This window comes from Methylobacterium sp. J-067, assembly GCF_022829465.1.
Taxonomy (GTDB): domain Bacteria; phylum Pseudomonadota; class Alphaproteobacteria; order Rhizobiales; family Beijerinckiaceae; genus Methylobacterium; species Methylobacterium litchii.
In genome coordinates this window covers 1-56027 of the sequence record NZ_JAKSXZ010000110.1, presented here as the reverse complement: position 1 = coordinate 56027, position 56027 = coordinate 1, and the positions used below count along the sequence as shown (strand labels likewise).

The 56027-nt window shown below is 67.6% G+C and carries 53 protein-coding genes and 3 pseudogenes (1 of these 56 running past the window's edge); 35 read left to right on the top strand and 21 right to left on the bottom strand.

Annotated elements, in window-relative coordinates; genetic code table 11:
• From MKK52_RS15280 to MKK52_RS15250, 7 genes are all read left to right on the top strand, one after another.
• Nucleotides 1-595 carry the 3' portion of a MetQ/NlpA family ABC transporter substrate-binding protein gene (locus tag MKK52_RS15280; protein ID WP_243955223.1) on the top strand. 206 nt of this gene lie to the left of the window's left edge, so 595 of the gene's 801 nt are visible here — the last part of the coding sequence; its start codon lies off the left edge, out of view; its stop codon occupies nucleotides 593-595.
• A 92-nt stretch (nucleotides 596-687) separates the two neighbouring features.
• Nucleotides 688-1500: a MetQ/NlpA family ABC transporter substrate-binding protein gene (locus tag MKK52_RS15275; protein WP_243955221.1), complete on the top strand. Its 813-nt coding sequence runs from the start codon at nucleotides 688-690 to the stop codon at nucleotides 1498-1500.
• 2 nt (nucleotides 1501-1502) lie between these two features.
• A complete protein-coding gene (locus tag MKK52_RS15270; protein WP_243955219.1) occupies nucleotides 1503-2636 on the top strand; it encodes a methionine ABC transporter ATP-binding protein in 1134 nt (377 codons plus the stop codon).
• Nucleotides 2617-3270, top strand: a complete 654-nt coding sequence (locus tag MKK52_RS15265) for a methionine ABC transporter permease (RefSeq protein ID WP_243955217.1) — start codon at nucleotides 2617-2619, stop codon at nucleotides 3268-3270. Before MKK52_RS15270 ends, MKK52_RS15265 begins: the two co-directional genes overlap by 20 nt.
• Entirely contained in the window at nucleotides 3267-4643 is a 1377-nt protein-coding gene (locus MKK52_RS15260; RefSeq protein WP_243955215.1) for an LLM class flavin-dependent oxidoreductase, read from the top strand. The genes MKK52_RS15265 and MKK52_RS15260 overlap by 4 nt, the downstream gene beginning before the upstream one ends.
• A gap of 411 nt (nucleotides 4644-5054) precedes the next feature.
• Entirely contained in the window at nucleotides 5055-6014 is a 960-nt protein-coding gene (locus MKK52_RS15255) for a sulfonate ABC transporter substrate-binding protein (RefSeq protein WP_243955213.1), read from the top strand.
• A 53-nt stretch (nucleotides 6015-6067) separates the two neighbouring features.
• Entirely contained in the window at nucleotides 6068-6985 is a 918-nt protein-coding gene (locus MKK52_RS15250) for a TauD/TfdA dioxygenase family protein (RefSeq protein WP_243955211.1), read from the top strand.
• A gap of 145 nt (nucleotides 6986-7130) precedes the next feature.
• On the opposite strand, the gene MKK52_RS15245 is transcribed toward MKK52_RS15250, so the two are convergent.
• Genes MKK52_RS15245 through MKK52_RS15230 form a run of 4 tightly spaced genes read right to left on the bottom strand, consistent with a single transcriptional unit; the run spans nucleotide 7131 to nucleotide 11557 of the window.
• On the bottom strand, nucleotides 7131-7673 hold the full coding sequence (locus tag MKK52_RS15245) for a c-type cytochrome (RefSeq protein WP_243955209.1): 543 nt from the start codon (nucleotides 7671-7673) through the stop codon (nucleotides 7131-7133).
• Entirely contained in the window at nucleotides 7660-8901 is a 1242-nt protein-coding gene (gene soxC, locus MKK52_RS15240; protein WP_243955207.1) for a sulfite dehydrogenase, read from the bottom strand. Before soxC ends, MKK52_RS15245 begins: the two co-directional genes overlap by 14 nt.
• A gap of 57 nt (nucleotides 8902-8958) precedes the next feature.
• Nucleotides 8959-10326 (bottom strand): LLM class flavin-dependent oxidoreductase, encoded by a 1368-nt coding sequence (locus MKK52_RS15235; protein ID WP_243955205.1) that lies wholly within the window; start codon nucleotides 10324-10326, stop codon nucleotides 8959-8961.
• 10 nt (nucleotides 10327-10336) lie between these two features.
• The gene (locus MKK52_RS15230; RefSeq protein ID WP_243955203.1) at nucleotides 10337-11557 is read right to left on the bottom strand and encodes an acyl-CoA dehydrogenase family protein; all 1221 of its coding nucleotides are present in this window, start codon (nucleotides 11555-11557) and stop codon (nucleotides 10337-10339) included.
• Here MKK52_RS15230 and MKK52_RS26985 point away from each other — a divergent pair.
• The 4 genes from MKK52_RS26985 (at nucleotide 11556) to MKK52_RS15215 (ending at nucleotide 15360) form a co-directional block, all read left to right on the top strand.
• Entirely contained in the window at nucleotides 11556-11681 is a 126-nt protein-coding gene (locus tag MKK52_RS26985) for a hypothetical protein (RefSeq protein ID WP_279597859.1), read from the top strand. The two genes, MKK52_RS15230 and MKK52_RS26985, sit on opposite strands and share 2 nt — an antisense overlap.
• 289 nt (nucleotides 11682-11970) lie before the next feature.
• On the top strand, nucleotides 11971-12960 hold the full coding sequence (locus MKK52_RS15225) for an ABC transporter substrate-binding protein (protein WP_243955201.1): 990 nt from the start codon (nucleotides 11971-11973) through the stop codon (nucleotides 12958-12960).
• A 4-nt stretch (nucleotides 12961-12964) separates the two neighbouring features.
• Nucleotides 12965-14008, top strand: coding sequence for an LLM class flavin-dependent oxidoreductase (locus tag MKK52_RS15220; protein WP_243955199.1), 1044 nt, complete (start codon nucleotides 12965-12967; stop codon nucleotides 14006-14008).
• A 14-nt stretch (nucleotides 14009-14022) separates the two neighbouring features.
• On the top strand, nucleotides 14023-15360 hold the full coding sequence (locus tag MKK52_RS15215) for an LLM class flavin-dependent oxidoreductase (RefSeq protein WP_243955197.1): 1338 nt from the start codon (nucleotides 14023-14025) through the stop codon (nucleotides 15358-15360).
• 71 nt (nucleotides 15361-15431) lie between these two features.
• On the opposite strand, the gene MKK52_RS15210 is transcribed toward MKK52_RS15215, so the two are convergent.
• The gene (locus MKK52_RS15210) at nucleotides 15432-15860 is read right to left on the bottom strand and encodes a YeeE/YedE family protein (protein ID WP_243955195.1); all 429 of its coding nucleotides are present in this window, start codon (nucleotides 15858-15860) and stop codon (nucleotides 15432-15434) included.
• Nucleotides 15857-16267 (bottom strand): YeeE/YedE family protein, encoded by a 411-nt coding sequence (locus MKK52_RS15205; RefSeq protein WP_243955194.1) that lies wholly within the window; start codon nucleotides 16265-16267, stop codon nucleotides 15857-15859. Before MKK52_RS15205 ends, MKK52_RS15210 begins: the two co-directional genes overlap by 4 nt.
• A 256-nt stretch (nucleotides 16268-16523) precedes the next feature.
• On the opposite strand from MKK52_RS15205, the gene MKK52_RS15200 reads away from it, so the two are divergent.
• The 4 genes from MKK52_RS15200 to MKK52_RS15180 all read left to right on the top strand — a co-directional run bounded on the left by MKK52_RS15200 (nucleotide 16524) and on the right by MKK52_RS15180 (nucleotide 21404).
• Complete coding sequence (locus MKK52_RS15200) at nucleotides 16524-16730, top strand: hypothetical protein (protein WP_243955192.1); 207 nt, start codon at nucleotides 16524-16526, stop codon at nucleotides 16728-16730.
• Nucleotides 16731-16741: 11 nt separating this feature from the next.
• Nucleotides 16742-17590, top strand: a complete 849-nt coding sequence (gene cysE / locus MKK52_RS15195; RefSeq protein ID WP_243955190.1) for a serine O-acetyltransferase — start codon at nucleotides 16742-16744, stop codon at nucleotides 17588-17590.
• Between the two features lie 420 nt (nucleotides 17591-18010).
• Entirely contained in the window at nucleotides 18011-19402 is a 1392-nt protein-coding gene (locus tag MKK52_RS26980; RefSeq protein ID WP_279597858.1) for a family 2B encapsulin nanocompartment shell protein, read from the top strand.
• Nucleotides 19389-21404, top strand: a complete 2016-nt coding sequence (locus MKK52_RS15180) for a family 2A encapsulin nanocompartment cargo protein cysteine desulfurase (RefSeq protein WP_409564677.1) — start codon at nucleotides 19389-19391, stop codon at nucleotides 21402-21404. Before MKK52_RS26980 ends, MKK52_RS15180 begins: the two co-directional genes overlap by 14 nt.
• A 319-nt stretch (nucleotides 21405-21723) precedes the next feature.
• Here MKK52_RS15180 and MKK52_RS15175 read toward each other — a convergent pair whose 3' ends face one another.
• The 3 genes from MKK52_RS15175 to MKK52_RS15165 form a co-directional block, all read right to left on the bottom strand.
• A complete protein-coding gene (locus MKK52_RS15175; RefSeq protein WP_243955186.1) occupies nucleotides 21724-23055 on the bottom strand; it encodes an LLM class flavin-dependent oxidoreductase in 1332 nt (443 codons plus the stop codon).
• A gap of 90 nt (nucleotides 23056-23145) precedes the next feature.
• The gene (locus tag MKK52_RS15170; RefSeq protein WP_243955184.1) at nucleotides 23146-24084 is read right to left on the bottom strand and encodes an ABC transporter substrate-binding protein; all 939 of its coding nucleotides are present in this window, start codon (nucleotides 24082-24084) and stop codon (nucleotides 23146-23148) included.
• Nucleotides 24084-25181 carry an LLM class flavin-dependent oxidoreductase gene (locus MKK52_RS15165; protein WP_243955181.1) on the bottom strand — a complete coding sequence of 366 codons (1098 nt, stop codon included), beginning with the start codon at nucleotides 25179-25181 and terminating at the stop codon, nucleotides 24084-24086. Before MKK52_RS15165 ends, MKK52_RS15170 begins: the two co-directional genes overlap by 1 nt.
• 331 nt (nucleotides 25182-25512) lie before the next feature.
• On the opposite strand from MKK52_RS15165, the gene MKK52_RS15160 reads away from it, so the two are divergent.
• From MKK52_RS15160 to MKK52_RS15145, 4 genes are all read left to right on the top strand, one after another.
• Complete coding sequence (locus tag MKK52_RS15160) at nucleotides 25513-26601, top strand: ABC transporter substrate-binding protein (protein WP_243955846.1); 1089 nt, start codon at nucleotides 25513-25515, stop codon at nucleotides 26599-26601.
• Between the two features lie 11 nt (nucleotides 26602-26612).
• Nucleotides 26613-27620, top strand: coding sequence for an ABC transporter permease (locus MKK52_RS15155; RefSeq protein WP_243955180.1), 1008 nt, complete (start codon nucleotides 26613-26615; stop codon nucleotides 27618-27620).
• The gene (locus tag MKK52_RS15150; RefSeq protein ID WP_243955178.1) at nucleotides 27614-28402 is read left to right on the top strand and encodes an ABC transporter ATP-binding protein; all 789 of its coding nucleotides are present in this window, start codon (nucleotides 27614-27616) and stop codon (nucleotides 28400-28402) included. The genes MKK52_RS15155 and MKK52_RS15150 overlap by 7 nt, the downstream gene beginning before the upstream one ends.
• A gap of 215 nt (nucleotides 28403-28617) precedes the next feature.
• A complete protein-coding gene (locus MKK52_RS15145; protein WP_409564688.1) occupies nucleotides 28618-29601 on the top strand; it encodes a sulfate/molybdate ABC transporter ATP-binding protein in 984 nt (327 codons plus the stop codon).
• A 617-nt stretch (nucleotides 29602-30218) separates the two neighbouring features.
• Here the strand turns inward: MKK52_RS15145 and chrA are convergent.
• Both chrA and MKK52_RS15130 read right to left on the bottom strand, forming a co-directional pair.
• Nucleotides 30219-31628 carry a chromate efflux transporter gene (gene chrA, locus MKK52_RS15135; RefSeq protein ID WP_243955845.1) on the bottom strand — a complete coding sequence of 470 codons (1410 nt, stop codon included), beginning with the start codon at nucleotides 31626-31628 and terminating at the stop codon, nucleotides 30219-30221.
• 2 nt (nucleotides 31629-31630) lie between these two features.
• Nucleotides 31631-32461: a chromate resistance protein ChrB domain-containing protein gene (locus MKK52_RS15130; RefSeq protein ID WP_243955174.1), complete on the bottom strand. Its 831-nt coding sequence runs from the start codon at nucleotides 32459-32461 to the stop codon at nucleotides 31631-31633.
• A gap of 393 nt (nucleotides 32462-32854) precedes the next feature.
• On the opposite strand from MKK52_RS15130, the gene metB reads away from it, so the two are divergent.
• The 6 genes and pseudogenes from metB (at nucleotide 32855) to MKK52_RS27135 (ending at nucleotide 37321) form a co-directional block, all read left to right on the top strand.
• On the top strand, nucleotides 32855-34015 hold the full coding sequence (metB, locus tag MKK52_RS15125) for a cystathionine gamma-synthase (protein WP_243955171.1): 1161 nt from the start codon (nucleotides 32855-32857) through the stop codon (nucleotides 34013-34015).
• Nucleotides 34016-34404: 389 nt separating this feature from the next.
• A pseudogene (locus tag MKK52_RS15120) lies at nucleotides 34405-34719 on the top strand (chromate transporter); the annotation flags it as partial.
• Between the two features lie 23 nt (nucleotides 34720-34742).
• Nucleotides 34743-34916, top strand: a complete 174-nt coding sequence (locus tag MKK52_RS15115; protein WP_243955898.1) for a hypothetical protein — start codon at nucleotides 34743-34745, stop codon at nucleotides 34914-34916.
• Between the two features lie 12 nt (nucleotides 34917-34928).
• Nucleotides 34929-35552 carry a sulfurtransferase gene (locus MKK52_RS15110; protein WP_243955170.1) on the top strand — a complete coding sequence of 208 codons (624 nt, stop codon included), beginning with the start codon at nucleotides 34929-34931 and terminating at the stop codon, nucleotides 35550-35552.
• 282 nt (nucleotides 35553-35834) lie between these two features.
• On the top strand, nucleotides 35835-36965 hold the full coding sequence (locus MKK52_RS15105) for a carboxylate-amine ligase (RefSeq protein WP_243955168.1): 1131 nt from the start codon (nucleotides 35835-35837) through the stop codon (nucleotides 36963-36965).
• 224 nt (nucleotides 36966-37189) lie between these two features.
• A complete protein-coding gene (locus MKK52_RS27135) occupies nucleotides 37190-37321 on the top strand; it encodes a hypothetical protein (RefSeq protein ID WP_313898758.1) in 132 nt (43 codons plus the stop codon).
• Nucleotides 37322-37330: 9 nt separating this feature from the next.
• Here MKK52_RS27135 and MKK52_RS15095 read toward each other — a convergent pair whose 3' ends face one another.
• A complete protein-coding gene (locus tag MKK52_RS15095; protein WP_243955166.1) occupies nucleotides 37331-38422 on the bottom strand; it encodes a catalase family protein in 1092 nt (363 codons plus the stop codon).
• 119 nt (nucleotides 38423-38541) lie between these two features.
• A pseudogene (locus MKK52_RS15090) lies at nucleotides 38542-39020 on the bottom strand (cytochrome c biogenesis protein CcdA); the annotation flags it as partial.
• A 5-nt stretch (nucleotides 39021-39025) separates the two neighbouring features.
• Here MKK52_RS15090 and MKK52_RS15085 point away from each other — a divergent pair.
• A complete protein-coding gene (locus MKK52_RS15085) occupies nucleotides 39026-39277 on the top strand; it encodes a helix-turn-helix domain-containing protein (protein WP_409564687.1) in 252 nt (83 codons plus the stop codon).
• Nucleotides 39278-39459: 182 nt separating this feature from the next.
• Here the strand turns inward: MKK52_RS15085 and MKK52_RS15080 are convergent, their stop codons facing one another.
• Complete coding sequence (locus MKK52_RS15080; RefSeq protein ID WP_279597857.1) at nucleotides 39460-39891, bottom strand: MAPEG family protein; 432 nt, start codon at nucleotides 39889-39891, stop codon at nucleotides 39460-39462.
• A 252-nt stretch (nucleotides 39892-40143) separates the two neighbouring features.
• Between MKK52_RS15080 and MKK52_RS15075 the strand changes: the two genes are divergently transcribed.
• Nucleotides 40144-40617 (top strand): VOC family protein, encoded by a 474-nt coding sequence (locus MKK52_RS15075; RefSeq protein ID WP_243955159.1) that lies wholly within the window; start codon nucleotides 40144-40146, stop codon nucleotides 40615-40617.
• Between the two features lie 236 nt (nucleotides 40618-40853).
• On the opposite strand, the gene MKK52_RS15070 is transcribed toward MKK52_RS15075, so the two are convergent.
• The 4 genes from MKK52_RS15070 to MKK52_RS15055 are packed head-to-tail and all read right to left on the bottom strand — an operon-like array spanning nucleotide 40854 to nucleotide 46114.
• Nucleotides 40854-43940: an efflux RND transporter permease subunit gene (locus MKK52_RS15070; protein WP_243955157.1), complete on the bottom strand. Its 3087-nt coding sequence runs from the start codon at nucleotides 43938-43940 to the stop codon at nucleotides 40854-40856.
• A 49-nt stretch (nucleotides 43941-43989) separates the two neighbouring features.
• Nucleotides 43990-45219 (bottom strand): efflux RND transporter periplasmic adaptor subunit, encoded by a 1230-nt coding sequence (locus MKK52_RS15065; protein WP_243955155.1) that lies wholly within the window; start codon nucleotides 45217-45219, stop codon nucleotides 43990-43992.
• On the bottom strand, nucleotides 45216-45854 hold the full coding sequence (locus MKK52_RS15060; protein ID WP_243955152.1) for a TetR/AcrR family transcriptional regulator: 639 nt from the start codon (nucleotides 45852-45854) through the stop codon (nucleotides 45216-45218). Before MKK52_RS15060 ends, MKK52_RS15065 begins: the two co-directional genes overlap by 4 nt.
• On the bottom strand, nucleotides 45851-46114 hold the full coding sequence (locus MKK52_RS15055) for a hypothetical protein (protein ID WP_243955150.1): 264 nt from the start codon (nucleotides 46112-46114) through the stop codon (nucleotides 45851-45853). Before MKK52_RS15055 ends, MKK52_RS15060 begins: the two co-directional genes overlap by 4 nt.
• Before the next feature lie 571 nt (nucleotides 46115-46685).
• Here MKK52_RS15055 and MKK52_RS15050 point away from each other — a divergent pair.
• From MKK52_RS15050 to MKK52_RS15025, 6 genes are all read left to right on the top strand, one after another.
• A complete protein-coding gene (locus MKK52_RS15050; protein WP_243955148.1) occupies nucleotides 46686-47447 on the top strand; it encodes a DeoR/GlpR family DNA-binding transcription regulator in 762 nt (253 codons plus the stop codon).
• Between the two features lie 96 nt (nucleotides 47448-47543).
• Nucleotides 47544-49070 (top strand): glycerol-3-phosphate dehydrogenase, encoded by a 1527-nt coding sequence (gene glpD / locus MKK52_RS15045; RefSeq protein WP_243955146.1) that lies wholly within the window; start codon nucleotides 47544-47546, stop codon nucleotides 49068-49070.
• 230 nt (nucleotides 49071-49300) lie between these two features.
• A complete protein-coding gene (glpT, locus tag MKK52_RS15040; RefSeq protein WP_243955144.1) occupies nucleotides 49301-50641 on the top strand; it encodes a glycerol-3-phosphate transporter in 1341 nt (446 codons plus the stop codon).
• Nucleotides 50642-50819: 178 nt separating this feature from the next.
• Nucleotides 50820-51503: an MgtC/SapB family protein gene (locus MKK52_RS15035; RefSeq protein ID WP_243955142.1), complete on the top strand. Its 684-nt coding sequence runs from the start codon at nucleotides 50820-50822 to the stop codon at nucleotides 51501-51503.
• Nucleotides 51504-51576: 73 nt separating this feature from the next.
• The gene (locus MKK52_RS15030) at nucleotides 51577-51849 is read left to right on the top strand and encodes a PepSY domain-containing protein (protein ID WP_243955140.1); all 273 of its coding nucleotides are present in this window, start codon (nucleotides 51577-51579) and stop codon (nucleotides 51847-51849) included.
• On the top strand, nucleotides 51849-52106 hold the full coding sequence (locus tag MKK52_RS15025; protein ID WP_243955138.1) for a hypothetical protein: 258 nt from the start codon (nucleotides 51849-51851) through the stop codon (nucleotides 52104-52106). Before MKK52_RS15030 ends, MKK52_RS15025 begins: the two co-directional genes overlap by 1 nt.
• A gap of 33 nt (nucleotides 52107-52139) precedes the next feature.
• On the opposite strand, the gene MKK52_RS15020 is transcribed toward MKK52_RS15025, so the two are convergent.
• Nucleotides 52140-52316 carry a hypothetical protein gene (locus tag MKK52_RS15020; protein WP_243955136.1) on the bottom strand — a complete coding sequence of 59 codons (177 nt, stop codon included), beginning with the start codon at nucleotides 52314-52316 and terminating at the stop codon, nucleotides 52140-52142.
• 198 nt (nucleotides 52317-52514) lie between these two features.
• Here MKK52_RS15020 and MKK52_RS15015 point away from each other — a divergent pair, with 198 nt between their 5' ends.
• Entirely contained in the window at nucleotides 52515-53063 is a 549-nt protein-coding gene (locus tag MKK52_RS15015; protein ID WP_243955134.1) for a GNAT family N-acetyltransferase, read from the top strand.
• A gap of 96 nt (nucleotides 53064-53159) precedes the next feature.
• On the opposite strand, the gene MKK52_RS15010 is transcribed toward MKK52_RS15015, so the two are convergent.
• On the bottom strand, nucleotides 53160-53867 hold the full coding sequence (locus MKK52_RS15010) for a phosphatase PAP2 family protein (protein ID WP_243955132.1): 708 nt from the start codon (nucleotides 53865-53867) through the stop codon (nucleotides 53160-53162).
• 30 nt (nucleotides 53868-53897) lie between these two features.
• Complete coding sequence (locus tag MKK52_RS15005; RefSeq protein ID WP_243955130.1) at nucleotides 53898-55187, bottom strand: MFS transporter; 1290 nt, start codon at nucleotides 55185-55187, stop codon at nucleotides 53898-53900.
• A 588-nt stretch (nucleotides 55188-55775) separates the two neighbouring features.
• Between MKK52_RS15005 and MKK52_RS15000 the strand changes: the two are divergent.
• Nucleotides 55776-56027, top strand: a pseudogene (locus MKK52_RS15000) (hypothetical protein); the annotation flags it as partial.

Below are 56027 nucleotides of genomic sequence, written 5' to 3'. Positions count from 1 at the left end.
TCGTGACGGGGATGCCGACGCGAACTTCTTCCAGCACGTGCCCTTCCTGCGATCGGAGGAGGCCTCGATGGGGATACGCTTCGCCGTCGCCGCCGCGGTGCATATCGAGCCGCTGGGCTTGTACAGCCGTCGGGCCAAGTCCCTGGCGGAAGTGCCGGCCGGCGGGATCGTGTCCCTCTCGAACAGCGTCTCCAACACGAGCCGTGGGCTCTTGCTGTTGCAGGCCAACGGGCTGATCCGGTTGCGCTCCAAGGAGCCCGGCATCGACCTCACCCTGGACGATGTCGTCGAGAATCCGAGGAAGTTCCGTTTCGTCGAGATCGCGCCCCCGCAACTGCCGCGCTCCCTCGATGACGTGGCGCTCGCGGTGATCAACGGCAATTACGCGCTGGAAGGCGGGTTGGAACCTGCCCGTGACGCGCTGGCCCTCGAGCGGGCCGAGGGGAGCCCGTATGCGAATGTCCTCGTCACGACGGAGGGCTTGGCCACGGACCCTCGCGTGTTGCGCCTCGCCGCGTTGCTGACCTCGGCCGAGGTCGCCGCCTTCATCCGCACCCGCTACCGCGGCTCGGTCATCCCCGTCCGCCCGGCCTGACCGGTGCCGGGTGGCCTAGGCCGCCGTCTTCCCTTCCCACCTGACCACGCTGCCCCGGCTTCCCCGTGGCGGCAGACCGGAGCCCACGACCGATGCGTTTCCTGAAGACCCTCGCCGTCGCCTTGCTTTGCACAGGTGCGATGGCAGCCCACGGGCAGGCCGGGGCCGAGACCCTGAAGATCGGCACCGTGCCGGGCGCCTACAGCGACGCTGTCAATGCGGCCGCCAAGGAGGCCAAGGATCAGGGCATCGACGTGAAGGTCATCGAGTTCAGCGACTGGACAACGCCCAACGTCGCTCTCGACGCTGGCGATATCGATCTGAATTTCTATCAGCACCGGCCCTTCATGGAGAACGCCTCCAAGCAGAAGGGCTACCGGTTCGACATCGTGGGAATCGGCATCCTGCAGAATATCGGGCTGTTCTCGCTGAAGCATAAGAGCTTCGACCAGATTCCGGTGGGCGGGAAGGTGGCCATCGCCAACGATCCGGTCAATCAGGGACGTGGCCTGCTGCTGTTGCAGAAGGCCGGGCTCATCAAGCTGAAGGACGGCGTCGGCTTCCTCGGCACCGTTGACGACATCACCGAGAACCCGAAGAAGCTGAAATTCACCGAGGTCGAGGGCCCCCAACTCGTGCGGATCACCGGCGATGTCGACCTCGCACAGGGGTACCCGCACTTCATCGTGGCGGCCGGGACCTTCGATCCGACGAGCGGGCTCATCTATTCCGGCATCGAGGACAAGCTGTTCGCGGTGAGCTTCGTCAGCAAGGACTCGCGCAAGGACGATCCGACGATCAAAAAATTCGTTCAGATCTTCCAGAACTCCGAGGCGGTCAAACAGCAGATTCACAAATCCTTCGCCGGAAGCGATAAGCTCTACCTGCTCGCATGGCAGAAGTGACGATGGTCGGTTTGGCTCTCGACAGTGTCGGCACCGTATCTCCGGTCGCATCGATCGCGGCCGGTCCCCAGGCGGTTTCCGCAGCCCACGCGGCCGTTGGTCTGCGGGGTACTGGAACAGTGCGGTTCGATCGCGTCTCCAAGACGTATCGTTCGGCAGCGGGAGAGGTTCGAGCCCTCGACGACGTGAGCCTCGACATCCCGTCCGGGGCGATCTTCGGCATCATCGGGCGCTCGGGCGCGGGGAAGTCCACGTTGCTCCGAACCGTCAACCGGTTGGAGGAACCCAGTTCCGGCCGGGTGCTCGTCGATGGCGAGCCGATCGTCACCCTCGGCACGGATGGCCTCGTGGCCCTGCGCCGCCGCATCGGCATGATCTTCCAGCACTTCAACCTGCTCTCGGCCAAGACCGTGCGGCAGAACGTGGCCCTGCCGCTCACGGTAGCGGGCGTGGAGAAGCGCGAGATCGCCCGGCGGGTGGAGGAGGCGCTGCGCCTTGTCGGGCTGGAGGGGAAGGCGGAAACCTACCCGTCGCGCCTGTCCGGCGGCCAGAAGCAGCGGGTCGGCATCGCCCGCGCCCTGGTGAGCGATCCAGAGATCCTGCTATGCGACGAGGCGACCTCGGCGCTGGACCCGGAGACCACCCTGTCGATCCTGGGCCTCCTGCGGGACATCAACCGGCGGCTCGGGCTCACCATCATCCTCATCACCCACGAGATGAGCGTGATCCGTGAGATCTGCACCGATGTCGTGGTGCTGGAGGCTGGCAAGGTCGCGGAAGCCGGGCCGGTCTGGCGAGTCTTCGGCGCGCCGGAGCACCCGGCAACGCGGGCCCTGCTCGCGCCCCTCACTCGCGACGTGCCGGACGATCTGGCCGCGCGCCTGAGGCCGCACCCGGTGCCGGGCGGGAGGGCGGTCCTGCGGATCACCTATTCCGGCGCGACGCCGCCCGACCTCTCGGCCCTCGTCGCGGCGACGGGCGGGCCGGTGCACCTGCTGCAGGCGGGTGTCGAGCGCATCCAGGGGCATGCGGTCGGCCGGATGCTCGTCGCCGTGGGCGGCCCGGACGCGGAAGCCCGGCTGAGGGCCATCGGACAGGATGTCGAAGGGATCGGCTATGTCGCCGCAGATGATTGACCGCCTCTGGCAGGCGGCGTTCGACACGCTCTTCATGGTCGGCGTCTCAGCGGGGATCGCGGTCCTCGCGGGCATCCCGCTGGCGCTGTTCCTCGTCACCTCCGGTCCCGGCGGCATCTTTCCCGCGCCGCGGGCCAACCGTCTCGTCGGCCTGGTCGTGAACGGCTTTCGGGCCGTGCCCTTCATCGTGCTGCTGGTGGCGCTCATCCCGTTCACCCGGCTCGTGGTCGGCACCACGATCGGCGTTTGGGCGGCCATCGTCCCGCTCGCGGTGAGTGCGACGCCGTTCTTCGCACGGATCGCCGAGGTATCCCTGCGGGAGGTCGATCCCGGCCTCATCGAGGCGGCGCAATCCATCGGATGCCGCCGCCGCCACATCCTGCTCCACGTCCTGTTGCCGGAGGCCCTGCCGGGCATCGTCGGCGGCTTCACCATCACCGTCGTCTCGATGATCGGCGCCTCGGCCGTGGCCGGTGCGGTCGGCGCGGGAGGCCTCGGCGACGTGGCGATCCGCTACGGCTACCAGCGCTTCGACACCACCGTCATGTCGGTGGTGATCGCGATCCTGATCGTCCTCGTCTGCTGCGTGCAGTTCACGGGCGACACCGTGGTGCGGAGGCTGCGCGCACGATGACATCCCTCCGAAAGCAGATCCGGCTGAACGCGTTCAACATGAACTGCGTCGGCCACATCAATCACGGCCTGTGGACCCATCCGCGCGACCGCTCCGGCGAGTACAACACGCTGCGCTACTGGACCGATCAGGCGAAGCTTCTGGAACGCGGCCTGTTCGATGGGCTCTTCATCGCCGACATCCTCGGCGTCTACGACATCTACGGCGCGGGCATCGACGTGACGGCGCGGGAGGCCGTGCAGCTGCCGGTGAACGACCCGACGCTCATCGTCCCGGCCATGGCGGCGGTGACGGAGCATCTCGGCTTCGGCATCACGCTCAACGTCTTTGCGGAAGCGCCCTACACCTTCGCCCGGCGGATCTCGACGCTGGACCATCTCACCGGCGGCCGGGTCGGCTGGAACATCGTCACCGGCTATCTGGAGAGCGCCCATCGCGGGCGAGGCGAGGCGCTTCCCGCCCATGACCGGCGCTATGACTATGCCGACGAGTATCTGGAGGTGCTCTACAAGCTCTGGGAGGGAAGCTGGGACGACGATGCCGCCCGGAGGGACCGCGAGGCGCGGGTGTTCAGCGATCCGGACAAGATCCGCTCCATCTCCCACCGTGGCGAGTTCCTGGCGGTGGACGGCTACCACCTCTGCGAGCCTTCGCCCCAGCGGACGCCCGTGCTCTATCAGGCGGGCGCGTCCGGCCGGGGCCGGGCCTTCGCCGGGCGCCATGCCGAATGCGTGTTCATCTCGGCGCGGGACAAGCCCTCCGCCCGCGAGGCCGTCCGCGCGATCCGCGCCGAGGCGGTTGCCGCCGGGCGCGACCCGCAGGACGTGAAGGTGTTCATCGGCATCGCCGCCATCCCCGGCCGCACCCGCGCCGAGGCTGAGGACAAGCGCGACGAGTACATGCGCTATGCCAGCGCCGAGGCGGGGCTCGCGCACTTTTCCGCCTCCACCGGCATCGATTTCGCCCACTACGGTCTCGACGAGGCGATCCCCTACGCGCCGGGCAACGCGATCCAGTCCGCTACAGCGGCGGCTGCGAAGCGGGGGCTGACCAAGCGCGACTTGCTGGCGGAGATGGGCCTGGGCGGGCGTTACGCCGTGCTCACCGGCGACGCGACCTCCATCGCGGACGAGCTTCAATCCTGGGTCGAGGAAGGGGAGGTGGATGGGTTCAACCTCAGCCGAATCGTCGTACCGGAGAGCTTTTCGGACTTCATCGACCTCGTGATCCCCGAGCTTCAAGACCGGGGCCTCTACAAAACCGCCTACGCGCCCGGCTCCCTGCGTAGGAAGCTCTTCGGCGAGGGGAATCGCCTTCCCGCCCGCCATGCCGCCCATGCATTCCGGTATGCCGGTGGTCCCACTCCGGTGTGATGGACGAGAAAATTTCCCGGATCGTCCGGTCGAGAAAAGGCTTGCACAGGATCGGGCGCAATAAGAGTTTCGAATGCTTTTGACGGCGGATCTAGCGAAGATATAAATATTCGCAGCTGCTAGAGCTTTCCGGGGAACTCCAGATCATGCCGCCCCTCCTGTCTTTGCGAGCGCAGCGAAGCAACCCAGGGATTCACCACCTCCGGACAAGCTGGTCCGCCCTGGATTGCTTCGCTGCGCTCGCAAAGACGGTGGCGCAGGCGATCCTGAACTAATCGAAATCGCTCTCACCGCTCCTGATCTCGCCGGGGTGATCGCCTCATCCGCCTCCGTCGTTGCGTAGGGGTGCGGCAAGCGCCGACGGCTGCAGAGCTTACGTCGTCATCGATTGCACACGAAGGAGCCGTTGCCTTGACCACGACAAGACGCCGTGCCGCCACCCTTCTCGGATTCCTGGCTCTGGGCCTCTCCCTGGGAACCGGTGCCCTGGCGCAGACCGCCCCGAAGGAGTTGAAGATCGGCTATCAGAAGGTCGGCCTCGTCGTCGTCGCCCGTCAGCAGGGCCTGATCGAGAAGCAGCTGGCACCGCAGGGCGTTGCCGTGCGCTGGGTCGAGTTCCAGGCGGGGCCGCCCCTGCTGGAAGCACTGAACGCGGGCGGCATCGATTTCGGCTATACCGGCGACGCCCCGCCCATCTTCTCACAGGCGGCGGGGGGCAACCTCGTCTATGTCGGCGCGGCGGCACCGACCCGCGATGGCGAGGCCATCCTGGTCAAGGCGGATTCACCGATCCGGTCGGTCGCTGACCTGAAGGGCAAGACCGTCGCCGTAGGGCGCGGGACGAGCAGCCATAACCTCCTCATCGCCGCCCTCGAGAAGGCGGGCCTGAGCTTCTCCGACATCAAGCCCGCCTACCTGCTTCCCTCCGATGCCGGCTCGGCCTTTGCGAACGACAGCGTCGATGCCTGGGTGATCTGGGATCCCTATCTCGCCCTGGCGCAATCGCGCGGCGAGACACGCGTGCTCGCGACCACCGGGCAGACCCACGACGTCTCGTCCTTCTTTCTCGCCAACCGGACCTTCGCGGAGAAGAATCCCGGCCTCATCGCCGGCGCCCTGTCGGGCCTGACCGAGGCGGCGGGCTGGGCAAGGACGCATCGCGACGAGGTCGCGCAGTCGCTCGCCGCCGTCACGGGCGTTCCCTATCCCGTCCAGAAGGTCGCCGCCGACCGGACGGAGTTCGCCGTCCGCCCGCTCTCGGACGAGATCCTGACCGCCCAGCAGACCACCGCCGACCGGTTCTTCCGGCTCGGCCTGATCCCCCGCCCCATCAAGGTGCGGGACATCGTGTGGTCCCCGCCGAGGACCTGAGAACCGCTTCGACAACCCGTCCCCTGCCATCACCCCTCAGAGGAGTCTTCTCGATGAGTGCCGTCCTCCATTCGCTCCACACCGCCGCGCCCGCCCTGGATATCCGCCGGGTCGCCGGGCACATCGGTGCCGAGATCCGCGGCATCGCGCTCTCCGGTGACCTCGACGCCGCGACGGTTGCGGCGATCCGGCAGGCGCTGATCCGGCACAAGGTGGTCTTCTTCCGCGATCAGACCCTGGACGAGGCCGGTCACGAAGCCTTCGGGCGGCTGCTCGGAGATCTCGTCCCGCACCCGACCGTGCCATCCCTCGACGGCACGGCGGGGACCCTCGACATCGATGGCAGCCGGGGCGAGCGTGCCAGCTCCTGGCACACCGACGTGACTTTCGTGCCGAACTACCCGGCGATCTCGATCCTCCGCGCAGTGACGCTTCCGGCCTATGGCGGCGACACACTGTGGGCCAATACCGCGGCAGCCTATGCCGAACTGCCAGAGGCTTTGCGCGACCTCGCCGACCGCCTCTGGGCGGTGCACTCGAATGTCTACGACTACGTCGGCGGGCGGGTGAACGTATCGGATGCCGGACGGCGGCGGTACGACGAGGTTTTCACCCGCACCGTCTTCGAGACCGAGCATCCCTTGGTTCATGTCCACCCGGAAAGTGGCGAGCGCTCGCTGATCGTCGGGCATTTCATCCAGAGGATCCTCGGCTTGACGACCTCGGATTCCCAGCACCTGCTCGCGATCTTCCACGATCACGCGACGCGGCCCGAGAATACCGTTCGATGGTCCTGGCGGCAGGGTGACGTGGCGATCTGGGACAACCGGGCGACGGTGCACCGGGCCGTGGACGACTATGACGACGAACCGCGCGTGGTACGGCGCGTGACGATCCAGGGCGTCGCACCGGTCAGCACGGACGGGCGTCGCAGCCGGGCGCGCGAGACGCAGGCGGGCAAGGCCGCCTAAGCCTAGCCCCCGGCGCGCGCGTTCAGCAAGGAAGCGATCATGCAGCCGCGGCGGGCTTGGCTCGCTGCGGCTCTGCCGTACGCACAATGACGGCGAGAGACGGCACGGCGTCGGCGCGGATCCTTCCGCCCGCACCGGCCGACGGTCAGGGCTTCACATCCGGCCTAGGGTCCGGGATGAAGCCGTCGCGGTTCGGCATACGGATGGCCGAGAGCGAGTGCGCATCGAACACGGCGTCCTCGGGCGCGAGCCCGTTCAGGTGCAGGACGTAGCCCGAGACAGCATAGACATCGTCGTCGCTGAGCGATTGCGGCGCGTTCATCGGCATCGCCCGACGGATGTAGTCGAACAGCGTCGGCGCGTAGGGCCAGAAGCTGCCGACCGTCTTCAAGGGCTTGGTGGAGGCGAGCGTTCCCTGTCCGCCCGCGAGCCGCTCGCCCGTGCCGCCTTCACCCCGCCTGCCGTGGCAGGAGGCGCATTGGGCCTCGAACACCGCGCGACCGTGGGCCACGCTGCCGCTTCCGGCCGGAAGCTTCCGGCCGTCGCGGTCGATGTCGATGTTCCAGGCCGCGATTTCGGCCTGTGTCGCCGGGCGGCCGATTCCGAAGCGCTCCGCGCCGTGAGCCGCGCCGCCGATGCCGAACGCGCAGAACGCGGCGGCGAGCGCCCGGACGTTACGCGTAGCCATTGGCGACCTCCCCATCCGCTGCGATGCGCCAGGGCACGACCGCGTTGTTGTGGTAGAAGGACTTGAGACCCCGCACCGCCGTGAGGTCCTCGAAGCTCGGCTGGACGTAGCCGGTCTCGTCGATGGCGCGGCTCGCGATGGTCGTCGGCTGGCCGTCCCAGGTCCAGGGCAGGCGGAAGCGGGTCAGGGCCCTGTTCAGGACCGGCTCCTGCAACGCTGCCTCCCGCCAGCTCTTGCCACCGTCCGTCGTGACCTGCACGGCGCGGATGCGACCGCGCCCGGTCCAGGCGATGCCGGTGATCTCGTGGAAGCCGGGGCCGATCCGCTGCGTGCCGGAGGGCCGGGTGATGATCGACTTCGCCTCCATGACGAAGGTGAATTGGCGGGCCGTGCCGTCCGGCATCAGGTCCGTGTACTTGGCGGTCTCCTCGCGGGAATAGGCCGGCTCCGCGCTGACGTTGAGGCGGCGCAGCCACTTCACGCTCATGTTGCCCTCGAAGCCGGGCAGGAAGACGCGCAGCGGATATCCCTGCTGCGGGCGCAGGCGCTCGCCGTTCTGGCTGTAGACCAGCAACGCGTCGTCGAGGCATTTCTCGATCGGGATGCTGCGGGTCATCGCGGCGGCATCCGCGCCCTCGGCGACGACCCACTTCGCCTCCGGCTTCAGTCCGGCCTCCCGCAGAACCGTCGCGAGGCGCACGCCCGTCCACTCGGCGCAACTGACGAGCCCAACGAGGTCGGAAGCCGTCTTACCCTTGATCGCCTCGAAGCCCGGATTGCCCGAACATTCAAGGAAGTGGATGTGCGATTCGCTAGGGAAGCGCCGGATGTCCTCCATGGTCAGGATGAGGGGTTGCTCCACCAGCCCGTGGATCAGGAGCCGGTGGCAAGCCGGGTCGATGTCCGGGATGCCGCCGTGGTGGCGCTCGTAGAACAGGCCGTTCGGCGTGAGGATACCGTCGAGATCCTGAAGCGGCGTGCGGGTGGAGGCCGAGATGTATTGCTTAAGTCCTTGCGGGACGTTGCGGATGATCCCCGCCTCGAAGCGCGATGGCGTGCCGTAGGGCTGGCTGCCGGTATCGGCGCCGGGCGCCTTCATCCAGTCCGGGATGCCGGGCGGGCTCGCCTCCTCGGCGCGGGCGGCGCCGGCCACCGCGGCCACGGCCGTCGCCGCGCCCTGGACGAGGAAGCGCCGCCGGGCGGTGATCGTCGTGTCGTTGTCGCTCATGGCCTCACGATCCGATGCCTTGCCGGTCTCGCGCCGACGATATTCGCGGAATGGTCGTCATGCGGCACCTCGTTCGGCCGCGCCGAATTCGGTCGACGGAATGCGGTGCGCGGGCCGGGGCAGGCCGAGATGATCCCGCAGGGTCGATCCCTCGTATTCCTCGCGGAAGAGCCCCCGGCGCCGTAGCTCCGGAAGGACGAGGGTGACGAAGTCGTCGAGCCCGCCCGGCAGGGTCGGCGGCATGATGTTGAAGCCGTCCGCGCCGCGGGCCTCGAACCGCTCCTGCAGGGCGTCGGCGATTTGAGACGGCGTCCCGACGATCGTCCAGTGGCCCCGGGCGCTGGCGGCGCGCAGGTAGAGTTCGCGGATCGTCAGCCCCTCCCGCCGAGCGAGGCGCAGGAAGAGGTCCTGGCGGCTCTTGCCGCCGTTGGTCTCCGGCATCTCCGGCACCGGGGCGTCGTCCGGGTAGGCGGACAGGTCGGCGCCGGTGAGCTGTTCGAGAAGCGAGCGGCCGACCACCGGATGGATCAGGTCCTGCAGCGAGGCGAACTTGTCTTGCGCCTCCGCTTCGCTGCGCCCCACCACCGGAAAGGCGCCGGGCATAATCTTGAGGTAGTCGGGATCGCGACCGTGGCGGGCCATCCGGCCCTTCACGTCGGCGTAGAAGGCGACCGCATCCTCCAGCGTCTGCTGCGCGGTGAAGATCACCTCGGCGGTGCGGGCGGCGAGCGCCTTGCCGGCCTCGGACGAGCCCGCCTGCACCACCACCGGATGCCCCTGCGGCGGGCGCGGCACGTTGAGCGGGCCGCGTACCGAGAAGTGCTCGCCCTCATGGGCCAGCAGGTGCAGTTTGTCGGGATCGAAGAAGCGCCCGCCCTCGCGGTCGCGGACGAAGGCGTCGTCCTCGTAGGAATCCCACAGGCCGCGCACGACGTCGACGAACTCCTCCGCCCGGGCGTAGCGGTTGGCGTGGGCAAGGTGGCTCTCGCGGCTGAAGTTCCAGGCCTCCCGCGGGTCGGCGGAGGTCACGAGGTTCCAGCCCGACCGGCCGCCGCTCAGATGGTCGAGGGAGGCGAACTTGCGGGCGACGTGGAACGGCTCGTTGTAGGTGGTCGAAGCGGTGGCCACGAGGCCGATCCGCTCCGTCACCGCCGCGAGATGCGACAGCAGGGTCAGCGGCTCGAACTGGCCGACGTAGCGGATCGCCGTGCGGCTCAGGGCGTCGACGTCGTCACCCCGGATGCTGACGCCGTCCGCGAGGAAGATCAGGTCGAACTTCGCGGCCTCGGCGGTGCGGGCGAGGCAGCGGTAATGGGCGGCGTTGATCCCGGCATCGGCGTCGGAGGACGGATGCCGCCACGCGGCGACATGGTGCCCGCCGGGATACAGGAAGGCGCCGAGGCGCATGCGGTCGCTGCGTGCCATGCCCCTCACCTCACGCCGAACCGACGCGGTACTGCCGGGGAGGGGCCTCGCCGGAGATTGCGAAGGCGCCGACGCTGCGGTCCCGGTAGAGACGCGGATTGTGCGAGGCGATGGTGCGGGCGTTGCGCCAGTACCGGTCAAGGCCGGCGCCGACCTTTACCGCCGAGGCGCCGAGCGCGTCGAACAGGCTCGTCGTCGCGCTGAGGATCAGGTCGGTGACCACGCTGACCGCCTGGTTGACCTCGACATCGGCCAGCGTCGCCTGCCGATCCGCCTCCGGCGATCCGGCTTGGTGTGCGTCGTGGACCCTCTGAACCGCCTCGGCGGCCTTCAACACGATGGCGCCCGCCGCGTAGGCGTTGGCCCGGACGCGGCCGACGACGGCCTGGATCTGCGGGTCATCGGCCGTGCGCCCGGCATTGCCGTGGCTGTAGACGCGGGTCCGCTCGGCGACGAGACGGGCCACGTCGTCCGCCGCCGCTCGGCCGATCCCGGCGAGGGTCGCCAGATGCACGAGCTGGAAGAACGCCATGGCGTAGGGGAAGCGAGCCGGATCCGGCTTGATGAGCGCCTGGTCGAGGGCCACGCCCTCGAAGGTGGCGGTGCCGCTGGCGGTGAGCGCCTGTCCGAACCCGTCCCAATCGTCCACAATGGTGACGCCCGGCGCCCGCACCGGGACCGCCGCCGTCACTGGCCCCCCGGCCTCGTCGTCGGCCGAGAGATGGATGTAATCCGCGAAGAGCGAGCCGGTCGTGTAGAACTTCCGCCCGTCGATCACGGGCTTTCCGTCGCGCCGCCGCACCACCGTATCGAAGGCACCGACCTTGGCAGGTCCCGTCTCCGAAACGCCGCTCCCGACCGTCTCGCCCGCGCCAATCCGCTTGATCCAGCCTGCCCGCCATTCGGGCGAGGAGGAGCACAGCGCATCCTCCGTGAAGCCGAAATGCGCCCGCAGTGCATTGGTGACGTTCGAATCCGCCGCCGACAGCTCGATCAGAAGGGCGAAGAGTTCCAGCAGGCTAGCGCCGTGGCCGCCTTCCTGAGGTGAGAGGCGCAGGGTGGTGAAATTCGCCTCCCGCAGCCAGCCGATCTCGGCATGGGGCAAGCGTCGCTCCCGGTCCCTCTCGACGGCGGTGGCGCGGATCTCGGCGAAGACCGGGCGGAATTGGTCCGCAAGGGTCTCGTAGCGCGCGCTCGGCCCCGCACCCCAGCCCGCATCCGTTTGCGACATGACTTACGACTTTCCGATTTCCGACACCCCCCGGGGGGCCTTTGCCGAAGGAATCGGCGAGCCGGCTCCCGATCTCAAGGCGGATTCACTGTCGGGCTTCGTCTTTGGGATCGACGCGTCGTGAACAGCTCGAAGAGAAGATTTTCGTTTTACTGCGGCGCATCCTACCGAAAGACCATTCCCCCGCCGAATTTCGGCCACTTCAATGAGCATTTATTCATGCTCATGCGAATGAAGAGTTGAGATGTCTTTCAGGGGGCTCTCTTCGGGGGACAGGCTCCTCCGTGCGCGCGACGAATCGAAAACCTGTTTCATTGATCCGGCGCACCCTGTTGGCCTTCAATAACGGGCAGGCCGGTGGCGATGCTCCGGCGCCCCACTCCTCCGTTCGTTCCACGATTCGCGAGTGCCCGATGATCGACGACTTGCCGGGCCGGTTCGGCCCCTCCCGCCGCACGCTCCTGCGCGGCGGGCTCGGCGGGGCCGCCGCCCTGGCGCTCGGCGCTCCCGCCCTGCGCGCGGCGCCCCGGGAGGTGAAGATCAGCATGCAGCGCTCGTCGGTGCTGTTCACCGTGCTCAAGGTGAAGGGCACGCTGGCCGAGCGCCTGGCGCCGCTGGGCTTCACGCCGAGCTGGCACCTGTTCACCAGCGTCATCGAGCCGATGAATGCCGGGGCGGTCGACATCCATGCCGACGTCGCCGACGCCGTGCCGATCTTCACCCAATCCGCCAAGGCGCCCCTCACCTTCTACGCCCGCGAGCGGGGAGCCCCCTCGGCGGAGGCGATCATCGTACCAGCGGATTCCTCCATCCGCACCGTCGCCGACCTGAGGGGCAAGACGGTCGGCGTCTCCCGGGGCTCCGGGAGCCATTACGTGCTCGCCGCCGCGCTCAAGCGCGCGGGGCTGACCTTCGCGGACATCAAGGCCGCCTATCTTCAGGCGCCGGAAGGCGCCGTGGCCTTCGATCAGGGTCGCCTCGACGCGTGGTCGATCTGGGACCCGTTCTTGGCCTTCGCCGAGGCCAAGCGCCCGGTCCGGACCATCGCCGACGGCACCGGGCTCACAAGCTACCACCGGTACTACGTCGTCAACGACAGCTTCGTCGCCGCGCAGCCCGATGTCGTGTCGACCGTCTACCGCTCCCTGGTCGAGGCCGGCGCCTGGATGGAGGCGAACCCCGAGGAGGCCGTGGCGCTTCTCGCCCCGATCTGGGGAGACCTGCCGCAGGCGGTGGTGGCCGCCGCCAACAGCCGCCGGACCTACGCGGTGGAGCCTGTGGAGCGCAGCCAGCTCGGCGAGCAGCAGGCCATCGCCGACGTGTTCTACGAGGCGAAGCTCATCCCCCGCCGGATCGACGCCACCGACGTGCCGATCTTCCAGCCGCCGACGGGCCGGGGCTGAGGCCGTGGCGAGCATCCCCCGCTTCGGCATCTGGGCCGCCGTCCACGGCTCCCGCGCCTCCCACCACGATCCCGACGAGCCGGACGATGCGAGCTGGGAGCGCAATCGTGCCCTGGTGCTGGAGGCCGAGGCGCTCGGCTTCGATTCGGTGCTGGTCGCCCAGCACACGATGAATCCCTACGACCCGCAGCGGGACCAGCTCGAAGCCTGGACCGGGGCGGCGGCGCTCGCCGCGCTGACCCGGCGGATCGAGATCATCGCAGCGATCAAGCCGGGGCTCTACCACCCGGTGGTGCTCGCCAAGATGGCCTTGCAGATCGAGCATATCAGCGGCGGGCGCTTCGCCCTGAATCTCGTGAATGCCTGGAACAGGGCCGAGTTCGAGCGGGCCGGGCTGCCGTTCCCGGCGCACGACGACCGCTACGCCTATGGCCGCGAATGGATCGCCCTTGTTGACCGGCTGATGCGCGGCGAGCGGGTGACCGTCCACGGCGAGCATTTCCGGACGGAGGACTACCAGCTCCGGCCCGCCGGCACGTTCCGGCCACGGTCGACGATCTATCTCGGCGGCGAATCCGAGCCTGCCCGGGCGCTCGCTGCCGACCATGCCGACGTCTGGTTCATCAACGGCCAGCCCCTGCCCGACGTCGCCGCGCTGATCGCCGACGTCGCCCGGCGCCCGGCCGCCCATGGGCCCCTCCGCTACGGCCTCTCGGCCTTCGTGATCGCGCGGGAGACCGATGCGGAGGCGGAAGGAGAGCACGCCCGGCTCCTCGCCCTCGCCCAGCGCGACGCAGGCTTACGCGCCGACACCCGCGCCCGCACCGACGCGGCGAGCGTGATGTTCGCCAAGACCGATGCGGCGGCCTCCCGCCATGTCGGGACCAATGGCGGCACGGCGGCCGGGCTCGTGGGCGGCTACGAGACCGTCGCGGAGCGGATCCGCGCCTTCCATGCCGCCGGCATCGACCTGTTCATGCTGCAGTTCCAGCCGTTCGAGGCGGAGATGCGCCGCTTCGCCGAGCAGATCCTGCCGCGCGTCCGCTGATCCGGAGACTGTCGATGAGCGGTCGCACGCTGCACCTCAACGTCAATCTCCTGCATTCGGGGGTCTACCCGTCGGCGTGGCGGCTGCCGGAGAGCCGGCCCGACGCCTTCCTCGACATCGATCATGTCGTGCGGGTCGCCCGCATCGCCGAGCGCGGCAAGCTCGACGCGATCTTCCTGGCGGACACGCCCGCCATCAACGACCGGATCGACTACCGGCCGTTCAACGCCCTGGAGCCGACCGTGGTGCTGTCAGCCGTCGCGGCCGTGACGAGCCATGTCGGCCTCGTGGCCACCGCCTCGACGACCTACAACGAGCCCTACAACCTCGCCCGCCGCTTCGCGAGCCTCGACCTCGTGAGCCGGGGCCGGGCCGGCTGGAACGTGGTGACGACGGCCGACGCCGCGGCCGGTCGCAACTTCGGCTTCGCGGGCGCCTCCGAGCACGGGGCCCGCTACGCCCGGGCCCGTGAGTTCACCGACCTCGTCCACGCCCTGTGGGACAGCTGGGAGGACGACGCCTTCGTCGGCGACAAGGCGAGCGGGCGGTTCGTCGACACCGCGAAGGTCCACGCCGTCGACCACCGCGGCGCGCACTACACCGTCGCCGGCCCGCTCACCGTGCCGCGCAGCGCACAAGGCCGCCCCGTCACCTTCCAGGCCGGCGGCTCGGAGGACGGGCGCGAACTCGCCGCCGCCACCGCCGATGCGGTGTTCTCCCTGGCCCAGACGATCGAGGACGGCGCGGCCTATGCCCGGGACCTGCGGACGCGGGCGGCGCGCTATGGCCGCAGCCCGGAGGCGCTGGTCATCCTGCCCGGCCTCGCCACGGTGATCGACTCCACCGAGGCCGAGGCCCGGCGGCGCCAGGACGCGCTCTGGGATCTCGTGCCGGTGGAGTACAGCCTCGCCCGGCTCGCCGGCACGTTGCGGATCGACCCCGCCCGGCTCGACCTCGACAAGCCGCTCCCCGACCCGCTGCCGCTCCCGCCGGACGCCAACCACACGATGTTCCTCGGCACCCTCGCCCTCGCGCGGCGGGACAAGCTGACCGTGCGCCAGCTCCTGCGGGCGCTCGGCGGCGGGGTCGGCCACCGCATCGTGGTCGGCACGCCGGAGGCCATCGCCGACGACATCGAGGCGTGGTTCCGGGCCGGCGCGGCCGACGGCTTCAACCTGATGCCGGATGTCCTGCCGGAGGGGCTGGAGACCTTCGTCGACGCGGTCGTGCCGATCCTCCAGCGCCGCGGCCTGTTCCGGCAGGACTATGCGGGGGCGACCCTGCGGGATCACCTGGGGCTGGCTCGCCCCGCGAGCCGCTACGCCGCGACCGGGCACTCGCTCTCGGCTTGAGCGGATGTCGTGAGCCTTTGAGCGTGTTCGGTGTGACCCGGAACGCCTGTCCAGATCGAAGCGACGACGCCCTAACGGCGTCCTCGCGCCTGTAGTCCATGCGCCGCCATGCCCAGCAGCATCGTCGCCACGAAGACGAGAACCGGGGCCGCGCCGGTCGAGAGCGCGGCGACGGCCGGACCGGGGCAGAAGCCCGACAGGCCCCAGCCGATCCCGAACAGGGAGGCCCCGAGGACGAGGGGCCTGTCGATCCGCCGGGAGGTCGGCAGATCGAAGCTTCCGGCCAGGGCAGGACGCGCAAGCCGGCGGGAGAAGCCGTAGCCGAGGGCCGACACGCTCACCGCCCCGCCGAGGACGAAGACGAGGCTCGGATCCCAGGCGCCCCCGATATCGAGGAAGCCGCGCACGCGGGCGGGATCGAGCATCCCCGACAGGGCGAGGCCAAGCCCGAACAGCAGCCCGGCGGCGAGGGCTGCGAGGATGCGTGCCCCGCCGCTCACGACGCCACCCGCATGAGAGCCACCGTCAGCATGCCCGAGGCGAGGAAGACCAGCACCGCGACTATCGAGCGTGGCGACAGGCGAGCGAGCCCGCACACCCCGTGGCCGGAGGTGCATCCGGAGCCGAGCCGGGTGCCGAAGCCGACGAGGAGCCCGGCGACGGCCAGCACCGGCCAGGACGCCTCGATCCGCATCGCGGGCCAGTGCCCTGCGATCACCGAGAAGAGCGGCGGCCCGAGGACGAGACCGACGAGGAAGGCGAAGTCGGCGAGCCGGCGCTCCCCCGGCCGGCCCAGCCCGGCGACGAGCCCGCTGATGCCGGCGATGCGGCCGTTCAGGACGAGAAGCATCGCGGCGGAGAGGCCGATCAGCAGCCCGCCCCCGAGGGCCGGTAGGTAAGCGTCCATGGAGTGTGGTTCCGGTGTCGTTCGGGACGGGATATCGCCGGGGTCGCCCGGGAACAACCCTTGCCAAACCGGGTTTGATCAATAATTATCAAGTCATGACAATGGTTTAGTGAAGATCATGCTCCTATTTGGGCACGTGGCGAACGAAACCTTCTCCTCCGACCATGACGAGGCGGAAGGGCATTTCCCGGGGTGGCCGACAGGGCCGTGGACCGGGAATCGGAGCGGTCTTCGGCGGCGCGCGGAGGAGGATTCCATGGCGGCATCGGCCATCAGACGGGGAGACGAAGTGGTGTTCGAGCGCCTCGATCTCGCGGAAGCCCTCGGGATCTGGCGGCACGCCAGGGGCCGGATCGTCGGCATCCATGGCCACGGTGGGCGCCCGGCCACCGTCGATGTCGCCTTCGAGGGGCACGAGCTCCTCGAAGGCTACCTGCCGGATCTGTTCCGGCGGGTGCACTGATCGCCGCCACCGTGACCGCCGCCCTCGCCACCCTCCAGCCGCCCCTCCGGGCGATCAGCCGCAGCACCGCCGAGACCGAGGTCTGGGCGGAGTTGCGCGCCGAGGCGGAGGCCGCCCTGATCGAGGAGCCGCTCTACGCGGGCATCATCCAGGCGACGATCCTCGACCAGCGCACCCTCGCCCAGGCCCTCGCCTACCGCCTCGCCCACCGGCTGGGCGACGGCGACCTCGCCCGCCTGTCGATGCGCGACCTGTGCCTGTCCGCCTTCGAGGCGGATCCGGAGGCCGGTGCCCATGCGGTGCGCGACCTCGTCGCCATCCGCGAGCGCGACCCGACCTGTCGCCGCTATCTGGATCCGTTCCTGTTCTACAAGGGCTTCGCCGCGCTGGAAGCCTACCGGGTCGGGCACTGGCTCTGGCATCAGGGCCGGGCGACGCTGGCGCTGCATGTCCAGAGCCGCATCTCCGAGGTGTTCGGCTGCGACATCCACCCGGCCGCACGGATCGGCTCGGGGGTCTTCATAGACCACGCCACCGGGGTGGTGATCGGTGAGACCACGGTGGTGGCCGACGACGTGTCGATTCTCCAGTCGGTGACGCTCGGCGGCAACGGAAAGGAAAGCGGCGACCGGCACCCGAAGATCGCCCGCGGCGTGCTGCTCAGCGTCGGGGCGAAGGTGCTCGGCAACGTCCGCGTCGGCGAGGGGGCCAAGATCGGCGCCGCCGCCGTGGTGCTCAGTGATGTGCCCGCCCACACGACCGTCGCCGGCGTCCCGGCCCGCGTCGTCTCGCGCCTGCGCGCCGACGAGGAGCCCGCGCTGAGCATGGACCAGTCCTTCGGCTTCGGGGACGGGATCTGATCGGGCGCGAGAAAAATCCTTCCCTTGAAACGATGTCGTCGTGGTTCTGCCATCAGGCCGCGGTGTGAGAGAATTAATTTCTCCAAAATCTGCCCCTACCGCAGACTACGTTCTGCGTTGATCCAGAAAATCGGATCGATCTTCCAAGATTGACTCAGATATAGAAGATCATTTTGTTGACCGCAGGCCGACCCCCGGCATAGTCAAGCATCGCTGGCAAGACTCAAGGCCGAGTCGCGCCATTTAGCGCCGAGCGGATGTAACTTCGCTCGTTAACACAAGATTCACCGGATCGCTTGCGGCTCTCGAGGCCTGACCGGTCCACCGAACACTTGCGCCCGGTCCGCTTTTACTGCGCGACCGCCCGCTTCCACGCGGGCCGAAGCGGCGCGCCTGCTTACCTCTTGGAGACGAAAGACGATGAGCGGACCAGGTTTGAGCGTCAGCGCCACGGCGGCACGCAACCTCGCGACGGCGACCGTCACCTCGGTCCAGAACGCGGCGAATACCCCGCGGTGGCTCCTGCGCCTCCTGCCCTTCGTCGACGTGGCCGGCGGCGTCTACCGGGTGAACCGCCGCGCCGTGGTGCTCGCCAAGGGTGGGCGGATCGACCTCGCCGCCGAGGACAAGGCGCGGACCATTCGCCCCGGTTCGCTGCGCTCCGTGCCGCTGTTCAGCCGCCTGGGCGATGCCGAGCTCGCGAGCCTCGCGGGCAAGTTCAAGGAGAGCCGTCACGCGGCCGGTGACATCATCCGCGAGGAGGGCGCCGCCGAGCGCAACCTTGTGGTGGTCGCCGACGGCACCGTCGAGCTGACCCTGTCCGGCCCCTACAAGGGCCGCCTGCGCCAGGGGCTCGCCACCAAGGGCGACTATTTCGGCGACGGCGACCTCCTCGACGAGGGCGCGCCGGTGCCGGCGGTGAAGGCGCTCTCGGCCGTCACGCTGCTGACCCTCGACCGCTCGGCGCTGGACGACGAGAGCATCCGCTCGCGGATCGGCCAGTATCGCGAGGAGCGCGACCGGCTGAAGGGCCACACCAATTCCTACGGCGAACAGGGTATCGAGCTCCTGGCCGTCCATACCGGCGAGCCACGGCTGCCGACGACCTTCGTCGATTACGAGATCGACCCGCGCGAGTACCACCTCTCCACCATCCAGACGATCCTCAACACCCATACCCGCGTCACCGATCTCTATTCGAACGAGATCAACCAGCTACGCGAGCAGATCCGACTCACCGTGGATGCGGTGAAGGAGCGGGAGGAATGGGAGCTCCTGAACAACTCCCAGTTCGGCCTCCTCAATGAGGTGACGGGCCGCCAGCGCATCCCGACCCGGGGCGGCCCGCCCACCCCGGACGACCTCGACGAGTTGCTGACGCTGGTGTGGAAGAAGCCCGCCTTCTTCGTCGCCCATCCCCGCGCCATCGCCGCCTTCGGCCGTGAGGCGACCCGCCGTGGCGTGCCGCCGGTGGTGGTGCACCTGTTCGGCGCCCCGTTCCTCACGTGGCGCGGCGTGCCGCTGGTGCCGAGCGACAAGCTGCCGATCGACAGCGACCCGGTGACGGGCGCCCAGACCACGTCGATCCTGCTGCTGCGCGTCGGCGAGGGCGAGCAGGGCGTCGTCGGGCTTCAGAAGTCCGGCGTGACCGGCGAGATCGAGCCCGGCCTATCGGTGCGCTATATGGGCACCAACGACCACTCCATCGCCTCGCACCTCGTGACCCGCTACTTCTCGGCCGCCGTGCTGGTCGAGGACGCCATCGCCCGTCTCGATAACGTGCTGCTCGGCAACTACCATGATTATGCGTGAGGTGCCGGTGTCCGGTTTCCCCACGGGGACGACGGGCGAGCTCGCCCAATCCACTCCGCATGCGGATCTCGTCGGGCGCCTCGCCCGCGAGATCTATGGCCGAGGTCAGGCGGCGAGCCAGCCCTTCGCCCCGGCGCTACCGGCGAGCCCCCAGGCGCCGCAGGCCCTCGACGGCCTGCCGCAGGGCTTCGGTGGCGCGCCTCTGCCGAGCGGCTCGGTGGGGACGCCCTCGGCTCCGGCCGGGGGGCTGCCCTCCGGGTTCCAGCCGGACGTTTCGGCCTTCGGCGCCCGCTCTTTCGGGGCGCCGCCGGTCGGCGTACCGGGCCTGAGCGGCCCGACCGTGCCGAACCTCGCCCCGGCGAGCCCGGTCTTCGCCGAGGTCGGCACGGTCCCGCCGGTCCACCCGGCGAGCCCGCGGCCTGTCCTGCCGGACTTCTCGTTCCCGAGCATCCCCTCGCTCGCGGCGGCCCTCCCCGGCGGGCCCGAGCTGCACCGGCAGATTGCGGCGGATCACCCCCGCGCCAACGCCTTCGCCCATGCGCTGGCCCCGCATCTCGTGCCGGCCGACCCGTCTAAGGCGGGCGTGGACGAGGTGCAGGAGAGTTTTCGAAGGACCGGCCATCTGTCACGGTCGCCCGAGCCAGCGGCTCAGAATTTCTCCGACTACTACTTCCTGAATCTCGGCCCCAGCCCGGCTCGGAAGGCTCCGGCGAGCCCCCGCGTCGAGCCGACCCGCTCGAGCGGCCCGGCCGCGCGGGCGCTCTCGCACGGGTCGAGCTCTGTGGCCGCGCCCTTCGACGTGGAGCGCGTCCGCAAAGACTTCCCGGCCCTGCACCAGAGCGTCAACGGCCACCCGCTCGTCTGGCTCGACAACGCCGCCACGACCCACAAACCACAATCGGTCATCGACGCCACCAGCGAGTTCTACGCCCGGCACAACTCGAACATCCACCGGGCCGCTCATACGCTCGCAGCACGTTCGACGGACCTGTTCGAAGGCGGGCGCGAGGCCGTGCGCCGCTTCCTCAACGCGCCGACAAAGGACGACATCGTCTTCCTGCGGGGCACGACGGAGGCGATCAACCTCGTGGCCGCCTCCTTTGGCGGGGCGAATATCGGGCCGGGCGACGAAATCATCCTCTCGACCATCGAGCACCACGCCAACATCGTGCCTTGGCAGTTGCTGGCGCAGCGCACGGGCGCGACGATCCGGGTGATCCCGGTGAACGACCGGGGCGAGATCATCTTCGAGCAATACGCCGCCCTGCTCTCGGGGCGGACGAAGATCGTCTCGGTGACGCATGTCGCCAACGCCCTCGGCACGGTGAACCCGATCCGGGAGATCATCGCGCTCGCCCATGCCTACGGCGTGCCGGTGCTGGTCGATGCGGCGCAATCCTCGCCGCACATTCCCCTCGACGTGCAGGCGCTCGACGCCGATTTCCTCGTCTTCTCCGGCCACAAGGTGTTTGGGCCGACGGGCATCGGCGCCCTCTACGGCAAGAGCGCCCTGCTCGACGCGATGCCGCCCTGGCAGGGCGGCGGCCACATGATCGAGGACGTCACCTTCGCGAAGACCGTCTACAAGGGCGCGCCGGAGAAGTTCGAGGCGGGCACCCCCGATATCGCGGGCGCGGTCGGCCTCGGCGCGGCCATCGACTACCTGGAGAGCATCGGCCTACCGGCCATCGCGGCCTACGAGCACGACCTGCTGGAGTATGCGCAGGCCGGTCTCGCCGAGGTGAAAGGCTTGCGCCTGATTGGCACGGCGCGGGAGAAGGCGAGCGTCATGTCCTTCACCGTCGAGGGCCAGGAGAACGAGGCGGTGGCCCACCATCTCGACGCCCACGGCATTGCCGTGCGCTCGGGCCACCACTGCGCCCTCCCCGCGCTCCGCCGCTTCGGTGTGGACCAGTCGGTGCGGGCATCCCTGGCCTTCTACAACACTCGCGAGGACGTGGACGTGTTCCTGCGGGCGCTGCATACCCTGCCGCGGCACTGAACGTTCCGCGCCGGCCGAACGGGTCGGCGCGGAATGAGACCGTAAGGATGATCGCCACACTGCGAGTCTCTGGCGGTTGGATCGACAGACCTTCGTGCAATCTACTTTACGCGTGAAACCCTTCACCAGCAGACCGACGGCTTTCCATTGGCATCTGCCGCGGCTCACAGTTGGACTGAGGTCACAGCTGATGCACGGCACCCGCGGCGGCCGCCGGGTCGAAGCAGTCCCCATCTGGATCTTCGGGATGACTACGGTTGCAGGGGCGAACGGCACGCTCGAACTCAGGTCACGGCTTCTCCCGTAACACTCCGTGCAGTCAGCCCAGGGCAAAGAAGCGGTTCGGTGGGCGGGGCAAGCCGAGGTGGTCGCGGAGTGTCGATCCATCGTACTCCCGCCGGAAGAGCCCCCGCCGCTGCAACTCCGGCACGAGACGGTCGACCACGTCGTCGAGCCCCTCGGGCACAAACGGAAACATGACATTGAAGCCGTCGCAGGCGCGCGTTTCCAGCCATTCCTCCATCTCATCGGCCACCTGCGCGGGCGTCCCAAGCAGATGCAGCCCGCCATAGCCGCCGACCTTCCTGGCGAGATCGCGCACCGTCGCGTTGGTCCGCCGTGCATACTCCACGATCTGGGCCTGCCCGCTCTTGCTGGCATTGGTCTCGGGAAGTTCCGGCAGGGGAGCGTCGAGGTCGAAGCCTGATGCATCGACCCCGAGGCGGACCGAGAGATTGGCTAGCCCGCTATCCGAGTGGACGAGTTCGTCGAGCCGCGCCCGCTTGGCCTTCGCCTCCTCCAGCGTGTCACCGAGAATCACGACGGCGCCCGGCAGGATCTTGAGGTGGTCCGGGTCCCGCCCCAGGGCGGGCATCCGGCCCTTCAGATCCGCATAGAAGGCCTGCGCGGCCTCGATGGTGGAGCCTGCCGCGAAGACCATCTCGGCCGTCTCGGCCGCGATCTGCCGTCCCGCCTCGGAGGCGCCGGCTTGGACGATGACCGGCCATCCCTGGACCGGACGGGCGATGTTGAGCGGTCCCTTCACCTTTAGGAACTCGCCCTTGTGGTCGAGGACATGCAACTTTTCGGGATCGAAGAACAGACCGCTCTCAGGGTCCATGAGGAAGGCGTCGTCGGCCCAGGAATCCCATAGGCCCGTGACGACGTCGAAGAACTCGCGGGCCCGTGCATAGCGCACGGCATGCTCGACATGGGCCTCGCGGCCGAAATTGTGTGCCTCGTCCGGATTGCCGGAGGTCACGAGGTTCCAGCCGGCGCGTCCCTGCGAGATGTGGTCGAGGGAGGCGAACTTGCGCGCGACGTGGTAGGGCTCGTCGTAGGTCGTGGACGCGGTGGCGATGAGGCCGATGCGCTTGGTGAGCACCGCCAGCGCCGGCAGCAGGGTCAGCGGATCGAACGAAGTGACGGTCGCCGAGCGCCGCAGGGCTGCCATGGGCATGTTCATCACGGCGAGGTGGTCGGCCATGAAGAACGCGTCGAACTTTGCGGCCTCCAGGCGCTGGGCGAAATGTGCCAGATGCTTGAAGTTGAAGTTCGCATCCGGATAGCCGCCAGGGTAGCGCCACCAGGCGGTGTGAATGCCGACAGGGCGCATGAAGGCGCCAAGATGCAATTGGCGATGGCTGCTCATTGGTGGCGTCTCTCAAGCTTTCTTAAGGGGCGCCATTGCCTCTCGGACTGGCACTCGTGGAGAGATCCCTGGAAAGCCTCGCTTACACGATCACTGCACGACCGCGGCGGCTTGACCGAAGCTGGCATCAAGGATCGCCTCGGCGCGGGGCGCCCGCGACTTCGGAATGAGGCCGGCTCGGACATAGAGATCAATGTTGCGTTGCTCGTCGGCGATGACGGTGCCATCGATGGGCACGGCGCGATACGCGGCCCGGCCGAACCAGCGGAGCGGCACCGTCTCTGGCAAGCCGATCAGCTTCGACCAGACGACCGCGTAGGGGGCTGGGTCCTTCAAGGCCCAATCCCGCGCTTTTGTGAGACGCTGCGCGAAGTCGGCCAGCAAAGGGCGCTTCTTTGCAATCGCACTGTCGCTCGCCACGGCGAAGGTCAGTCCCGGCGTGATGCCGTTGCCGTCGCGGACGACCCGCACTAGCCCGGCCAGTTCGGCCGTCGATGTATAGGGCTCCCAGGTAGCCCAGGCATCCACGGCGCCGGAGGTGAGTGCCAGCTTGGCATCCGCCGGGGGCAGGAAGTTGAAGGTCACGCTGTCGAAGGGAAGCCCGGCCTCCTCCAGGGCCGCCAGTACCACTTGGTGCCCGATGGATCCTCGATTGGTAGCGATGCGCTTGCCTTTCAAATCCGTGACGGAGCGGAAGGGCGAATCCTTCGCCACCAAGATCGCCAGCCCGTCCTGGCGGTTACGGTAGGCTGCGATGGCCTTGACCGGTACGCCCGCCGCCGACGCGAAGGTGAAGGGCGCGTCGCCGACCCCGCCCGCGTCGATCGCCCCGGCATTGAGCGCTTCGAGCAGCGGGGCCGCCGCCGGGAACTCACTCCATTCGAGGCGGTAGGTCAAACCTTCGAGCACACCGGCCGCCTCCATCAGGGCGCGCGCATTGCCACGTTGGTCGCCGACGCGCAGAACGTCCTCCGCCTGCGCGACACCAGTCGCCAGTATTGTCAGGATGGCTAGGACAAGGGCACGCATCAGGCCGCCTCCACGCGCGATCCACGCCGCGTCAGGGCAGCCTTGAAGGCCGGCAGCAACTCGCGGCCGTACTGGATCGCATCCTCAAGAGGATCGAAGCCGCGGATCAGAAAGGTGCGTACGCCGAGGTCGTAATAGTCGAGCAGTGCGTCGGCCACCTGTTCCGGCGTGCCGACGAGGGCCGTGGAATTGCCCTGGGCGCCCGTCTCCGCAGCGATGGCCGTGAAAAGGCGCTTGTCGAGGCGCGAGCCCGTGGCTGCGGCGGCCAGCAAACGTCGCGACCCCTCGTTTTGCGGGGGCGCCGCCGGTCCGAGGCCCTTCGCGGCCCGCACCGCCCGCGTCTCTGCCAGGATATTCTGCGCCCGCGCCCAGGCCGCATCCTCCGTCGCCGCCAGGATCGGTCGGACGGAGAGGCTGAAGCGCGGCTTGCGTCCGTGGCGGGCGGCCGCGTCCCGCACGCGCCCGATCAAATCCCGCACCTGAGCCTGCGTCTCGCCCCACAGGGCGTAGGTGTCGGCGTGGTGAGCCGCGACCTCCAGGGCCGCCGCGGATGCCCCACCGAAATAGACCGGGATGCCGTCGACGGGCTTCACGTCGGAGAAGCCCCGATCGACCTTGTAGAATGTGCCGGCGTAGTCGAACGGCATCGTCGAGGACCAGCTCTGCCGGACCACGTCGAGGAACTCCCGGGTGCGGGCATAGCGCTGGTCCTTGGTGAGGTGGTCGCCGTCCTGGGCGAGTTCTCGGTCGTCCCCGCCCGTGATCACGTGGATGGCGACGCGCCCGCCGGACAGCTGGTCGAGGGTCGCGAATTGGCGCGCAGCCACCGTCGGGGCCGTGAAGCCGGGGCGGTGGGCGATCATCAGCCCGAGCTGCCCGGTATCGGCGGCGATCTGCGCTGCGAGCAGCACCGAATCGGGCGTGGTCGAGTGGAAGGCGACGAGCACCCGGTCGAACCCGCCCCATTCGTGCGCCTGGGCAAGCAGCCGCAGATAGTCGAGGTCGATGGAGGGCCCCGTGGCCGGGTGAATTTCCGACGTAGGGCGCGGCGCGATGAAGCCGATGAATTCGACGGCTTCGGGTGGTAGCAGACTCATGGGGCGAGGTCCTTCGACAGCGTATGGACGATGTCGGGGGCGAGACGGCGACGCTGACGAAGGGTGATCGTCCACCCCGCGACGCTTCGGGTCAACGAAAGCTTCTTTCGTTTATCTTGGCCATGGAGAGAAAAATTCATCCGCGCGCCGCTAAGATGGAAATAGCATTTCGTTGACTCCGCATTAAACAGTACGAATAGTTAGCAAGCCGACTCCGTAGAGATCCGGATCTTTCGAAATACGAGGATGCGAATGCCGCTCCGGCCTCGTGGCCGGAGCGGCAGCGCGTCTCCACACCCTGTGCCGTGCGCACCCAGGAGATCTGTCGATGATGAGCGACGAGCCCTCACGTTCGGGTGGCATCCTGCCGTCGCGCCGAATGCTGCTGCGGACGGGCGCGGCCGCACTGGCCATGCCCTTCGGCCTCGGGCTCGGCGTCGGGCGGGCCTGGGCACCCGGCCCGGCAGCCCCCTTCGATCCGGGCCCGATCTGCCGGCCGGCCGCCGCGGAGGGTCCGTCGGGTCCGCTCCGGCCGATCAAGCTCGCCTGGAACGCGTCGGCGATCTGCACCGCCGCTGCGCCGCTCGCCAAGGAACGGGGCCTCTTTGCCAAGCACGGTCTCGACGTCGAGTTCGTGAACTTCGGCGGCTCGACCGAGGCGCTGCTGGAGGCGATTGCCACCGGCAAGGCCGACGCGGGCATCGGCATGGCGTTGCGCTGGCTGAAGCCCCTGGAACAGGGCTTCGACGTGAAGATCACGGCGGGGCTGCACGGGGGCTGCCTCCGGCTTCTGGGCTCCAAGGCGGCCGGCATCACCGAGATCGGCGCGCTCAAGGGCAAGACCATCGCGATCAGCGATCAGGCGAGCCCGGCCAAGAACTTCTTCGGCCTCGTGCTCGCCAAGGCCGGGATCGACCCCGAGAACGGCGTCGAGTGGCGCCAGTACCCGGTCGACCTCCTGAATCTCGCGGTCGAGAAGGGCGAAGCGCAGGCTCTGGCCGATTCCGATCCGCGCACCTGGATCTGGCTGAAGGACCCGCGCTTCACCGAGGTCTCGACCAACCTCTCGGGCGAGTACGCCACGCGCACCTGCTGCGTCGTCGCTGTGCGCGGAAGCCTGATCCGCAACGAGCGGGCGGTCGCCGCCGCCCTCACCCGTGCCATCCTCGAGGGTGGGCATGCGGTCCACGGGGATCCGGAGGCTGCCGCGCAGGCCTTCTCCGGCTACGGCGGCAAGGGGTCGATCCAGGACCTCGCCGCGATGCTGCGCAGCCAGCAGCACGGCGACAGCCCCGTCGGCGCAAATCTCAAGCAGCAGCTCGCCCTCTACGGCGACGAGCTGAAGCTGGTGAACGTCCTCAAGCGGTCGACCGACCCGGCGAAGTTCGCCGAGCGGATCTACGCCGACGTCCTGAGCTAGAGGAGAACCGAATGGCCGGTAGCCTCACCGTCGCCGACGCACCCGGTGCCGTCGCCCCCCGGCTCCGCCGCGGGCTGCGACCGTCTTGGCCGACCCTGACCGCCGGGCTGGCCTGGCTCGCCCTGGCGGCGGCATCTTTCAAGCTTCCCGAGGCGGGCGACTTCCCCCGGACGTTTGTGTTCGCCCAAGGTGCGGCTGGGCTCGGCGCTGTGCTGCTCGTGCTGTCGCCCTTTGTCGCCTGGCTGGGGACGCCCGGCGCGCGGCTGCGCCATTGGAGCCCCTGGTTCGCCGTGCTGGCCCTTGCACTCATCGCTTGGGAACTCGTCACGGCGAAGCTCGAATGGCTGCCCATGCCGTTCTTCCCCCCACCGCAGGCCATCCTGGAGGTCTTCCTTGATGATTGGCCAAAGCTCGGGGGCAGCATTCTCAATTCCTTGATCCTGCTGTCCGGGGGCTACGTCTTCGGGGCGGCTGTGGGGTTCACCCTCGGCGTCGCCATCGGCTCGTCGCGGGCCGTGGGGTACTGGGCGCATCCGGTCCTGCGCTTCGTCGGGCCGCTGCCGGCGACCGCATGGCTGCCGCTTGCCTTCTTCGTCTTTCCCTCCTCGTGGTCGGCCAGCACATTCCTCGTCGCCCTAGCGACGGGCTTTCCCGTCACAGTGCTGACGTGGTCCGGGGTGTCGGGGGTGAACAAGGCCTATTTCGACGTGGCGCGGACGCTAGGGGCCTCCCGGGGCTTCCTGATCCTGCGGGTCGCGATCCCGGCGGCGCTGCCGCACGTTTTCGTCGGCCTATTCATGGGGCTCGGCGGCTCCTTCGCGGTGCTGGTCGTCGCCGAGATGCTGGGCGTGAAGTCTGGCCTCGGCTGGTACCTGCAATGGGCGCAAGGCTGGGCAGCCTACGCCAACATGTATGCGGCGCTGATCGTGATGGCGCTGATGTGTTCCTCGCTCATCACCCTGCTGTTCCGCCTGCGCGACCGGGTGCTCTCCTGGCAGAAGGGGCTGGTGCAATGGTAGCCGCGACGCTCGCACAGCCCGCCGCACAGGCGGCGGGTGCCCGACTGCGCATCGAAGGCGTCAGCCACGCCTTCGACATCCGCGGCGAGGCGCTGCCGGTGCTCGACCGGGTGAGCCTCTCCGTCGAGCCCGGCGGGTTCGTGGCGCTCCTCGGCCCCTCGGGCTGCGGGAAGTCGACTTTGCTGCGCCTCGTCGCCGGCCTCGAGCCACCCGGCCAGGGGGTGATTGCGGTCGACGAGGAGGTGGTGGAGGGACCGGACCCGTCCCGGCTCCTCGTCTTCCAAGATCCGACCCTCTACCCCTGGCGCACGGTGCGGGGGAACGTGTCCCTCGGGCTCGAGGCGCGCAAGGTCGGCCGGGCGCGGGCTGCATTGATCGATCAGGCGCTCGGCCTCGTCGGCCTGTCCGGTTTCGCCGATGCCTATCCGCACCAACTCTCGGGCGGCATGGCTCAACGGGCGGCGCTGGCCCGCGCCCTCGTCAACGCACCGCGCCTGCTGCTTCTCGACGAGCCCCTGGGCAAGCTCGACGCGCTCACCCGGCTGGCGATGCAGGCCGAGATCCTGCGCCTGTGGCAGGAGACGCGCTTCACCGCCGTGCTCGTGACGCACGACGTCGAGGAGGCCCTCGTACTCGCCGAGCGGGTGATCGTGCTGTCCGACCGGCCGGCCGCAATCCGTGCCGACATTCCAGTTCCTTTGACTTACCCCCGCCACCGCGACGACCCGGCCTTGGTGAGGCTGAGGCGGGAGATTCTGACCATTCTCGGTCAGGCAAGCTGACGGATTCCACCACCAATCCCGAATGCCAATGGTTCGAAGCGAATTGGAGGTTTACCGATAAGATGAGTTCATCCTCCACTTTGCTGGCCTTTTCGCGAGCTTCCGCGAGTCACGATCCTGAGCTCTCACAGACCGCAAGCGGTGCCTCTCCGGTCGCTCGCGGTAAAACAGCGATCCGTGTCGAGGCAGTCTCGAAGACCTTTGATACGGCCGCCGTGCTGCACGACCTCAGCCTCGACGTGCGGGCGGGCGAGTTGCTCGGCCTGCTCGGCCCCTCGGGCTCGGGCAAGACGACGCTCCTGCGCATCATCGCCGGGCTCGACGCGCCGGATCGTGGGCGCATCCTGTTCGGGGGCGACGACGCCACCGGCCTGCCCGTGCAGGAGCGGGCGGTGGGCTTCGTGTTCCAGCACTACGCCCTGTTCAAGCACATGACCGTCGCCGACAACATCGCCTACGGCCTCAACGCCCGCCGCCGGGCCGACCGCCCGGCCAAAGCCGAGATCAAGCGCCGGATCGGCGACCTCCTCGACCTGATCCGCCTGTCGGGCTTCGGTGACCGCTACCCGTCGCAGCTCTCCGGCGGCCAGCGGCAGCGCGTGGCGCTGGCCCGCGCGCTCGCGGTCGAGCCCCGGGTGCTCCTGCTCGACGAGCCCTTCGGCGCTTTGGATGCTCAAGTCCGCAAGGATCTTCGCCGGTGGCTGCGGGAGATCCACGACCGCACCGGCCAGACCACGATCTTCGTGACCCACGATCAGGACGAAGCGCTGGAACTGTCCGACCGGGTGGCGGTGCTCGACAAGGGCCGCTTGGAGCAGGTCGGCACCCCGGACGAGGTGCAGGAGAACCCGGTCTCGGCCACCGTTCTGAATTTCCTAGGGGATACCATCGAGTTTGAAGCGATCGCTCAAAATGGTCGTGTGTTCGTCAATGGCCGTGAGACACCTATCGTAGTTGACCCTTCAAGAAACGGCCCGATCAAGCTCCATTCACGGCCCTGGCAGCTGCAATTCGTCGAGCCTGACGAAGCTCATCTGCAGGCAACAGTGCGGTCCTCGTACCGCACACAAGGCCGGCAACGCGTCGAGGTGCATCAGCCTGATGGGAAGTTTATTCGCGTTGAAGCCGTCGACGGCAATCGCTATCCGACAGGCAGCAAGATTGGTTTGCGGATCGTTCAGGGCTACGTCGTTCCATAGGTCAGCTATTGGATATTTTTAAGTATTATTCGTGTTGAGAAAAATTTTTAAAGGGCGCGAGCAATAAACGTCATTCACTTGGGATCGTGATTGCTGAGTGATCAGCCTCGAGCGGCGCCGCATTCTGGACGGAGCCGATCTAATGGGTAATGCATGGTGGTCGCCGTCGGTAGCCAAGGCGATATCCGGAAGGTGCCGGACGTAAGGGGCCCTTGAAGCTATCCCCGGGCCATTGTCGCATCGGGTGTTTCCCGAAATGCCGCGCGAGCCTATCGCGTCGGCGAGCGGCTCGATCACGCACAGGCTGTTGATGCGTCGCGCCATGTTCGGCGCAGAGCTGGTCCTCACCGCTCCTGACGATTGGCCTGACCCAAATCCAGCCGATCAGGTCAGTGTGCTAGCGTCTCAGGCAGCCATCCCGCACTTCAGAGGGTGTCCGACTCATTTCCATCGGGTTCTGGCTTAGGAAATCAGGTCCGATACCAGGGCGTCACGGTCTGCTCGATGTCGAAATCCGATTTGCTCTCAGTGGCTCGCTCGCGAACTCGATTCGCGTGGCATCACCGGGAACCTCAGTAGCGGCGATGGTGGCCATACGACGCGGCCTGCGGCACCCATCACACGAGGCCGGCCACGTTCAACGCGACGCCAGCAGCCGCGCAAGCCGATAGTGTCGGGACCATACCGATCTTGAACCGGAACACTGCTAAAACGGCAGTGGCTGCCAAGGTGAGTGCCCACGGATTCAGGCTCGACGGGACCGGTACGTCGACGCCGACCGGACCGACCGTGAACGGTCGCGTCTCGGTGAAGACGCTGTGCAGGGCGAACCAGACCGCGAGGTTCAGGATCACGCCGACCACCGCCGCGGTGATGGCCGACAGAGCGCCGACCAGCGCGCGATTACCGCGCAGGCGCTCAACATAAGGGGCGCCGACGAAGATCCAGAGGAAGCAGGGCGCGAAGGTCACCCAGGTGGTGAGCAGGCCGCCCAGAGTGCCCGCCAGCAGGGGCGGGATCGAGCCTGGGGACCGGTAGGCCGCCAGGAACCCGACGAACTGCGTCACCATGATGAGCGGCCCAGGCGTCGTCTCGGCCATGCCGAGGCCGTCGAGCATCTCGCCGGGCTTCAGCCAGCCGTAGTGCTCCACTGCCTGCTGGGCGACGTAGGAGAGCACCGCGTAAGCGCCGCCGAAGGTCACCAGCGCCATCTTGGAGAAGAACACCACGATCTGGGCAAAGACGTCGTCGGTCCCGAATGCGAGGAGGATGGCGGCGACGGGCACCAGCCAGATCGCCCCCCACGCGAGTAACATCCTCAGGGTATGCCCGACTTCCGCCCGCTCCCGGGGAAGCTCATGGTCGTCGAACAGGAAAGGCCCTTCCACGACCTTCCCGCCGCCGCCGTGCCCGCCCGCCTTGAACTGTGGCAGGCCGGCCCGGCCGCCGAGATACCCGATCACGCCGGCCGTCAGCACGATCATCGGGAAGGGCATGTCGAGGAAGAAGATACCCACGAAGGCCGCCGCAGCGATGCCGACCATCACGGGACCCTTGAGCGCCCGCTTGCCGATGCGGATGACGGCCTGGAGCACGATGGCGAGCACAGCCGCCTTCAGGCCAAAGAATATTGCAGCCACGAAGCCGACGTGGCCGTAAAGCGTGTAGACCCAGCTGAGGGCCATGATCGCCACGATGCCCGGCAGTACGAAGAGGCCGCCAGCGATGAGGCCGCCGCGGATGCCGTGCATCAGCCAACCCACGTAGGTCGCGAGTTGCTGCGCCTCCGGCCCAGGCAGGAGGGTGCAGAAGTTCAGCGCGTGCAGGAAGCGATTCTCGGAGATCCATCGCTTCTCCTCGACCAAGACGCGGTGCATGACCGCGATCTGCCCGGCCGGACCACCGAAAGAGAGAGTGGCGATGCGGGCCCACACCGGTACAGCCTGCGTCAGAGTGACGGGCAGCGGCATCCCGGGGACGGCCGCGTCCGGCTCGGATGCAGTCTGGATGCGTGCCGTAGCAACCATGGTCAGGCCCTCTCCCGCGGCTTGTTCATTGGCCAGTTGTGGGTCTCCTCGGTCGCGTCTCGGCACCACCGATAGAAAGCGTCGTAAAAGAGCATTCCAGCATTGAGTTGCTGGAGATCGTCGGCGTAGATCCGCGACAAGCCGAGCGAGGCGGCGAGCAAGCCGGCGGCCTCGGGCGCGAGGTCCGGCCGGCTGGTGTCTGCTCCGCGCACTAAGGTCGCGAGATGCAATAGCGGCGGCGTCGCGAGACCGAACTCCTCGACCATCACGTCGAAGGTGCAGAGCTCCCCCCGGTGGCTCCAGAAAATCCCCGGGTCGTCTATGTCGAAGGGCGCGGCCTCGAACCTCTTGGCGACCCCGGCGACTTCGCCCGGTGGCACGAATAGGAAGACGGCTTCGGGATCAACAAAACGGCGGATGAGCCAGGGGCAGGCGATGCGGTCGACCTTAGGCCGGGCCCGCGTGACCCAGACGGAGCGGCCGCGCTCGTCCCGGTTGGGGATCTTGCCGACCGGAACCACGGGCATCTCGGCGGCCGCCCAGTCGGTAAAGCCGCCCTCAAGTGCTTCGGCCGCGACGCCGGCGCTGCGCAGCCAGGCCGCGACGCCGTGGCTGTTCCGGCGCCCGTCCTCGCAGACCACCACGACGGCGCTGCCGCGCAACGCCGGCGCCCATTCGGCGACCCGGTCCGATGCGTGCGCCAGAGAGCCGGGCACGAGTCGCTGATTGCCGACGAATTCCTCCAACGTCCGCACATCGATGACAATCGGGCATGCGGGGGTGCCGATCAATCGTGCGAGTTTATCGACAGAAATGGTGTTGGGCACGGGCATGGCGCGTCCTTGCAGCAAGTGCAGGTGGGACGCGATCTTCAGCCGGAGCCTCGTCGGGGGATCGCTCCCCGAGGTCGCCATACACTGCCCAGGCGTAGGTTCTGTCAAGGTGGAAGGTTGAGCGAAGGTCCGACGTCGCGGTCGACGATGCTCAGATTTGACTACGGTTCCTATCCATCGGTGGACTTCTGCTTTTGGAACGGGGCAGAAGTGGACTAATGGGCGGCACGGGCCGAATTTACCCTATCTCAGGATAGGCGATTTGAGGCGGTCCAAACCGTCAACCCGTGCGACCCTTACTTCGTCCTCTTGAAAGTCCGGTTCGTTCTTTATAAAGAACGAACCGGAACGGACGTCAGTCTAAGAAGGCCGTTCCGGTTCGGAGACGAGGCGATGTCAGACGGATTTGCGGCCCGGACGGTCGCGGCGGCCAACGGCGTGGCGCAGGATGCGGCCTTCGGCGCAGTCATCGCCCCGATTCATCTCTCGACCACGTTCAGGTTTCCGGCCTTCGAGCAGCCTGGCGCGTACGATTACTCGCGCCTTGGCAACCCGACGCGGGACGCACTCGCCGACACGATCGCCAAGCTCGAAGGCGGCGCCCGGGCTGTCATGGTGGCGAGTGGCATGGCAGCGCTTGACCTCGCCCTGTCGAGCCTGCGGCCAGGCGACCTCCTGGTCGCGCCGCATGATTGCTATGGCGGAACCCATCGCCTGCTGAGCTTCCGTGCCGCCCGGGGCCATTATGCCGTGGACTTCGTCGATCAGACCGACCCGGACGCCCTTTCGACAGCGATGGCCAGGCAGCCGAAGGTCGTGCTCATCGAGACACCAAGTAACCCGCTGATGCGAGTGGTGGATATCCAGTGCGTCACCGCAGCCGCACGAGCTGCCGGCGCGCTGACCGTGGTCGACAACACCTTCCTGTCGCCGGCCCTGCAGCAGCCGATCTCCCTGGGAGCGGACCTCGTGGTCCACTCAACCACGAAGTTCCTCAACGGCCATTCCGACGTGATCGGCGGGGCCGTGATCGCGGCCGACAAGGCCGTCGGCGAGGACCTCGCCGCTTGGGCCAATACGATCGGTGTGACCGGCTCGCCGCTGGACGCCTACCTGACGCTTCGGGGCCTGCGCACTCTGTTTGTGCGGGTGGAGCAGCAGCAACGGAATGCGGGCCGGATCGCCGCCTTTCTCGACGCCCACCCAGCCGTGAGCCGCGTGCACTATCCTGGTCTGCCATCCCATCCTGGCCACGCCCTCGCGAGGACGCAGCAAGCGGGTTTCGGTGCCATGCTGAGCTTCGAGCTGGCTGACGGGCTCGACGCGGTGCGGGCTTTTGTTGGGGCCTTGCAGGTGTTCACCCTCGCCGAGTCGCTTGGCGGGGTCGAGAGCTTGGTCGCCCATCCTCCGACCATGACGCACGCGGCCATGGACCCGGCCGCGCGGGCGATCGCCGGCATCACTGACGGGCTGCTGCGCCTATCCGTAGGGCTGGAGGCGGAAGACGATCTTCTGATCGACTTAGCGCGTGGCCTCGACGCCGTCGGCAGGTGAGCGCGCTGCCGGTTCCTTCGCAAGCCGCCAATGACGAGTGAACATGTAAATTCGCAGGCAAGTCCGGTAAGCTATCTGGATCGAACACTCGGTCGGATTCCGAAATTTGTTATCGCCGCAGAGACTGAATTTGTAGCCGGCGCTACTCATAATCTTTGGTCGATATAATGCGTGATGATAATTGTAGATAGATTTTTTGGGCGAGTGGATAGGGTTGGCAGGAAGTCGTCCGATTTCCTGGACGGCTGTCTCCGAAGCAGTTGTTGCTCTTTCAGCCAGGCCCAGTCGCCTGAGTGGGCGCCTCTGAACGGCTAGGTTGGGTGGCGTTCTGCCGGTCCGCGGCCAAGCAGCAGAGGCATCAGGTCGGACGTTGCCGCCGCGCTCGCTCACCGCATGGTGTTGTCGGCGCGGCGATCGCCCTCGTGGCAGTCATTCTGCCCGGGGTGCTGCTGGTCTACGTCACTCTGCCGTACTGCGACGCCTTCCGGGCGCGACCTCTCGCCCAGGCAGCCATGCGCGGCACCAACGCCGCTTTGATCGGCATCCTCGGGTTGGCGCTCTACAACCCTGTCTGGACCTGCGCGATCGTCAACCCGCGTGATTTCGCAGTGGCCGCGCTAGCGTTCGTGCTGCTCACCGTCGCCAAAGTGCCGCCGTGGATCGCCGTCGTGCTGACGGCCTTGGGCGGTGTCGTCCTGGTGCTTCTTCGACCTGGGAGTTTACCATCATGGCTAAGTCCGCCCTGCTCGATCCCAGCGCCCTGTCCGCCGCTTGGTACGTACTCGATGCACGTAGCGCGGACGATCATCAGCACAGCCACTGGGCGGGTGCCGTTCATGTGCCGGTCAGTGATTGGGAGACGGCCGCCAAGCATGCGAGCACGGATCTGGCTCAGGACTAGCACTGGCGCAGCTTGATCGGCGCACTCGGGATCGACGGCGGGCAGCCGGTGGCGGTCTACGACGACGGAAGGATGACCGAGGCCGCCCGCGTCTGGTTCATCCTGCAGCATTTTGGGGTGCCGGCTGCCGTACTCGATGGCGGCTGGCCGGCCTCAGCCGCTCAGGCCGGCGCCCGTATCGATAACCAGCCGGTAGTGCCGAGCCCAGTGACGCTCGCGCCGGTGCCGCGGGGGCATGGTCCGGTCGGCTTGGTTAACAGTCAGGACCTCCGGGGCCAGCTCGACGGTGAAACGCAGATTTTCGACGCGCGCACGGCCGCGGAGTTCGCGGGTGAGGATCTGCGCAAGATCGCGCGCGGCGGTCACTTGCCCGAAGCACGGCGAGTCGGTCATGCCGATCTGCTAACCGCCGAGGGCCGCCTGAAATCGCCTGAAGAGCTGCGCGCGATGCTGGAGCGTGCCGGCTTTCAGCCGGGTCAGCGTATCGTCACCCACTGCGACGGTGGCGGGCGAGCCGCTCTGGCGGCGCTTGCCGCCGTTGAGGCCGGGTTCACAAAGGTGGAAGCCTACTACCTCAGCTTTTCAGATCGGGCGAAGGACGAGACGTGCCCCATCGTGCGGGAGTCCCGTAACTGAGAGGAGACGAAGTTTCGCGCTCATGGAACTTCCACTCCCCACCCCGAGCCGCTGTTTCCCACCGGCCGACGAATGGCTGCTTTCGGGCAGGGCTGGGAGCAATCTGAACGACCGGCGTGGGTCGTACTCGGACCGTCTGCCTCTTGGTGACGAGCCCAGGTCTGTATCCCCCGACGCGGCCCGATAAATGCCTTATCGATCCATAGTCCGATATCCTGAGGTGGCTCTCCGGGACTGCCGTTCGAGAGTGCCAAACGTCGTCCTGCTGAATGGGAGCACGAAATGGCGCAACGCTCAGGGCACGACTTCAAATTCGGGATCGAGGAAGAGTTCTTCCTGGCGAGCGCACGCTCCCGGGGTGCTCCGCGTAGCTCGATTCAGGGGTTTCACGACGATGCCAAACGCTTGGGTTCGGTCGAGCGCGAGCTTCTAGAGAACGAGGTCGAGATCTGCTCTGCACCAACGGCGAGCGTCGAGGAAGCGCAGACTGCGCTCGGCAACCTTCGTGATCAGCTTCAAAGCACCGCACGCAAGCACGGGCTCAAGCTGTTCGCTGCCGGCACCCACCCGACCGCAGTCTGGTCCGTTCAGAAGGAGACCGACAAGCCGCGCTACCGCGGCATGATGGACGACCTGCAGATCACCGGACGCCGCTCCGTGGTCGCCGGCATGCACGTTCACGTCGAGGTGCCGCGACCCGAGGCGCGGATCGACATCATGCGGCGTATCTATCCGTTCCTCCCCCTGTTGCTTGCCCTCTCGACATCCTCGCCGTTCTACGACCGTCGCCGGACTGGTCTGCACGGCTATCGGCTTCGCGCCTATGCCGAGCTGCCACGGACCGGCCTGCCCGAGTTGTTCGACGACGCCGACGACTACGACCGCTACGTGAATGTCATGACGGCTGCGGGCGCTGTGCCGGACCCGACCTACTTCTGGTGGCACATCCGCCCTTCGGTCCGGTACCCGACCCTTGAGCTTCGCGTCGCCGACAGCTGCACGCGCCTCGAAGACACCCTCACCGTCGCCCAAATCTATCGCTGCCTCGTTCGCTTGCTGGACCGCCGGCCGGACATTCATGACGGCCTGACAGGCGCGTCACGCGGATTCGTGATGGAGAACTTGTGGCGGGCCGAACGCGATGGCACCGGAGCCTCTCTGATCGACGAGACCGCCGAGCGCGTCGTACCGGTCCAAGAGGCCGCTGACGAGCTTCTCGACCTGATCGCCGACGATGCGGCGGCACTCGGATGCGCTGCCCAGGTCGCGCACGCCAAAATCATCGCCCGCAACGGATCGAGCGCTGCAGGTCAACTAGCTGCTTACGAGACCGTGATCGGCGCCGGCGCGGGGGAGAGCGCTGCCCTTCGTGCAGTCGTGGACTGGCTAGCCCGGGAAACGAGCGCGGGCTGACCGTCATACGGAAGGATGCGGCGTGATGCGCGTTGGCCGTCGAGGTTTCCAGGGTTTGAGGACCACACCATGCGCGCGCGTCGGAGATCACGAGCCAAGCCCGCATCGTGGCTCACCATGGGCACTGACCTCGCGACGCTCGTCATCGAGGCGCAGATGGTTATCGGCCAGCGCCTGGCGTATTCATGCTCGGCGGCTCAAAGCCGAACAGGGAAGCGCGCCTGATGGTGACCAAGAAGGTCAAGGCCGCCAGCGAGGCGGCCGCGACTATCGCCCTGGGAGAGACGCCACAAAAGGTCGTGCGCGACTATCGGCGGAAGGTGCGGGCGAACCATCGGCAGCTCGGCAAGGGGTGATGCTGTCCACTAGGCTTGGGGTAGCTTTGTTGGCTCGCCGATGTCTACCCCGTTGCCTTGGGAACGATAGTCTCGGGCAGCGGCGTAGGCTGGGCGGCGAGCGCGCATGACCGAGCCAAGTGGCCGGTGTGCGGCTAGGCCCGTCCACGGATTGAAGGCCAGGTTGTCCTCGACCCATGCGCGCATGCCGTCCGACCAGGTGTCCTGCGGGACGGCGGTGATGCGGGCGACGGGCAGGTAGGGGCTCTCGTCTTCGGACCACATCGCTGCTGCGTCCTCCACCGGCATCGCGTCGATGTTGGTGGCCAACTGGACCCGGAGCTCCCACACGCCCGGACAGGAAAGGAAGTGGTCCCGTACCGAGTCGCGGATCGCGTCGGGATGACCCGACGTGTCGATGGGACTCTGCGAGAGCGCCACGAGTTCTGACGACACCGGGGACAGGGCCACCTTGGCGAAGTAGTCGCCGTGCAGGAGCGCGGCCTGGGAGAAGAAGCTGTCGCCGAGGAGGTGGGTCTTCGCCTGCCCCGCCAGGGTGGTCAGCGTCGCCGACTTGCCCCCGACCAGTTCGAGGGCGGCCTCGGCGGTGCGCGTCATCGCGGAGATGGCCTTCTTAACCGGCTCCGCGCGGCCCGTGCTGGTGGCCAGGGGGCCGAGCTGCCGGAGGAAGCCCTTGGCGGTGCCGATCTGGAACGTCGGCGAGTTGCCCAGCACGTAGTTCTGGGTGGTCTCGCCCTCGCTGCCGGGCAGGCGGGGTCCGGGAACGCCCAGGACCTTCATGGCTGCGCCACGCGGCGTCGAGACGCCGTCATGAAGCACGTCACCCGGCGTGGTGCTGAACCGGAGGATGGCGTCGTAGCTGGCGGGTGAGGCGAACAGCCCCTGGGCCAGCGCCGGAGGCAAGCCGGCGAGCACCTCGAACCGTGCCCGGAGGTAGCCGTGCGCCTTGGCGTGGACGGCGCGGTGGGCGTAGCCGGTATCGGTGTGGGTCTTCCTCTGGATGCCTAGCATGGCCTCGGTCAGGCCCCGCTGCGTCTCGCCCTCATCCTCGGGGATGGTCTCGAAGGCGGGATCGAATCTGAGCGGAGGATGCTGGGCCATCGCTTCCAACGTAGGCATTCAGCCGGAGTTGCCGGCTCGGTCGAGATGCCGCGTGCGTCGGCGGCACATTCGACCAGACCGGGATACCCAAGCGGACATTACCCCGACGATTCAGACGTTCAAAAGCAGGTGGTTAGGTTTGTCAGCCAGCTCGGCAAGGTATTGACTAGGACGGTCTCTGCGGCCTTGTCGTAGCCTGTAGCGATCATCAAGCCGGTGGCCACAAGGATGGCGCCGAGGGCGACCTTCAGCCCCTGGCCGAGCCCTATCATCCGGTCGCGCCAGCGCAACAACACCTCGCGGGACAGCGTGCCGAGAAGCAGAAGCGGCAGGGCGGCGCCAAGACCGAATAGAAGCATCGTAGCCGCCACCGTACCCAGGTCTCGCCCCTGCGAGGCGAGGAGGGACGCAGCCCCGAGGGTCGGCCCGACGCAGGTGCTCCACACCGCCCCAAGCAGCACGCCGACGCCGAACTGTCCCAGACGGCGAGCTGGGTCTGGGCGGCCGAAACCATCAGGACGAGCCCGATCAGGACCAGCATGATAGCTGCGACGAAGCGGAAGACATCGACGTCGTGGCCGATACACGCTGCTGATGTCCGGCTTGTTTACGCTGATCAACGAGGTCGCGTTCGCGCCGTTGAAGCAGCGCCTCGCGCAACGGCTTCTGGCCGAGGCTGATCCGCGGGGTGTTGCCGCAGTGACCCATCAGAAGCTGGCGGACGACGTCGGCAGCGTGCGTGAGGTGGTCAGCCGCCTTCTGGGGCAATGGGCCGAGGCGGGTCTGATGGAACTTCGTCGGGGCGCAATCGAGATCGTTGACCGTACCAGCCTGGCGGTCGCAAGTCGGCATTGATCTGGAGCACGGGGGTGGCTGCTTTTGAGGCCGAGGCGGATCGAGTTCTTTAGCTGGAGTGGGTCGCGAGCGGAATGGCGGCTCGGGGTGGGTTGCTGTCGGTCCGCTTTCGGGCGCAGAGCGTCTGAAGCAGCCTGTCCCGGCACCCCCGATCCCGCCCAAGCGAGTATTCCGGTCGTGATTCATTGGGAAAAGCCAGAGACGACGAAGGCAGCCCGAGCGGTCATGGCGAACAGGACGACGGAGCCGAGGGCGAATAGCCCGAAGCGCACCATGACCCGGTTAACGAGAGCGTGAACGAGGCTGTGGGCGATCCGTACAGCGACGTAAGCCCAGGCCAACCAGAGGCTCGCACCGCTTCCGGAGCCGGTCAGCGCCAGGACGAGCGCCACCGCGTAGAACAGGGTCGGCTGCTCCATGAGGTTGTTGTAGTTGTCCGCCTTCCAGCGGACCCGAGGCGGGATCTGCGCGGTGAACGCCTCGTTCGGCTTGGCCGGATCGTACACGATGCCGTGCCGCGACAAGGCCGGGATGCGCGTCGCGTAGAGCCATATCGCCATCGCAAACGTCCACAGCACCAGTGAGATGATGGGCGCAAAGATCGGACTGTGCATCGGAGAGAGACACTTTCTGTCTGTAAGCAAACAGCTTACGTCGCGGGGGCACAGCAACATCCACTGATGCAACTGTATCTTCCATGCGTCATTTCCTGCCGTGATTGAACGTCGGGCCTATGTCCGCTTTCGTGCACTGCTCGCGACAACTCATACGGCTGAGTTGGGTCGCTATCAGCCCGACTGCTCTGCCAAAGGACCGGCTACGACCCGTTGACGACGAATGGGCCGCTTGCCGCTAGACCATCCCTGATGATGGAACACACAGCTATCCACGTACGGCGCGCCGATCATGTCGGCTTCTCGGTCGCGTCCCTCGACGAGGCGCTTGGGTTCTGGGTCGATGGGCTCGGCGCGCGGCTTGTGCGGACGGGCGAGATGGGGGGAGAGTTCCTTGGTCAGGTGACCGGAGCGCATGGGGCGAAGGTGCGCATGGCAATCGTTTCGCTGCCGGACCAGACGATCGAACTCCTGGAGTATCAGGGTCCGGAGCGACCAAGCGAGCCAGCCAAGCCTTTCGACCCTGGCTACGCTCATCTGGCCCTTGTAGTCGATGACATCGACGCGCTCCTGGTGCGGATCGCCGCCTACGGCTGGAAAGCGCAAGGCATTCCGCAGCCGATTGCAAGCGGTGTGCGTGCCGGAACGCGGGTAGTTTACGCCGTTGGTCCTGACGGCGCGACGATCGAGTTCATGCAGCCGCCAGCTCCGGCCCAAGTTCGTTGATCCCGCCAGGCAGCGGACCGCTTGCCACAAAGAGCCCAAGTCGTCGGATGAACGTCGAGTGGCTGCTTATGGGAAGCCTACATGGCGATGCAGGTGACCGGGTTGGGTCGTGAGCGGGAAGGCTGCGTCGGGTGGATTGCCGTAGTTCCGCTTCTGAGCTCAGAGCCGGAACAAGCGGACGCTTAGAAGTAGACCGATCCTGGACTCAATCTTGATAACACCGTCGGGAGGGATCGCTACGGCATCGTCGCCGCATGTCTGGTCGCGTCGTCCCGGGGCCCCACGAAGCGGCCGAGCAGACGCCCGAGGAGGCTGCTCAGGCTGTCCATCAGCAGGAACACGGCCGGTACGAAGACAAGTGAGAGCAGGGTCGAGACGATGAGGCCGGCGATGACAGCCACCGCCATCGGCGCGCGGAACTCGCCGCCGACCCCGAACGCCATGGCGGACGGGACCATGCCGGCGGCCATCGCAAGGGTCGTCATCACGATGGGTCGCGCCCGCTTGCGGCCGGCATCGACGATGGCGGTGACCCGGTCAACGCCGCGCGCCATCTCCTCGACTGCGAAGTCGACCAGCATGATCGCGTTCTTCGTGACCAAGCCCATCAGCATCAGGATGCCGATGACGACCGGCATCGAGATCGGCATCTGGCAAATCAGCAGGCCGAGGATGGCGCCGCCGATGGAGAGCGGCAGAGAGAACAGGATCGTCAGTGGCTGCAGGAACGAGCCGAACAGCAGGACGAGCACGGCGTAGACCATCATGATCCCGGCGCCCATCGCCATCAGGAAGCCCGAGAACACCTCGCCCATGATCTCGGCGTCGCCGGTCTGCTTGATGGTCACCCCCGGCGGCAGGTTCCTGGCCGTCGGCGTCTGCAGGGCTTCGGCGATGAGCGATCCGAGGGCTTCCGAGCCCTGCATGTTGGCCTCGACGGCGACGCGCACGGCCCGGTCGTAGCGGTCGACGGCGCCCGGGCCCTGGTCGAGCTCGATGTCGGCCACGACCGCCAGCGGCACGGCGGCTCCGTTCTTGGCCGGCACCTTGAGGTTTTCCAGACGCGAGACCGCGCCGCGGGCGCTCTCCGGCAGTTGCACTCGGATCGGCACCTGGCGGTCGGCGGCGTTGAACTTGGCGAGGTTCAGGCCGATGTCGCCGATGGTCCCGACGCGGACGGTCTCTGCGATGGCGTCGGTCGAGACACCGAGGTCGGCCGCCGCGCCGGGCTTCGGCCGGATGCGGACCTCCGTCCGGTTCAGCGGCGCCGTCGACATCACCGCCACGAGGTGCGGGATGGCAGCCATGTCGCGCTGCAGGCGGGCGGCGACCTCGGTCACGACGTCGGCGTCGGGACCACTCACCACCAGGGCGAGGTCACGCTGGCCGCTGTCGCGCAGGGTCCAGGACCGGATGTCGGGTTCCTCGGCCAGCAGCGCCGCGATGTCGGCCTCCACCGTCCACTGCCGCTTGGCGCGCGCGTTCTTGGGCGTGAGGTTGACGGTCAGGGTCGCGAGCCGGGTCTCCTTCTTGCCGCCGACCTGCCGGCCGCCGTCGACGAAGACCGAGGTCACCTCGGGCAGCGCCCGGATGCGCGAGACCACGCGGTCGGACACCGCCACCGTGTCTCCGAGCTTCGCGCCCGGTGCGAGTTCGACCATGAACAGGGTGCGGGCGTTATCCTGCTTCGGGATGAAGCCCGAGGGCAGCAGGCCGGTCGACACGATGGAGGCGGCGAACAGCGCGAGGCCGGCGAACAGCGTGATGACCCGGTGGCGCACCGACCAGCCGACGAGGCGGGTGTAGGCGCGCATCACCGGTCCCTCGCGCTCCTCGGCGTGACCGTGGTCGCGCATGAAGTACGCGGCCAGCATCGGGGTGATCAGGCGCGCCACGAGCAGCGACATGAACACAGAGACCGCGATGGTCAGGCCGAACTGGATGAAGTAGCGCCCGGCGATGCCCGGCATGAACGAGACCGGTGCGAACACCGCGATCAGGGTCGCGGTGATGGCGATGACCGCGAGCCCGATCTCGTCGGCGCCCTCGATGGCCGCCTGGTAGGGCGACTTGCCCAGCCGCATGTGGCGGACGACGTTCTCGATCTCGACGATGGCGTCGTCGACGAGGATGCCGGTCACCAGGGTGATCGCGAGCAGGCTGATGCCGTTGAGCGTGAAGCCCAGCGCGTCCATCGCCCAGAAGGTCGGGAAGACCGAGAGCGGCAGCGCCACCGCCGCGATGAGCGTGGCGCGCCAATCGCGCAGGAAAAGGAACACCACGATGACCGCGAGGAGCGCCCCCTCGATCAGGGTGTGCATGGCGGAATCGTAGGAGCCGATGGTCGAGGAGACCGAGGAGTCGATCAGCTCGAACTGCAGGTCGGGGTAGCTCGCCTCGAACTCGGCGATCTTCCTCTTCACTCCGGCCGCGACCTCGGCGTCGCTGGCGCCCGCCCCGCGCGAGACTGCGAAGGCGACCACCTGCTCGCCGTCAAAGCGGGCGAAGGTGCGGGGCTCCTCGATGCCGTCCTCCACCCTGGCGAGGTCGTCGAGGCGGACCTTGCGCCCGCCCGGCAGGACGATGGAGGTCGCCTTGAGGTCGCGCAGGGTGCGGGAGGCGGCGAGGGTTCGGATCGACTGCTCGCGCCCGCCGACCTCGCCGCGCCCGCCCGCCATGTCGGCGGAAGTGAGCCGCAACTGCCGGTTCACGTCCGCGGCGGTGATGCCGAGGGACAGCAGCCGGTCGGGCTGAAGCACGACCCGGACCTCGCGCGCGACGCCGCCGACCCGCTCGACGCCGCCCACGCCCTTCACGCCCTGGAGCGTGCGGGCGATCTTGTCCTCGACCAGCCAGGAGAGGTCGGCGGGCGTCATCGCGGGCGCCTTCACGCCGTAGACGAGGATCGGCAGGCCGGCGACCTCGACGCGGCTGATCACCGGCTCGTCGATGGTCCGGGGCAGGTTGATGCGGATCTTCGAGATTGCGTCCTTCACGTCGTTGACGGCGCGGTCGGTGTTCACCTCCAGCCGGAACTCGACCGTGGTCACCGAGGAGCCCTCAGTGATGGCCGAGGTGATGTGCTTGACGCCGCGGACCCCGGCAATCGAGTCTTCGACCCACTTGGTGACCTGGGTCTGCAACTCGGATGGCGCCGCGCCGGACTGGGTGATGGCCACCGAGACGATGGGCACGTCGACGTTGGGCATCTTCGTCACCGCGAGCCCGCGGAAGCTGACGAGGCCGAGCACGACCAGCACCAGGAACAGGACGAGGGGGGCGATGGGGTTGCGGATCGCCCAAGCGGAGACGTTCAGGCGCATCGGGCGGCCCTGGCTCTCATGGTTCTGGAAGGGGTGTCGGTGTGACGACTTACGGCACGCCGGCCTCGGCGGTGTCCCGGGGTGCCGGCACCGCGGCGACCGCGGGCGTCGGAGCCAGGGCTTCGAGCACCGGCCGGACGCGGTCGCCGTCGCGTAAGAACGAGCCGGCGCGGGCCACGACGCGCTCGCCCTCGCTCAGGCCGGCGCGGACCTCGATGGTGTCCTCGTCGGCGATGCCGGTGCGCACGGTGCGATCCTCGACACGGTCACTGGCCACGACCAGCACGCTGCGGCGGCCGCCGCTATATAGCACCGAGGCCTGGGGGACGCTGACGCCGCGGCTCCGGGCGAGCTCGACCTCGCCACGGGCGAAGGTCCCGATACGCAGGCGCGGATCGGGGTCGAGGCGCACGCGCACCTTGCCGAGGCGGGTGGCCTTGTCGACCTCCGGGTAGACGGCGCGGACGCGCCCCGTAACGCGGCCACCTTCGCCGAGGTCGATCCAGGCCGGGGCGCCCTCGCGCAGCAGGGGCAGCTTGGTCTCGACGACCTCACCTTCCAACTCGATCTCGCCGCGGGCGATCAGGCGGAACAGGGGCTCGGACGCGGCCGAGGCGGCGAGGCCGACCCGGGCGGTGCGGCGGCTGACGATGCCGTCCTCGGGAGCGCGGATCTCGGTGCGGGCGAGCCGCAGGGATAGCTCGTCGCGCACGGCGCGGGCCTGGGCGAGGTCGGCCTTGGCCATGGCCAGCCCGTTGCGGGTGAAAGCGAGTTTGCCCTCGGCTTGGCGCAGGGCGGAGGTCCGGGTCTCCATCACCACCGCCGTGGTGTTGCCGGTCGCGATGAGCGTCTTGGCCCGCTCCAGGCTGAGCCGGGCCTCGGTCTCGGCAGCCTCGGCCTGCTCGATATTGCTCTGGGCTTGGGGTACGGCGGCCTCGGCCTTGGCCACCACCGCGTCCTGCTGCGCGATCTGCCGGTCGATCAGGTCGCGGGCGAGGCGTGCCAGAACCTGGCCTTTGGCGACCCGCGCGCCCTCCTCGACCAGCACCTCGGTGACCCGGTAGCCATCGATCTCGGGCGTCACCAGGATCTCGTCGCGGGGCACGAGGGTCCCGGTCACCGTCACGGTCTCAACGGTCTCGCGCCGGGTCGCCTCGACCACGCTCACGGCGGGAGCGAGCGCCGGCTTGGCCGCGGCGGGAGCCTCATCGCGGGCGGAGGCGGCCGACAGACCGAGCGCCAGCAGCGCGGGAGCGGCGAGGAAGGCGGCGCGAGTCATCGACCGGTCTCCGGAATGGCAGCGGTCACCCGAGGCAGCGCGCCGTTCAGGCCGGCTTCGATGATGGCCTTGAGATGGGCGACGGCGGGGGCCGAATCGTAGCCCGGCAGGATGGCGCGGCCGACGACGATGCCCTTCATCAGCGGGTTGACCGCCTCTAACATGGACGCAGGGTCGCAATCGGGCGAGTTGGCGAGCGCCGCGAACATCCCGCACAGCCATGCGCGGGCCTCGGCCTCGCTGCGGTCGACCAACGCGGCGATGGCTGGGTTGCGCGTGGTCTCCGCCCACAGGTCGAGGCGCAGCACCGCGGCGTCGCGGGTGATGCCGGTGAAGAACCGTTCGAGAATGCCGTTCAGGGAGGCGCGGCGGTCACCCTCCCGCTCCATCTCGGCCACGAGGGCGGCCCCGCGGGCGCGGTCGCGCTCCGCCATCGCCAGGACGATGTCCTCCTTCGAGGCGAAGTAGCGGTAGAAGTTGCCCTGGCTCATGGCGGCCTCGCGGGCGAGGTCCGACATCGTGGTGCGGTGGAAGCCGTTACGGACGAAGCAGGCCTCGGCCGCGTCGAGGATGCGCTCGCGCCGCGCGGCCTGGGCGTCGGTGACCTCGACGACGGTGGCGGTCCCACCGCTCACGACGCGAATCCCGGCCCGTGCGGGACGACCCTGGACTGATCCTTGATCGGGACGAGATCGGCGCAAGCGCGGGGCGCGTGGTCGAGACCGGCGCAGGCCCGAGCCTGCCAGCCGCCCGGACCGGTGCCGGTCCAGGACAACAGGCATGCCCACCCCAGCAGCACCGCGGCGCCGAGGATCAGGTTCGCCGGACGCAACACGGCGCGCAACACCGCCATGGTGGCGGGGGCTTCGACGGGGGCAGCGGATGCGTAGGCCATGCTCGACACCATCATTCCTCCTCGCCTTAATAATGAACACTCATTCTCGTGTCAATGAACGTTCATTCTCAACTGGGGAGGAGCCGACATCGGCGAGCATCGCGGGACGCAACGAGGTTCCGTCAAGGCTTGCAAAAGTTAGCCTCTAAGAAACCTTTGGTTGCGGCTGAATGCCCAGCACGGGCCGTAAGTAGGAGGACCGCTCAGGGTGGATCGCAGCTGGTTCGCTTACGAGGAACTCGGGCATTACACCCCTCGACATCGAATCGATGGGCTATCCACTGCAGTGCCTCGGTCTAAGGGCGTCCGCCCGCGCCAACGCTTGCCTGTTTTCGCATTCGCCAACCTGCAACGGGATGTGATTGTTCGACGGCGCCACGGCTTGGTTGAACGGGATGACGGGTGCCACGTTCTTGCGAACGAAAGTGCAAGGCGGAACACCCTATGTCACTTTTTGTGGGTCGCCCCCTATGAGTGCATCTTGCGCAGTTCGCCGCCGATCCAGACTTTCTTTTTTGCGCAATTTCGCTTTCGTCTTGTCCTTCGCTTTCACGGGCAGTGATTTAACGGCATGCTTTCGGAGCGTCAGAACGCAATCATGGAGATCGCGCGAAGTGATGGGCGCGTCCTTGTAGAGGCGTTGGCCGGTCGTTTCGCGGTCAGCGTCCAGACCATCCGGAAGGATCTCAACGACCTGTGCGAGGCTCGACTTCTGTCGCGCATGCACGGCGGGGCGGTCCTCGGGGCCGGCGCTGAAAACCTGGACTACGACGCGCGCAACGCATTGGCTGCGCCCGAGAAGTTGGCAATCGCACGCGCCGCAGCGAACCTGATCCCGGACCGCTCGTCGCTGTTCATCAATATCGGGACGACCACCGAGGCGGTCGCCCGGGCGCTGCTGGGCCATTCCGGCCTGATGGTGATCACCAACAACCTCAATGTAGCCCATGCCCTGCGGTCCAGCCCGGAAGTCGAGTGCATCGTGGCAGGCGGACTGATCCGGCGGTCGGACGGTGGCATCGTCGGTGAGGCGGCCGTGGATTTCATCCGCCAGTTCAAGGTCGACTTCGCGGTGATCGGCGCATCGGCCATCGACGAGGATGGATCGCTCCTCGACTTCGACTACCGCGAGGTCCGAGTGGCGCAGGCGATCATCGCCAATGCGCGCCATGTCGTGCTCGTCGCGGACTCCACGAAGTTCGAGCGAAGCGCACCGGTCCGCCTCGCCCAACTCGGCCAGATCGGTACCTTCGTCACGGACCAGTGCCCCAGTGATAGTCTTCGCGACCTTTGCAAAGCATCAGGCGTGCGGCTTATCGAAACCGGGCGCTGACTGCCGACTTTCGATTGACTTTCCTTTTGTTTCGTACTGAATGGCTTCGCTTTCGCAATCGCGCATCTCACGGCGCGAAACGAAAGGGGGAGGATCATGCGCACGTTCGACGTCGCCGTCATCGGCGGGGGGATCAACGGGTGCGGCATCGCGCGTGACGCAGCTGGCCGTAGCTATTCCGTATCGCTGACCGAGCAGAACGACCTCGGCAGCGGCACCTCCTCGTGGTCGACGAAGCTGATCCACGGCGGCCTGCGATACCTTGAGCATTACGAGTTCCGCCTCGTGCGCGAAGCGCTTGCCGAACGCGAAGTCCTATGGGGGATCGCGCCGCACATCGTGCGCCCGCTGCGCTTCGTCCTACCGCTGCACAAGGGTCTACGCCCGGCATGGCTGCTGCGGTTGGGCCTCTTCCTCTACGATCATCTTGGCGGCCGGAAGCGCCTGCCCGGAACATGTTCCGTCGACCTGACAGGCCCCCTCGGTGCATCGCTGAAGCCTGAGTTCCGGCGCGGCTTCGAGTATTCCGACGCCCGCGTCGACGACACGCGCCTCGTGGTTCTCAACGCCCGCGATGCCCAGTTGCGCGGTGCCGAGATCGCGGTAGGAACACGCGTCGTGTCCGCCCGCAGGGAGGGCGACCTATGGCGGATCGTGCGCCGCAATCTTCGAAGCGGACGCGAGGAGGAGATCGCCGCGCGCTTCCTCGTGAACGCGGCCGGGCCCTGGGTCGACCACGTCATTCAGGGGCCCCTCGGTCGGCGTGAGGACAGGCACGTGCGCCTCGTCCAGGGCTCGCACATCGTGGTGCGCAGGCTCTACGACCATGACCGGGCCTACATCTTTCAGAATGCGGACGGGCGGATCATCTTCGCCATTCCTTACGCGAACGATACGACGCTCGTCGGGACGACCGACCGAGACTTCTCCGGGGACCCTGCCGAGGTGGCCATCACCGAGGAGGAGACCGCGTACCTGCTCGATGCCGCCAGCGAATACTTCGCGGAGCCGCTGCGCAGGGAGGACATCGTCTGGACCTTCTCCGGCGTGCGCCCGCTCTTTGACGACCACGCTTCCGCCGCGCAGGAGGCGACGCGCGACTACGTGCTGAAGCCGGACGGCGCGGCCGGCGAGGCAGCGGTGCTCAACATCTTCGGCGGCAAGATCACGACCTACCGCAAGTTGGCGGAGGATGCGCTTGAGGAGATCGGCCGGCGTATCGGCGCACGGGGCCGCCCCTGGACCGGAAGCACAGCGCTGCCGGGCGGCGACTTCGCGGTGGACGGTGTGGCCGCGCTCGAAGCACGCCTGGCACGGGCCGCGCCCCACCTCGCTCCTTCCACTGTCGAACGCATGGTGGCGGCCTACGGAACCGACGCGCTGCGTATCGCCGAGCACCTCGGCGCTGACCTGGGCCACGGCCTCCACGAAGGCGAGCTGCGCTGGATGGTCGAGCATGAATGGGCCCGCACCGTCGAGGACGTGCTCTGGCGGCGGTCCAAGCTCGGACTCGCCTTCACGGCGGACGAGGCCAGGGCGCTGGGAGCGGCGGTCGCCGCGATGACCGGCAACAGCGACGCCGCGATACCCGCCGTCCGGACCGAACGCCGGGAAAGGGCGTGAGGCCATCAACGAAGAAGGCGGGCCGGTCCAGCCGGAACACGCCGTCTCCAAGGGAGGACACGATGCTTCGATGGGATTTTGCGACCCGCCAACAACCCCGGATGGGCTCGCCCCCGCGGATAGTGCCTTCGGTAGCCGCGCCGCAGCGCCGCTGAACTCCGCCCCTCACCACATGTCCCATCAAGACGAGGCCCGGATCCATGCCGCGGTCTCACCCACGAAAGCGCGCCATGATTGGCTTTCTCGCTCCCGCGGCCCACAGGCCTCCGATCCAAGCGGATCGCGTCGATCCGACCTACCGAAGGCTGCGCTGGCAGATCTTCGCGGGCATCTTCCTCGGCTACGCCGGCTATTATCTGCTGCGAAAGAACTTCTCCCTCGCGATGCCCTACCTCGTCGAGCAGGGCTACAGCCGCGGTGAGCTCGGCACGGCGCTCTCCGCGGTGGCCATCGCCTACGGCCTCTCCAAGTTCCTGATGGGGATGGTCTCGGACCGCTCGAATCCCCGCTACTTCCTGCCGATTGGCCTCGTACTCTCGGCGTTGGTGATGCTGCTGTTCGGCTTCGCGCCTTGGGCGACGTCCAGCGTGAGCATCATGTTCGTCCTGCTGTTTCTCAACGGCTGGTTCCAGGGCATGGGCTGGCCGCCGAGCGGGCGCACGATGGTGCACTGGTGGTCGCAGAAGGAGCGCGGTGGCGTCGTCTCGGTCTGGAACGTGGCACATAATGTCGGCGGCGGTCTGATCGGCCCGCTCTTCCTGCTCGGACTGGCTTGGTTCAACGACTGGCACTCGGCCTTCTACGTGCCCGCGGTGGTGGCGCTCGCTGTCGCGGTCTTCGCCTTCGTGACCATGCGGGATACCCCGCAATCCTGCGGCCTTCCCTCCGTAGAAACGTGGAAGAACGATTTCCCGGAGGGCTACGACGCCAACCACGAGCGAGAGTTCTCCACCCGGGAGATCTTCGTGGAGCACGTCCTGAAGAACCGCCTTCTTTGGTACATCGCCTTCGCCAACGTGTTCGTCTACCTGCTGCGGTACGGCGTGCTGGATTGGGCGCCGACCTACCTGAAGGAAGCCAAGCACTTCTCGGTCGACAAGACCTCCTGGGCCTACTTCCTTTACGAGTGGGCCGGCATTCCCGGGACGCTCCTCTGCGGCTGGCTGTCGGACAAGCTGTTCCGGGGCAATCGCGGCGCCACGGGGGTGGTGTTCATGATCGGCGTCCTCGTGGCGACGCTGGTCTACTGGCTCAACCCCGAAGGTAACCCGGGCATCGACCTCGCGGCGCTCATCTGCATCGGCTTCCTGATCTACGGACCCGTCATGCTGATCGGCCTCCAGGCCCTGGAGTTGGTGCCTAAGAAGGCGGCTGGGACGGCCGCGGGCTTCACCGGCTTGTTCGGCTACCTCGGCGGCTCCGTCGCGGCGAGCGCGCTGGTGGGCTACACGACGGACCACTATGGCTGGAACGGCTCCTTCATCCTCCTGATCGGGGCTTGCGTCCTCGCCATCCTCTTCCTGGCCCTGACCTTGAGCCACAAGGGTCCGGCTCACGGACGGCCCGCCTGATCGGCGCCGTCATGCGGCCCAGGGGAGCTCGAATCTCCTGGGCCGTTTTTCGATCGTCTGCTTCGGTGAAGTGGTTTCGGATGCCGGGCACGCTGATTTGAAGGGGCCGTTCGCATACTTGACCGTGTGAATCTAAATATATTTCTACCTGCAGTCGCTCGACAGGCTTGACGGGAACATGCTCGGCAATCTGGAAATTCTGTCTCGACTTCTGCTTGCCGCCGTCCTCAGCGGCTTGATCGGGGTGGAGCGCGAACGGTTACTCTGGGCGGCGGGCCTTCGGACGCATATGCTCGTCGGGGTTGGCGCCTGCCTCATCGTCATCGTCTCGGCGTTCGGCTTCAGCGACGTGCTCGGCGCGCACAATGTCGTCCTGGACCCCTCACGCATCGCGGCGCAGGTCGTTTCCGGCGTCGGATTCCTCGGGGCCGGGACGATCCTGCTTCGCGGCGAAGTCGTCAAAGGGCTCACCACCGCAGCGAGCCTTTGGGCCGTCGCCGCAATCGGCTTGGCGGTCGGCAGCGGCCTCTACGTCGCCGGCGTCGCAACGACCGCAATCCTTCTGGCGATCCTCGCCGGACTGAAGCCACTCCAGGAACGCTATCACGACCGGCTGCACGTCCGTCCGCTTCGCGTCCTGGCCGAGCCGGGCTCGGTCACGTTCGATACCCTGCAGGGGATCGCCGGCCAGCGTGCATCCCGTGTTCGCCAATTCGTCGTGCAACGGGGTGCCGATCCAGGACAGGACGAAATACTGATCTCGTTCGCGCGCCTCTCGCGACAGTCAATGACGGAAATCGCAAAGGGTCTCCGCGCGCATCCCGGCGTAGCCAGCGTCGAGAATGTTGAAGGCCACCTGTGATTGCGTCGCCGGCGTCGGGGCAACCGATACTCGGACGATCCGTTGACGGACACCACGGAAACGGAGACGGCTAATGAAATTTGGGACACTGGCACCGCTCGCCCTGGTCCTAGCGCTGGGCTTCTCCGGCCCTGCGATGGCCAAGAAGGACCGGCCCGGGGCCGACTGGATTCCCGCCGAACAGGTCAAGCAGAAGCTGATGGATGCGGGCTACTCCAGCATCACCGAACTGGAGGCCGACGATGGCCACTGGGAAGGCGAGGGCATGAAGAACGGCTTGAAGATGGAATTCCACGTCGATCCCAAGACGGGCGCCATCACCAAGGAAAAGCCCGACAAGGACTGATGGACGGAACCACGTACCTTCCTTTTGCGGAGGTTAAGACTGGTAAGAAGGGCAAGCGCACGGCGTATCTCATCGCCGTGCGCCAGAAGCGCGAGGCGCTTCGGGTCTACGCCGTCGTCGCCCCATCGGCCGAGGCTGCGCTCGCCCAGGTGAAAGGGCTGACGACAGATCGCATGGATGCCGAGGTCGTCGGCGCCCTTTCACGGGACCTCACCCGAAGTCTCGGTCTCAAATCGGGTGAGATGCGCCTCGTTTGAGCGCGCCGACGCTTCAACCGGATAAGCCTGAATTCAGTATCGGGGCCCGGCACCCACCTGCTTGCTTGCCTTCTTCAGGCGCCGCAGGCCCCGGATCGCGCGGACGAGTTTCTTGGCCTGTCGCTTCTCGCGGGTTTCTGTCACAGCGCGGCCGGCAACCTTGACCATGAACTGTCCATCGGCAGCCTTCTCCTTGGTGACGTAGTGCATGGCGAGGTCTCCTGCTGTCAGAGGCTCGGATGTCGAGCGGCCTGTCTCCGGGGTTGTTGAGAGGCGACGTCTGACGAGGCATTGTGGTAGGTCGCCTATCGCGGGAGATGAGGGCTCACCCGCCCCCAGCAATGCCTCTCCCGTCATCGTGATCCGGCCGGGTTCGATACGCCGGCCCTGGTGAGGGATAGTCCGCCGATGCCGTGCACGCGGAACGACGACCAAGCATCCCCCATCGTCCGTGACGGGTCGTCGTCCGACGTGGCCGAGGTGCTGCGGATCTACACGCCGTATGTTCTCTACGGACTGGCAACGTTCGAAGAGGAGCCGCCGACCATCGAGGAGATGGGCAAGCGGCGCGAGGCCATCGTCGCCGCCGGATTGCCGTATCTAGTTGCGGTCCGGAGCGAGCAGGTCGTGGGATACGCCTACGCCACAGCCTATCGGCCCCGTCCGGCATACCGTCATACGGTCGAGAACTCGGTCTACGTGACCCATGCCTCACATCGAAGCGGAGTTGGGACAGCGTTGCTCGGGGCGCTGATCGACCGATGCGTAGTCGGCCCATGGCGCCAGATGGTGGCGGTGATCGGCAATAGCGCGAACCAGGGCTCCATCGCCCTACATCGGAAGGCCGGGTTCGCCGAGGTCGGCATCCTGCAAGCCGTGGGCTTCAAGCATGGCCGTTGGGTCGATACCGTCCTTATGCAGCGGGCGTTGGGTACGGGCTCCACGACGGGGGCATGACGACACACGCTGCCGTTGGATGACCGACGAACGTTCGAACGTCTGCCACGCAAACTATCCCCGCCCTCGTGATCTTGCCCGGCGGAGACTTCCATCTCAGCGGCCGGAGGTGGGCCCCTGGGCCGCGATTTCCGCGGCCGCCCGGGCGAGATCCCCTTCGAAGCGTTGATTTCGGAACAGCGCTTCCGCGATCACGGCCGCAGCGATCTTCCCGGCTTCGAGGTCGGATGGGAAATGGGTACCGGCGATCATGCGGTTCTCCCCGTAGGACGCGGCGAACGCGATCAGCGGCTGGCGTTTCCCGGGCACGAGGCGCGCCAGTACCGTAGCCGCGAGATACCCAAACGTGGCGTGCCCGCTCGGGTAGGACGTGCTGTCCGAGCGATGTCCGAACGTGGCGAGGTCCGGCTTCACCGTGTAGGGGCGCGGCCGGGCGATGGCGGCTTTGGCCGCCAGGACGGCGAGTTCGCCGTCCTGGAACACGCGCTCGATCAGCGCCGCAGTGACCGGCATGGTCTCCGCGGTAAAGGCCGGACCGAGAACCTCGGTGAAGCGGTCGAGGGTGCACGGTAGGTTCGCGGTGATGCGGCGCTCATCGTCGGGCGTGCGGGCTCGGACGGCGGCTTCCACGGTCTGCAGGTCCGCCTTGGCCGCTCCCGAGCCGGCTTCGGGCGGGGGCGGCAGGACGCGCTGGAGCGCCATCGCCGCCGGATCGACGTAAGTGCTGTGCAGCGTTCCGCCGGCGGCGGGCAGCGCGAGGGCCAGAAGCACGATCACCGTCGCTTTGATTCGCGGGCGGCCCATGACTGAAATCCGATGTTTCACTGCCGCTCCTCACGCCCGACCGGGTCTTCCCGAACGCAGCCATGCCGCCGGGCCACCCCAAGGCTTCTCCGGGGCCGTCTCCGGCAACAGCGTCACGAGTACCCCGAGCGCGACCGCCGCCATGGCGGCGCACGCGAGATAGGCGGCATCGAACCCCGCCTGCTGGACCAAAGTTCCGGCGATCACGAACGACAGGGAAGCGCCCGCGCCCTGTACGGTCCCGATCAGGCCATGGGCGGCGTTGTAGCGACCGGTACCGCGGGTGATGTCGGCCATCACGAGGGGCTTCACCGCACTGAGCAGGCCGGCGCCGACGCCGTCGAGGCACTGGACCGCGATCAGCCAGTACGGGTCGCGCCAGACGAGGTAGAGCAGGGCTCGCGCGGGCAGCGCGGCGAAGCCAATCACGAGGAGCGGCTTGCGGCCCCAGCGCTCGGCCCGGCGCCCGACGATTAGCCCCATCGGCACCATCACCGCCTGCGCGCCGACGATGCAGACGGAGACGATGACGGACGACCAATCCGGGCGCGCTTGCCCGATCTCCTGCGCGATGAGGGTCAGGAGCGGCGCGTTGGCGAAATGGAAAAGCCCTACGCACGCCGCGAACACCATGAGCGGCCGGCAGGTCAGGAGGGTCCGCCACCCGGCCGGAGCTTGCTCCTCCTCGCCCTCGCCGCCGCCCCGGGCGCGACGTGCATCGATGGCGCGGCGTGGGATGGAGTAGAGCGCGGCGGCCGAGACGACGGCGCAGACTGGGACTAGAAGGAAGACCGCCCTGTCCGGGAACAGCCAGCCGACCAGCCCGATCAGCACGGCGATGGCGACGTTGCCGGTCCGCTCCAGGGCAGCGTTGCGGCCGAAGCGTCGGGCGATCCTGTTGGCTGGGAATAGGCCCAGGGTGAGCGTTGCAATGGCCGGGCTGAGCATGCCTCCTACGGCGGACAGCACACAGGAGGCCGCGAGTACGGGCCAGAAGTTCGGGAAGAGCGCGACGAGGAGCGTGGCCAGCGAGAGCGCGATCAGGGCGCCGAGCAGGATCACGCGCTTGTCGCGCACCGCGTCGATGGCCGTCCCGATGGGCGTCTGCGCCACGATGCCGACAATGCCCGAAACCGTGCTGACCAGTCCGACCGAGGCGTCGTCCCAACCACGGTGAACGTAGAGGTAGACGTTGAGGTAGGGCTTGATCGCCCCGTTCACGTCGATCAGCAGGAGGTTGAGGAGGTCGAGCGATCTGGGGACGGACCTATGCTCCGAAGCGGGCAGCCGCTCGTCCCTTTCGCCGATGTCCTGCTCCACGCGGTTAGCTCCCTTTACCACTGACATAGGGCAGGACGGTACCGGGCGAGCTTGGCTCGGCTCGGAAATGTCCGCTTTGTGGAAGCATTCGAAGCGACTGGCGTGACCGAGTTGGGTCGATAAAAGGCCGTCCGCTTTTCCAGCGGGCCTGCTCCGAAGCGGACAGGCCGCTTACGGCCAGCTTCGGCCTCACCGGTAGGCCAGTCGGGATGACTGGGGTGGGTGGAAAGCAGCTCGTCCGCTTCTGCATCGACGGGGAGCAGAAGCGGACCGCTACGCACCAACAGGCTCGGCCGAACGCGGGCGCGGCGGAAATGCCGATGCCGGTGAAGCCCGAATCCCGGAGGGTAGCCCGTGCGCCGATGGGATCAGCCCTGCAGGCGGCGAGGGGCACAACGACGAGGAGGTCGAGCGCTCCCGAAAGGGGCCGGAGCCCGAGAGCCCCGGCCAGTGTAGGGAGGAAACGCCCACCATGGGCTCGGAGACGGTTCGCATCAGACATGCCAGCCGAAAGCCGTATAAGCCCGGCAAGTCGATGCGGCACGTCCTGCTCCGGATCTGGGGCGCGGGCGGCACGGCCTGCGCCGGATGACGCTCTACCGCGACAACGGCGTGCAGTTCGGCGGCGTCGCCGTCGGCGGCATCCGGATCAGCCACATGTCGGGGATTTCCTCGGCAATGACGATAGCGCTCACCGCCGCGAAGGCCCGGCGCGTTCCCTACACGGTGAAGCCGCTGGGCGAGGAGCGATCCCCGGCGCCGAACCTGCCCGCACCCGACGCGGGCAGTAGCGAGCCCGAGCAGCGCCAGCACCCCAGCGCCCGGCTGGACATGCGCAAC

Bases quoted from the DNA above. Each gene is read 5' to 3' on its own strand.
- MKK52_RS15275 (WP_243955221.1), top strand. From the start codon at position 688: ATGCGTTTCCTGAAGACCCTCGCCGTCGCCTTGCTTTGCACAGGTGCG.
- MKK52_RS15270 (WP_243955219.1), top strand. From the start codon at position 1,503: ATGGTCGGTTTGGCTCTCGACAGTGTCGGCACCGTATCTCCGGTCGCA.
- MKK52_RS15265 (WP_243955217.1), top strand. From the start codon at position 2,617: ATGTCGCCGCAGATGATTGACCGCCTCTGGCAGGCGGCGTTCGACACG.
- MKK52_RS15260 (WP_243955215.1), top strand. From the start codon at position 3,267: ATGACATCCCTCCGAAAGCAGATCCGGCTGAACGCGTTCAACATGAAC.
- MKK52_RS15250 (WP_243955211.1), top strand. From the start codon at position 6,068: ATGAGTGCCGTCCTCCATTCGCTCCACACCGCCGCGCCCGCCCTGGAT.
- MKK52_RS15245 (WP_243955209.1), bottom strand. From the start codon at position 7,673: ATGGCTACGCGTAACGTCCGGGCGCTCGCCGCCGCGTTCTGCGCGTTC.
- soxC (WP_243955207.1), bottom strand. From the start codon at position 8,901: ATGAGCGACAACGACACGACGATCACCGCCCGGCGGCGCTTCCTCGTC.
- MKK52_RS15235 (WP_243955205.1), bottom strand. From the start codon at position 10,326: ATGGCACGCAGCGACCGCATGCGCCTCGGCGCCTTCCTGTATCCCGGC.
- MKK52_RS26985 (WP_279597859.1), top strand. From the start codon at position 11,556: ATGACTTACGACTTTCCGATTTCCGACACCCCCCGGGGGGCCTTTGCC.
- MKK52_RS15230 (WP_243955203.1), bottom strand. From the start codon at position 11,557: ATGTCGCAAACGGATGCGGGCTGGGGTGCGGGGCCGAGCGCGCGCTAC.
- MKK52_RS15225 (WP_243955201.1), top strand. From the start codon at position 11,971: ATGATCGACGACTTGCCGGGCCGGTTCGGCCCCTCCCGCCGCACGCTC.
- MKK52_RS15215 (WP_243955197.1), top strand. From the start codon at position 14,023: ATGAGCGGTCGCACGCTGCACCTCAACGTCAATCTCCTGCATTCGGGG.
- MKK52_RS15205 (WP_243955194.1), bottom strand. From the start codon at position 16,267: ATGGACGCTTACCTACCGGCCCTCGGGGGCGGGCTGCTGATCGGCCTC.
- MKK52_RS15200 (WP_243955192.1), top strand. From the start codon at position 16,524: ATGGCGGCATCGGCCATCAGACGGGGAGACGAAGTGGTGTTCGAGCGC.
- MKK52_RS26980 (WP_279597858.1), top strand. From the start codon at position 18,011: ATGAGCGGACCAGGTTTGAGCGTCAGCGCCACGGCGGCACGCAACCTC.
- MKK52_RS15180 (WP_409564677.1), top strand. From the start codon at position 19,389: ATGATTATGCGTGAGGTGCCGGTGTCCGGTTTCCCCACGGGGACGACG.
- MKK52_RS15175 (WP_243955186.1), bottom strand. From the start codon at position 23,055: ATGAGCAGCCATCGCCAATTGCATCTTGGCGCCTTCATGCGCCCTGTC.
- MKK52_RS15170 (WP_243955184.1), bottom strand. From the start codon at position 24,084: ATGCGTGCCCTTGTCCTAGCCATCCTGACAATACTGGCGACTGGTGTC.
- MKK52_RS15165 (WP_243955181.1), bottom strand. From the start codon at position 25,181: ATGAGTCTGCTACCACCCGAAGCCGTCGAATTCATCGGCTTCATCGCG.
- MKK52_RS15160 (WP_243955846.1), top strand. From the start codon at position 25,513: ATGAGCGACGAGCCCTCACGTTCGGGTGGCATCCTGCCGTCGCGCCGA.
- MKK52_RS15155 (WP_243955180.1), top strand. From the start codon at position 26,613: ATGGCCGGTAGCCTCACCGTCGCCGACGCACCCGGTGCCGTCGCCCCC.
- MKK52_RS15150 (WP_243955178.1), top strand. From the start codon at position 27,614: ATGGTAGCCGCGACGCTCGCACAGCCCGCCGCACAGGCGGCGGGTGCC.
- chrA (WP_243955845.1), bottom strand. From the start codon at position 31,628: ATGGTTGCTACGGCACGCATCCAGACTGCATCCGAGCCGGACGCGGCC.
- MKK52_RS15130 (WP_243955174.1), bottom strand. From the start codon at position 32,461: ATGCCCGTGCCCAACACCATTTCTGTCGATAAACTCGCACGATTGATC.
- metB (WP_243955171.1), top strand. From the start codon at position 32,855: ATGTCAGACGGATTTGCGGCCCGGACGGTCGCGGCGGCCAACGGCGTG.
- MKK52_RS15115 (WP_243955898.1), top strand. From the start codon at position 34,743: ATGGCTAAGTCCGCCCTGCTCGATCCCAGCGCCCTGTCCGCCGCTTGG.
- MKK52_RS15105 (WP_243955168.1), top strand. From the start codon at position 35,835: ATGGCGCAACGCTCAGGGCACGACTTCAAATTCGGGATCGAGGAAGAG.
- MKK52_RS27135 (WP_313898758.1), top strand. From the start codon at position 37,190: ATGGTGACCAAGAAGGTCAAGGCCGCCAGCGAGGCGGCCGCGACTATC.
- MKK52_RS15095 (WP_243955166.1), bottom strand. From the start codon at position 38,422: ATGGCCCAGCATCCTCCGCTCAGATTCGATCCCGCCTTCGAGACCATC.
- MKK52_RS15080 (WP_279597857.1), bottom strand. From the start codon at position 39,891: ATGCACAGTCCGATCTTTGCGCCCATCATCTCACTGGTGCTGTGGACG.
- MKK52_RS15075 (WP_243955159.1), top strand. From the start codon at position 40,144: ATGATGGAACACACAGCTATCCACGTACGGCGCGCCGATCATGTCGGC.
- MKK52_RS15070 (WP_243955157.1), bottom strand. From the start codon at position 43,940: ATGCGCCTGAACGTCTCCGCTTGGGCGATCCGCAACCCCATCGCCCCC.
- MKK52_RS15065 (WP_243955155.1), bottom strand. From the start codon at position 45,219: ATGACTCGCGCCGCCTTCCTCGCCGCTCCCGCGCTGCTGGCGCTCGGT.
- MKK52_RS15055 (WP_243955150.1), bottom strand. From the start codon at position 46,114: ATGGCCTACGCATCCGCTGCCCCCGTCGAAGCCCCCGCCACCATGGCG.
- MKK52_RS15050 (WP_243955148.1), top strand. From the start codon at position 46,686: ATGCTTTCGGAGCGTCAGAACGCAATCATGGAGATCGCGCGAAGTGAT.
- glpD (WP_243955146.1), top strand. From the start codon at position 47,544: ATGCGCACGTTCGACGTCGCCGTCATCGGCGGGGGGATCAACGGGTGC.
- glpT (WP_243955144.1), top strand. From the start codon at position 49,301: ATGATTGGCTTTCTCGCTCCCGCGGCCCACAGGCCTCCGATCCAAGCG.
- MKK52_RS15035 (WP_243955142.1), top strand. From the start codon at position 50,820: ATGCTCGGCAATCTGGAAATTCTGTCTCGACTTCTGCTTGCCGCCGTC.
- MKK52_RS15030 (WP_243955140.1), top strand. From the start codon at position 51,577: ATGAAATTTGGGACACTGGCACCGCTCGCCCTGGTCCTAGCGCTGGGC.
- MKK52_RS15025 (WP_243955138.1), top strand. From the start codon at position 51,849: ATGGACGGAACCACGTACCTTCCTTTTGCGGAGGTTAAGACTGGTAAG.
- MKK52_RS15020 (WP_243955136.1), bottom strand. From the start codon at position 52,316: ATGCACTACGTCACCAAGGAGAAGGCTGCCGATGGACAGTTCATGGTC.
- MKK52_RS15015 (WP_243955134.1), top strand. From the start codon at position 52,515: ATGCCGTGCACGCGGAACGACGACCAAGCATCCCCCATCGTCCGTGAC.
- MKK52_RS15010 (WP_243955132.1), bottom strand. From the start codon at position 53,867: ATGGGCCGCCCGCGAATCAAAGCGACGGTGATCGTGCTTCTGGCCCTC.